Origin of the sequence: Geobacillus sp. BMUD (genome assembly GCF_013096845.1) — a bacterium.
In the GTDB taxonomy this organism is placed as follows: domain Bacteria; phylum Bacillota; class Bacilli; order Bacillales; family Anoxybacillaceae; genus Geobacillus; species Geobacillus vulcani.
The window spans coordinates 1-41,879 of record NZ_SDLA01000020.1 but is presented as its reverse complement, the minus strand read 5'-3'; the positions used below and the strand labels follow the sequence as shown (position 1 = coordinate 41,879).

Below are 41,879 nucleotides of genomic sequence, written 5' to 3'. Positions count from 1 at the left end.
GAAATTCCTTGTGTTCAAAATAGTATTGTCTGACATTGTACAATCCGACGTTGTACATGTTCTTGGCAATATGGCACAGTTCTCTAAGAGTCAAGTATTCTTCTTTGGTCAAACCATTTAGCTGTTGCTTGATACAAAAATACATTTTTTCACCTCCCATCTAACTATATGATACTATAATTTTACTGAATCTATACTATTTTCAGTAAAATATAGTTAAGGCGATTCATCTCCCACTTACTCCGCTTCGCTTCGTTGAAGTGGGAGTCTTCTCGCCTAATTAAGATAAAAATAGACTCTACAGATCAATTCATCAAACTTAGTGCCTGGCCGATCGGGAGTTTGATTGTCAGTTTAGGATCGCCGTCCCTGTTACTCCTTATCACCTTGTTGTTCTATGTCGCCTCGACCATTCTCATGTTTCTTTTGCACATACAAGAACGCACAACAGAGAAGGTGGCTCAGGGGAAAGGCGTAACGAAATTTCTCCTTTCGATTAGTCAAGGAGTCAGTCTGGCTTCATCATATGGCGGAGCGCAAACCGAGGGGGTGTTTGCGCTCCTGCCTTTTCCAGTCGGTTAAAAAACCAATCGAACGGTGCACGTCACCAAGCCAGCCTAGCAGCGAAGAGCCGGCTTACTCCTTCACCTTTTCGATTTTCTCAACCGGCAGCCCGGTCAGCTCGTGGATCGTGTTGACATCATATCCTTTAGCGAGCATGCGCTTCACCACCTCAAGCTTCCCTTCCTCGATCCCTTGTTGGCGCCCTTGTTTCATGCCTTGTTTGATCCCTTGTTTGATACCTTGTTCGATTCCCTTTTCCATTCCCCGCTGTTCATACGAAATGATGAGTTCCATGACTTGCTTCGCCTCCTTTGTCTCCATTTGCCTCACCTCGTTTCGCAGTTTCGCTTCCTCTTCTGCAGACAGCCGCAAATATGTTTCAAAAAAGCCGAACAACAACCTCTGTTTCGCCTCATCGAGCTCAAGGCGGACGAGCATGCGCAAAAACTCTTTTTTCACTTCGACTTTCTCTTCTTTATTATACCCCATTTTGCTTATCAAGGCGGCGGCGACGGGGTTGTCATGGCGGATGTACGCGCGCCACGGCAGTTTGCATAGCTCCACCGTCAAGTAACGAAAATCGAGAACGGTCAAGAACGGAAACTGGATGCGCCACGAAGAAGGTTCATCGCGGGATTCGTCATAGCTGAAGATGGCAATTGGAACAATGCGGCGGCGGTATTTTTGAAACAGGCGGCTAAAGTAGAGGAACATTCGCTCGGGGAACGTCTGTTGGGCATAGCTTTGGTGTTCGACATGGACGATGATGAGCCCTTCCTCCCCCTTCATCTTCGTTTCGACCAACAAGTCGACGCGATGCTTCTCCCCCGCCGTGACGTCGGTAAACAGTTCTTCTGAGAGGAAAGAGAGGTGGCGAACGTCAATGTGCTCGTACACATCGGGAAAAAAGAGAAGCAAAAATTCTTCGAAGAACGTCGACAGCAACTCCTTGAACAACCGGTCGTGATCGATTCGCGGTTTGGTCACGTTTTCCCTCCTTGCGACATTGAATTCGCTGTATTTTATTCGCTCTTTGTGGCCGAATTCCTTCTTTTCCTTATTAGGAGGCTGACGATTTACGGCTGTCCAACGTTGTTTCGCAAATGGCAAAGCCGTGTAACACCATCGTTTATTCCTTGTGATATCCGACAAGTCGAGCGAAGCGGCCGTTTTTCACCAGTCCTCTAAGAGGTTGGTGATTGAATCGTGGATACCGCTTTGCAATATCATTTCTCAACTAGAAAAACCTTGTTGCATCGGTCCTGCTTTTCACGCGTTCCCCCATTGATGAAGGGAATCAGCGGTTTTTCACCAGCCTTGTCAGTCGCCCTGACGACACAGGCTAAAGACGGCAAGAACCGAAACTAAGGGCGCAGACGGCTTTTCCGTTTGCGCCCCTGCCAAATGAATCCGCACTGATCAAGCCCGCTCCTTGCAGCCCATCATGTTTCAATTCGTCGAATATAAGCTGACGAGTTCGTACGTCACCGTCGTCCGATTGTCTTCCCATTCCAGCTTTTTCACGACGGCGATGCCGCTCGCTTCGCTTTGCAGCGTCCGGCGCACTTCAAGCGGCACGTCGAGCGGATATAAGCGGTAGCCTTCTTTTTTCAGCACGAACAAATTGCCTTGGACGCGCTGTTCGTTTCCTTTGGTCACAATGAGCGTCTGCAGCTCCATCGGCATGCCCATCATTTCCGACCTCCTTGCTTTTGATCGATTCAAGTCGCGGCCCGTTTGAACCCTTCGCGACATCAAGCCGGTTTCCGGCAACAGCTTGGTTCGGATTCTTGCTCATCGAACGATCGGCCGCTCCCTCTCCCATCGGCCATGACCGCAAGCTCCCGACGATCAAAGACCAGACCCCGCGAAGGCTGTTTCATTCGGCCGCTTCCCCTTCTATCGTATCACACGGTCGGCTGTTGTTTCATCCATGCTGTAAGCCTTTTCACCGTCTCGCGGTTGGCGCGCGGGGGAAAATAGTGAGTGAACTCGGGAAAATACCACGCGGTCACTCGCTTGCCGAGCGCCTTCAATCGCCGTTCCAACCGCCAGGCGTGTTCGATCGAGACGTTGTCATCGCGCTCGCCGTGGATGATGAGCACCGGCGCGCGAAGCCGCTCGAGATGGTAAAGCGGGGTTCGATGCCGATAGCGCTCCGGGCATTTGTTCGGCGTGCCGCCGATGACGCGCTTCATCATCCGCCGCAAATCCGGACGTTCCCAGTACGTCAGCGCCACATCCGTCACACCGCCCCAAACCGCGACGGAACAAACCCGTTCAGCGAGCATGGCGGTATGAAGCGCCATCGCCCCGCCGCGCGAGAAGCCAAACACGTGCACGCGCCCCGGATGGACGAGCGGATGGCGGCGAAGAAGCTCAAATCCAGCGATGGCGTCATAGCGGTCATCGCCGACAAAATCTTCGTTCCCTTCCCCGCCGCCGTTGCCGCGATAGAGCGGGGCGAAGACGACAAAGCCGTGCGACGCGAATTGGATGAGGCGCGGCACCCGCACTTGCCCGACGTTTTTGATCCCGCCGCGCAAATACAAAAACCCGTCATACACCTTGTTTTGGTTTGGCACAGCCAAAAATCCTTTCACCTTCAGCCCTTGGGACATATAGGTGACCAAGAACACCTCGATGCCCGGATGCGGCGACGGAAACCGATAGTAGTCGATGATGTCCCCGTCCATCGCGCTCGCTCCTTTCCATGCAACCTCCACCACACCGTCTTGTTCCCGATTCCCCTCATCCGAAAGCCGACGGGTGCGCGCAAAGCGTCCCGTCCGCCGCCCGTTCTCGGCTCACCGCCCATTTTTTCTAGGCATTCACACATTTTTCGCCCGTGCATACGATAAGGTGAAGCCACTGTTCACTACACGTGGACGAAAAGGGGGTTAGACCACATGAAAAAATGGGCGGTATGGTTGTGTTCGCTTCTTCTCCTTTTGCCGCTCGCTGCCTGCAACAACGGCAACGGCCAAGGAGAAAAGCCGCTGAAAAACGTCCGGCTCGCCGAAGTGACGCACTCGATTTTTTACGCGCCGCAGTACGTCGCCTTAGCAAAAGGCTTCTTTAAAGAAGAAGGGCTCGATGTCGAGCTGACGACGACATGGGGCGGCGACAAAACGATGACGACGCTGCTGTCCGGCGGCGCCGACATCGCCTTGGTCGGCTCGGAAACATCCATTTATGTCTATGCGCAAGGGACGGACGATCCGGTCATCAATTTTGCGCAGCTCACGCAAACCGATGGCACGTTTCTCGTTTCCCGTAAAAAAATTGACCACTTTACGTGGGAGAGGTTGAAAGGAAGCACGTTCCTCGGCCAGCGGAAAGGCGGCATGCCGCAGATGGTCGGCGAATTTGTGTTGAAAAAACACGGCATCGACCCGCACCAGGACTTGAAATTGATCCAGAACGTCGAGTTTGCCAACATCGCCAACGCGTTTGCGAGCGGGACCGGCGATTTCGTCCAGCTGTTTGAGCCGACCGCAAGCATTTTTGAGCAAGAAGGAAAAGGCTACATCGTCGCTTCCTTTGGCACCGAGTCCGGGCGCGTCCCGTACACATCGTACATGGCAAAACAAAGCTATATAAAAGCGAACAAAGACGTCATTGAAAAATTCACGCGCGCCATCTACAAAGCCCAGCAATGGGTCGCATCGCACAGCGCCTCGGACATCGCGAAAGCCATTCAGCCGTATTTCAAAGACACCGATTTGGCCCTCATCGAAAAAGTGGTTGATCGCTACAAAAGCCAAGGAACCTACGCGACCGATCCGATTTTGGATGAAGACGAATGGAACCACTTGCAAACGATCATGGACGAAGCCGGCGAACTGCCAAAGCGGATCGATCTTGAAATGCTGGTGGATTCATCGTTTGCCAAACAAGCGATGAATGAGTAACGAAAGCGGGTGAATCGGATGTTTCTTGCCATCGACCGCCTCTCGCACACGTATTTGACGAAAACGACCGCCGTCACCGCGCTCGATCAAGTGTCGCTGTCCGTCGAGAAAGGAGAATTCGTCTCCTTTCTCGGCCCAAGCGGCTGCGGCAAAACGACGTTGCTGTCGATCATCGCCGGGCTCATTGAACCGACGGAAGGATCGGTCCGCATCGACGGCGAACTGCTTTGGCCGCGGGAAACGAACGCCGCTATGGCGCGCCGGGCGGCCGGATCGAATTCATCCATCCGCCGCGCGGTCGGCTACGTGCTTCAGCAAGACTACTTGTTTCCGTGGAAAACGATCGAAGAAAACATCCTTCTCGGGTTGAAAATCACCAACACGCTGAACGCTGACACCAAAGAGCGAGCGCTCGCTCTTCTGTCGGAAATCGGTTTGGCCGGCGTGGAATCGTATTACCCGAGTCAGCTGTCGGGCGGCATGCGCCAGCGTGCGGCGCTTGTGCGCACCTTAGCGACCGATCCGAAACTCTTGTTGCTCGATGAACCGTTTTCCGCCCTCGACCAGCAGACGAAGCTGAGACTCGAAGAGCTCGTTTGGAACACATTGCGGCAATACGAAAAAACAGCGGTTCTTGTCACCCATGACATTGAAGAGGCCATCGCCATGAGCGACCGCATTTTCTTGCTTTCTCCGCGCCCAGGCCGCCTGGCGAAGACGTTCGTCGTCCCGGACGATCTGCGAGGGCGCCCGCCGCTTGCCGCCCGCCAGCATCCATCGTTTCCGGCGCTCTTTCAATCCATTTGGAAGGAGATGGAGGCCCTTGAATCCGCCCAATAAACGAATTGAAACGAAGCACGCCCAATACCTTGCCGCCTTGCGCAAAGAACAGCGGGCCATCCACCTCTTTCAGGCCGTCTTGCTTGTCGCCTTTTTCGCTGTCTGGGAAGCGGCGAGCCGCTTCCAATGGGTCGACCCGCTTTTGTTCAGCTCTCCGTCGTCCATCGTCAAGCTGTTTGCCGAAAAAATGAGTGATCATTCTCTGTTCGTCCATACATGGGCGACGCTGCTCGAAACATTGCTCGGCTTTTTCATCGGCACGGCCGGCGGGGCGCTGATCGGCGCGTTGCTTTGGTGGTTTCCGCGCCTGGCGAAGACGCTAGATCCGTATTTGGTCGTGTTCAACGCCATGCCGAAAGTGGCGCTCGGACCGATTTTCATCGTCGCGCTCGGGCCGGGCTTGACGTCGATTATCGCCATGGGCGTCGTCATTTCGATCATCATCACGACGATCGTCGTCTATTCGGCGTTCCAAGAGGTCGATCCCAACTATTTGAAAGTATTGCAGACGTTCGGCGCCACCCGCTACCAATGTTTCAAAGAAGCGGTGCTGCCGGCGTCGTTTCCGGCCATCATTTCCACGCTGAAAGTGAACGTCGGCCTCGCCTGGGTCGGCGTCATCACCGGCGAATTTCTCGTCTCGAAACAAGGGCTCGGGTATTTGATCATTTATGGCTTCCAAGTGTTCAACTTCACCCTTGTGTTGATGAGCCTGCTCATTGTCGCCTTGCTGTCGACCGTGATGTATCAGCTTGTCGCCTTGATCGAGAAAAAATGGGGAAGCCGCCGCTAGCGGGACGCCCGCCACATGTTGAGGGGCGTCTCGTTTCATTGGTGCCGCCCGGATGAGCCGGCATCCGCCGCTTTGGAGAAATCCATCTTTGGGAGCCGTCGATCGACGCCCCCTTTTCAATCGATCCACCCACGCTGCTTCAACTCGGCAAGCGAAAGCGAAAGGACATCGTCTTTCATGATGTAGCTGAACCGATCATCGCCGCGGATGTCATCCGGCAGCGCCTCAAGCAGCACCGGGCCGTTCGTCTCCGCATACGACTCCCGCTCGATGAGCGCCGCGATGTCGGCAAAATAAATGTCTTTCACAATATCCGGCTCCACTTCATATTGGCCGATGTATTCGAGCTGGCGGATGATGCCGCCTGTTTCTTCCATCACTTCGCGGACCGCGGCTTCCGCCGCCGTTTCCCCCTTTTCCACCTTGCCGCCGGGAAACTCGAGGCCGCGGCGCGGATGATTGGTCAGCAGCCATCGTCCGCCATAGCGGCAAATGACCCACACATGCCCCGGAGAAGAGGAAAACGGATGAACGCGAAAGGCCAGTCGAACGCGGTGTCCGTAGCAATCCCGGAATTCGTGCATCGGACTCTCCCCTTTCCTCTCCCCATTATACAGAAAAACGCCGCTCGACTCGCGGCGTTTACTCTTCTTTTTCATCAGGAAGGATGCCAATCGAGCGGATGTGCGCTTTCGCTTCCTCATTGCCAAGCTCATAAATCATTTTGTAAATGTCGACAAGCGTCCGGTCGTACGCATCGTTTTCCCGATCATAGTGGTATTGGACATACGGCACATGGGTGCGCCAAAACGCCTGCCAATCGGTCGAGTAATTTTGGTCAAAATATTCCCGCAGTTGGGCGATTTCACGATCGGTCGCTTGAATCTCAAAATCCCACGGCGACGCGGTCTTCAACTGCGAAATTTCCCCGGTCGCCATCGAGACGTAATACGTCTTTTTCCGTTCGTCTGCCACCTTCGTCCACTCCTTTTGCCTTTTTGCTTAGTATGGGGCAATCCGGAAACAATATGCTTATTTCATTTCATCTTTCAACAGCTCGATCGCCTTGCGGAGCACGGACGGGATCGGGACGCCCGCCCGGCCGGCGTTTTCGATGATGGAGATAAACTCATTGGCGATATAGAAAAACACGATCGCGTCGCGGATTACATGCATGTTCCATCCAATGGCCAAATCGACGAGATGCGACGCCGCCACCAGAACGAAAATGAGCAGTTTGCGAACGATGCCGCGAAATCCGACTTGGCTCGATAGCTTGCCTTCGACAGCGCTGGCGGCGATGCCGGTGAGGTAGTCGACAACGACCAACGCGAGCAAAATCACGACAAATGAGTCCACGCTGCCGACAAACAGTGACAGAAACGAACCGAACAGCGACACGGCAACCATCGGAATCGGCTTATTCATGCTCCCCCCTCCTTGAACATAGGATACGCGTAACTATCGTATGCCTGGAGGAGAGAACGCGACGCGGCGCATTCCCTAAAAAATCTCCCTTTTTCGACAAAGAAAAAGGCCGTCCCACCTGTGGAGGACAGCCTTTCTCGTTGCCGTCAATCACCGGGAAGCATTCGCTTCCAAGGAAGATGAATCCCGCCTGATCAACGTCCGAGGAACGATTTCAGCATCCAAACGTGTTTTTCCAAGTTTCGGTGAATGCCAAGCAACATGTCGCCCGTCGTTTCGTCGTTCACTTCCTCCGCGAGCTGCATGCCTTCTTTCAATTCACCAATCATCGTTTCAAAGTCGCCGACAATCGCAGCCACCATTTGCTCCGCCGTTTCGGCTCCCGTTGCTTCGTTGACGGACGCCTGCTCGAGGCAGTCTTTCATCGTCCCCACCGGCTTGCCGCCGAGCGCCAACAGCCGTTCAGCGAGGGCGTCAATGTGGGTGGCCGCCTCATTGTAAAGCTGCTCAAATTTCTCATGCAGCGTAAAAAACTGTGGACCGGTGACATACCAATGGTAGTTGTGCAGCTTCACATACAAAACGGTCCAGTTGGCGATTTGCTTGTTGACAAGATCGATCAGCTGGTTGGCCATCGTCTCACTCCTCCTCATGGTTCTTGTACCCAGCCCGCTTGTTGATGAAACATGGGAAACCTGCCGATGGATAGCTTCTCCCGATTCCGCCGGAAATATGAATCGTCCAAGACAAGCGGAAAAGGAAAAAGCAGCCGCCCGTTTGGCGGACGCAGACGCACCCGGTCCGTTTGCCGGCGGGGGCGGGAAGAAAAAGACGAAGCAGCGCGGCGGGGAAGACGCTTTTTGTATGTTATAATGGAAAGAAAAAAGGTGGGTCTCATCATGTACTGGACATTAGCCATTTGCCTCATCATCGCCGCTGTTGTCCTCGCTTTAGCGGTCATCACGACTTCCAAAGCGTACGCGTACAAGCATACGATCGATCCGCTTCCAAACGAGCGCGGCAGCGAACAACAAGCCGGCCCGAAGCAGCCGCAGTAGCGGCGCGGGCCGGCTTGTTCATCAGCCAAACACCTTTTTTAGCTCTTCTTTCTCCTGCGACAGCCAAACGCGCATCAACTGTTTGGCCGCCTCGAGGTCATGCAGCTTCGCCTGGCCGCATTGCCGCTCAGTTGCCGCCGGCACTTCCGCCGCGTCGAGCGCGTCCTTCATAGCTTCTTCCAGCAAATCGATGACTTCGTCCACGGTCGGCGATCCGCTTACGACAAGGTAAAATCCGGTCTGGCAGCCCATCGGCGAGATGTCGATGATATCGAAATGATCGTATTTCGCCGCATGTTTGCGCAGCGTATACGCCAATAAATGTTCGAGCGTATGAATCGCCGCCGGATCCATCGCCTCTTTGTTTGGCTGGCAAAAACGAATGTCAAACTTATTCACGACGCCGTCGCTGCCGACTTTGTGAACGCCGCAGTGCCGCACGTACGGCGCTTTGACCGCGCAATGATCCAGCTCAAAGCTTTCCACTGGTGAAGGCATGTTCCATCACTCCTGACCATTTGGTTTCGTTTTTATCATAACCAAAACGGCGCCCGTCCCGCACCTTTTTTGCCTGCTTCCGCTCCTCGCTTTCCCTCACGCGTCTTTTTCTTGAATCTCGAACCCATTTATCCTATGCTAAAGACAGTGAAACACGGAAAGGAATGGTTTCGGTTGGCCCAACTCATGATCGCGCTCATCCGCTTTTACCAGCGGTTTCTCTCACCGCTCAAACCGCCGACATGCCGCTTTTACCCGACCTGCTCGAACTACGGGATTGAAGCGATCCGCCGCTTCGGCGCGCTCAAAGGAGGATGGCTGACGACAAAGCGCATTTTGAAGTGCCATCCGTTCCATCCAGGCGGTTTTGACCCCGTTCCTGAACCATCTCAGCGTCTGAAAGAAACAAAATAGTCTCTTTGCCACAAATTGTCCTTGACCGATCATGCCAAAAATCAAAACAGCATGTTTTCTTTTCATGGCACCCGCCTCTTTGGTCAATACGACGATCATGTTTGTCTTTACAAGTCGAACACATCTTTTGATGAGGAGCCACAAAATCACTTCCCTCTTGCCATTTGGTTGATTTTTTTGTATGATCAATCTTGTTAAATCGTAATGATTACTATTTTCAAGAAGGAGGCGGGGCAGATGAACAAAATTCCTGTCACGGTAGTAAGCGGTTATTTAGGGGCTGGAAAAACAACCTTGCTTCATCATATCTTGCACAATCGCGAAGGGAAAAAAATCGCCGTCATTGTCAACGATATGAGCGAAATCAATGTGGATGCCGAGCTGATTCGGCAAAACGGCTTTTTCCGCACGGAGGAAAAGCTGGTGCAAATCCAAAACGGCTGCATTTGCTGCACCTTGAGGGAGGATTTAATCAAAGCGGTTGACCAGCTCGTTGAAAACGGGGAGATCGACTATATTGTCATTGAATCTTCCGGAATTAGCGAGCCGATTCCCGTCGCTCAAACCTTTACTTATTTAGACGAAGAACTGGGAATCGACTTGTCGAAAAAATGCCGTTTAGACACGATGGTGACGGTGGTCGACGCCAATCGTTTTTGGGCGGACTTTTCCTCGGGCGAAACCTTGCTTGACCGCCAACAGGCCGTCGATGAAACGGACAGCCGAGAAATCGCGGATTTGCTCATTGAACAAATCGAATTCGCCAATGTCATTATCGTCAATAAAATCGATCTTGTCTCGCCGGAGGAAGCGCAAAAATTGCAAACCGTGCTTCACAAGCTCAATCCGGAAGCTGTCATCCTCCCGGCAACCTTCGGCCAAGTGCCGCTTGATTCCATTTTAAACACTCACTTATTTGATTTTGAAAAAGCGAGCCAATCAGCGGGTTGGATCAAAGAGCTGAATGAAGAGCACACACCCGAGACCGAGCAATACGGCATCTCCTCCTTTGTGTATCGAAGAAGGCGGCCGTTTCATCCGGAACGGTTGATGAATTGGCTTGAAAACTGGCCAACAGAGGTGGTTCGCGCGAAAGGCTTTCTTTGGCTTGCGCCTTGGAATGACGTATGCGTTCTCCTATCCCAAGCGGGAACATCCGTCTCCATCCAAGCAGCAGGACGATGGATCGCTTCCTATCCAGAGGAAGATAGACAACTGTTCTTGCAAGAAGAGGAGACATGGCGGGAAAAATGGGATGAGACCTACGGCGATCGCATGACCGAACTCGTGTTAATCGGTATTCACATGAATGCGGATGACATCGCACGCTCGTTGGATCAATGTTTGCTGACCGACGAGGAGATGAAGGAAGATTGGGCTTTGTTTCCGAATCCGTTCCCTTCATTGATTCCTTCAGATGACTTCGCGCCGCCTGCTGCTGGAGATATTTCGTAATAACGCAAAGCTTGGCGGAAACAGTTTGCGTTTTTGCCGCAATCGATGAGACAGGACCCTATCGCCAAACTCCTGTAAAAATCACCTAGGGGCAAAGAGCATGTCTTTATGAATGTTTTTTGGCGAAATACCGTTGACGGGCGGGCAACGGCGGTGTTTGCCGTCCTTGTCAATGATGATTGATCATTTTCAAATCGTAATGATTACGATAAAATAAAAAAGCGGACATCTGTAAGTCAAGAAAGGAGTTCCCTATGAGAACAACGTCCATCCTTTTGTCTCTCCTTTTGACGCTGAGCGCTTTGCTGTATGGCTGTCAATCGAAGCCGGAGACAAACGAAGCCCAAACATCGAAAGACCGGTTAACGATTTACACGACAGTGTATCCGCTCGAAGACTTTGCGAAAAAGATCGGCGGCGACGCCGTAATCGTGAAAAGCGTGTATCCGCCGGGGGCGGAAGCTCATACGTTCGAACCGACGACCAAAACCGTGCAGCAGATTGCCCAAGCGGATGCCTTCATTTACATCGGCCACGGAATGGAACCGTTCGCCGAAAAGCTGAAAGAAACGTTGCAACATGAACATGTCCGATTTTTCGTGGCCACCAAAGGCATTGAATGGCTTGAAGCCAACGATGAAAACGAGCATGAGCATGACGAAGCGCACAAAGACGAACACAGCGAAAACGATCAGGCAGACCATGGCCACGAACACGGAGACCAAGACCCCCATGTATGGCTTGATCCGATCCGCTCGATCGTGATCGCCGAGAACATTCGCGATCTGCTGACGGAACTGAAGCCGGAAAAAAAAGAGCTGTTTAGGAAAAACTTTGAAACCGTAAAGACAAAGCTCGAGCGTCTTGACGCCCAGTTCCGATCGGTCATCGAAAAAGCGCCGAAAAAAGAAATTCTTGTCTCCCACCAGGCGTACGGATATTGGGAAGATCGCTACGGAATCAAGCAGCTGAGCGTTTCCGGGCTGTCGCCAAGCAATGAACCGTCGCAAAAAGCGCTGGCGCAGCTGATCGAAACGGCGAAACAGCATCATATCCGCTATATGATTTTTGAACAAAACATTCATCCGAAAACAGCGGAAGTGATTCAAAACGAACTCGGCGCCAAACCGCTCCGTCTGCATAACTTGGAATCGCTGACCGATGCCGATCGAAAAGCGGGGCGCGATTATTTCGCCATCATGGAGGAAAATGTTCGTACATTGCAAACAGCGCTTCAATAAGAACACCCCGAGGGCGTCTCAACCAGCGATGAGACGCCCTTTTTGCCGCTGCATGGCCGCCTTCATTGATCCCCGCTTGCCCCAAGCCAGCGCGGTTGGGGCCGAAACCTTTTTGCTGCTCCCGCGCCCTTGATCGACGAGAACGGTTCACGCCGCTGCGCCCTCCTCTTTGCCCCTTCCCCTCGCGGCAACAGGAAACATTCCGCTTGCCAGCAGCCGACATTCAGAATAACTTACGGAACATTGGCAGACCATAAAGAAAAAAGAAAGGAATGGCTGAACGTGGACGATTTGGGTATTGCCCGCAGCTTATTCGGGACGACGATGGCCTTTCATATCATTTTCGCCACACTGGGCGTCGGAATCCCGCTGCTGATTTTATTGGCGGAGCTTCTGTACCAGAAGACGAAAGACCGCGATTACGCGATCATGGCGAAACGGTGGACGAAAGGATTGGCGGTTTTGCTTGGGGTCGCCATTCCGTCCGGCACCATCGCCGGGGTGCAGCTATCGCTCTTATGGCCGGGGTTTATGGAAGTGATCGGAAAGGTGATGTCGCTTCCGTTTCAAATTGAGATTTACGCCTTTTTTATTGAAGCGCTGTTCATGTCGATTTATGTGTACGCCGCTGACCGCATCTCTCCATGGATGCGGATTGTCAGCGTGTGTTTTGTCGCCCTCGGCGCCAGCGCTTCCGCCATTTTGATTACGAATGTCCATGCGTTTGAAGGCACACCGGCGGGATTTCGGATCGAAAACGGTGAAATCGTCGATGTCGACCCGTGGGCGGCCTTTTTCAACCCAAGCTTTTTCGTCACGGCCGGACACGTCGTTTTGTCCGCTTATATGACCGGGGCGTTCGTGTTGGCTTCCATCGCCGCTTATCAGTTATTGCGCGCCCGGCAGGACGAACGAGTGCGCCGGTTTCACCAAAAGGCGCTCAAGCTCTCGTTGACGGTCGGCGGCGTCTTCTCGCTGCTGACCGCGATCAACGGCCATGAATCAGCCCAGCTTCTGCACGAGTACCAGCCGGAAAAACTGGCCGCCGCTGAAGGGCTGTTTGACACCCAATCCCATGCCCCGCTGGCCATCGGCGGATGGACCGATCCGGAAACGCAATCGGTCAAATGGGCGATCGAAATTCCATGGGCGCTCAGCTTTTTAGCTGGCAACCGTTTCGACACGGTCGTCAAAGGGCTGAACGACTTTCCAAAAGAATGGTGGCCGCCGCTGTTTGTCCACACGCTGTTCAACGCCATGGTAGGGATCGGCATGTTTCTTTTGGTTTTGTCCATCGCGGCTTGGATTTGGCAAAAGCGGCGAGCTTCTCTCGATTTTCCGCGCTGGTTTCTCTACAGCTTCGTCGCCGCCGGGCCGCTGGCAGTAATCGGCATTGAATGCGGCTGGATTTTCGCCTGCACTGGGAGACAGCCATGGGTCATTTACCGGATGATGAAAACAGAAGACGCCGTCACGCAAACGGAAAATTTAGCGGTCTTGTTTGTGTTGTTCGTGGCGATTTACCTTTTGTTGAGCATCGCTGTCGTGCTCGTGCTTCGCTACTATTTCCGCCGCCATCCGGTGGCGGATGACCTGCGACCATCGCCTGGCGAGGACACGTTGTCCGTCTAGAAGGCTGGTGAAAAACAGCCGCTTCGCTCCATTGGCGAGAATCCGAAAGGGATCAAGTCTGATGTCGCAGCATGTGTCCATTGAGCAACGCTGTCAGGAGCGCCATTCTTCCTTAAATCACCTATCTCCTAGAAAGGGGAACGTTGATGACAAACGAGTTGATCGCTGTTTCGGTGCTGTGGGGATTTATTTTCATCTATGCGGTCATGGCGACGATGGATTTTGGCGCCGGGTTTTGGTCGATGATCTACATTCATCGCGACAAAGCGAACGCCACGAAGATTGCCAACCGCTATTTATCGCCTACCTGGGAGGTGACCAATGTCTTTATCGTCGCCATTGTCGTCGCCTTGTTCAGCTTTTTTCCCGGCGCCGCCTTCCTGCTCGGGACGGTGCTGCTTGTCCCCGGCAGCATCATTTTGATCTTGCTCGCCATCCGCAGCGCTTTCTTGGTCTTTGCCCACGTGGCGAAAGAATATGAAAAAGCGCTCACCTATATTTCCGGCCTCACCGGCATCATCATCCCGGCTCTGCTCATCAGCGTGCTGCCGATCACGCATGGAACGTTCATCGAGGTCGATGCGGGCGTTCCGACGCTCAATTTGAAACGCTTTTTTACCAGCCCCCACGCCTATTCCTTTATGGGCTTTGCGATTTCGAGCACGCTGTTTCTCTCCTCTCTTTTATTGGCGGACTACTCGCTCGAAGCCGGAGATCGGGAAGCCTACCGCCTGTATCGGCGCGACGCTTGGATTACCGGGCCGATTTCGCTGCTGATGGCCGCAGGCATGATGTTGACGATGCACAACGAAGCGGCATGGCTGTATGACAACATGATGGAGTATTGGCCTTGGCTCGCCGGCTCGGTAGCGATGTTCGCCGCCGCGGGCATGGCGTTGCTGCTGCCGTCGGCGAAGCATCCGGGCGTGCGGGGGCGGCCGCGGTTGGCGGTCGTTGCGATTGTCATTCAGTATTTTCTCGCCAGTTACGCCTATGGAAAAGCCCATCTGCCCTATATGGTATATCCGGATGTGACGATCGAGTCGGCCTTTACCCATCCGGACACATTCCGGGCGCTGTTTGTCTCTTACATCATCGGCTTCCTGATTTTGTTTCCGGGCTTCGTCTATTTCTGGCGGCTGTTCATGCACGACAAACGCTATGTGCGGCCAAAATAAATGGAGAAAAGACAGAAAATGCGCGGCCAAAATAAATGGGAAAAGGCGCTCCACACAGCTAGGTGCGCCTTTTCCCGGACCGCCGCGCGGCGGGAACCCCGCAAGGCCTGTTTCACCGCCTGCCCCTGTTTTCCCCCTCGTTATTGCAACGAGCGGACGTAGGCGGCGATCGCCGCGATTTCCCCCGGGGTCAACGTCGACACTTCTTTCGTCCGATGGCGGCGGATCGCTTCCTCGATCGTTTTCGCGCTGCCGTCATGCAAATACGGAGCGGTCGCCCAGACGCCGCGCAGCGTTGGCGTATCCCACTGCTTCGGCGTCCGCGGGTTTGTGAACCGGGCGCGGGCGTCGCCTTGGGAGGCGCGGTCCTTCGGGTTGGCCGTGCCGATATCATGCAAATAAGCGGTATTGGCGGTCGTCAATTTGCCGTCCGGCCCGACCGCTTTGACGCTGTCGGTGAAATATTCGCCCCCATGGCAGCGTAAGCAATTCCCTTTCCCGTTAAAGAGCCGCTCCCCTTCCTGCGCTTCCTCCGTCAAACGGCCGTCCGCCTTTCGGTACGGGCTTTTCGGCACTGGGAAGGAGCGGGGGTCATTCAAGTAGGCGAGCATGGCGTCAAACATATGCTGGACTTTCGGCGGCAGCGGCTTGGACGGGTCGATCGCCGTCATGCCGCCCATCTCACCTTGCACCGTATGAATATAGTCGGTAAAATCGTCGCGCGAGCCGTCCCACATAAACAACCCTGTTTTCGTCGCCAAAATGTTGCTCGGCACGTTGCGCGGCCCTTTCGCCGTCATGAGCGTCAAGCCGTTGATGTCGCCGTCGCTATGGCACGACGCGCAGCTCATCCAGTTATTACCTGTTATATTGATGGCAAATTCGTCGCTGTTTGCGCTGTAAAAGATCGTTTTCCCTTCGCGCACGAGCGGGGAGAGCGAATCTTTGGCAATGAGGCGGATCGTGCCGTCTTCCTGCTTCGCTTTCGCATACGGGCTTTTCCCGCCGGTGTTGATCACCGCGACATCATGGCTCATGGCGTTGTGGACGTACAAGACGTTTCCCGCAGGCGAGATCGCCACCCCGCGCGGATTGTTGCCGTGGATGCGGCGCAAAATTTGCGTCGCCTTGCCGCCGCGGCGCAAGTCGAAGACGACGAGATCCTCGCTGCCGGACATGACCGCGTACGCTTTGCCGCCGTCCGGCGAAAACGCCACATCGTACGGATTGGAAACGATGATCGTCTCGTTATGGACATCGGTGACATTGATGGCAGCAAACAGCTCTTTCCGCTCGTCCCTCAACTCAACGTCGTTCGTCACATCAATGACCGAAATGGCCGGAAACACCGTTTCCTCAAATTGAATCGGCGTGTCGACATTCGTCAATAAATGCGGAACGTACGCCTTCTTCCCGTCCGGCGCGATGACGATTTGCTCGAGTGTGTTCGGGAGGCCTTGGCTTTTTTTCCGGTCGGCTTGATCCGGCGACGGGGCGAGGGCGATTTCCTTGATGACCTTCCGTTTTTTCGCGTCAATCACGGTGACTTTCGCGGCCAAATATTGCGTCACGTACAGCTTCCTTCCGTCCGCTGTCAGCGCCAGCGCCCGCGGGCGGTCCCCCGCTTGGATGTCTTTGATTCGCTTCCCGCTCTCGGCGTCAAACACCGAGACCGTGCCCGAGCGGTAGTTGGCTACGTAGACTTCCGTCCCGTCGGGGCTGGTGACGATGCCGAACGGCTCGATGCCCGTTTTCCAACGACCAATGACTTTCCGCTTGGCAAGCGACACCACGTCCACTTCATCATCATACATGCAGGAAACATACAGCGTCCGTCCATCCGGGCTGAGCGCGAGTTGGCGCGGTTCGCGGCCGACGGGAATCTCCGCCTCCTTCTTCTTTGTTTTCGTGTTGACGACCGTCACCGTATCGACGTCAATGTTGGCGGTGTAGACATAGCGTCCGTCGCTGCTGATGGCGATGTTGTCGCCGTGCGCCGGGGCGTGCCTTGTCGTTTTCGGCTTTTCTTGCCACGCTTTCTCGGCCTGGCAGCCGGCTAATAAAACGGCCGCCGCCAGGGCGAACCACCATGTGCGCATTTCCATTCCCCCGTTTTTTTACGAAAATGATAACCATCCTCAATTTTACAAAGAAAAGCGGCGAATCTCAATCGCATTCGCCGCTTTTCCTTCCTGTTAGTCGCTGCCGGAGCCGGCTTCGATTTTGACCGTCCGCAACACCGGCGCGACGCCGTATTTGCCGCCGGCTGACTGCACTTGCGGCACATGGTCGCGGTCGGTGTTGCCCAATGTTTTCCCTTTGATGTACACATCCCCCGTATCCCAAAACTCGCTCGCCTGCATCCCTTCGGAAAGCGTCGGCCCGTCGACGATCCGGTCGTAAAAGTCGACGTAGCGGGAGATGATCGTTTCGCGTTCCAACGATTTCGCCGTCTCACCGGCTTGGTCGTTGTTCAAGTTTTGCAGCGCGACGCGGAACACGCCCGACAACGCGCCGGCGAGCCATGGGGTGTACTTGTCCTCTTTTTCGCCGGTATGGTACACATGCCATGTTTCATCCCAAAAATGGCGGTCCATCGCCTCGTAAACACGGCGCGCCGCATCGCGGTACGCTTCGTTTTTCGTCGCCAAAAACGCCGCCGTCAGCCCGCGGATGGCGCCAAGCTGGGCAAGCAGCGTCGGCTCCTCTTGATCCGGCCCTTGGCCGATCGTGTAGCCGTTGGCGACCAGCCCGTCTTTTCGCATCAAGTGTTTCAAGATAAAGTCCGCTTGCCGGCGGATCATCTCAAGCGCCCGCTTTCCTTCCGGCGTGCCAAGCCCTTTGGCGCTCTCGCCGCTCGCATAGCCGACCGGCAACCCATCAATGGCGCGCTCAAAAATGCGGAGCGCTTCCATCGTATAACCGGCGTGGAACGTATCGACCCGCTTTCCTTGCGCATGGCCGTCATGTTCGGTCACAAACGCACCCGCCTGTTCATTGAAATGCATGGCATCGATGTTGCGGAACACTTGCAGCAGCACGTCGCGGTTGACGGAATACGGGTCGTCGGCCGTGCGGTCGTTGGCTGGATCGGCATCCACATTTTCCTTCGCCGCTTTCGGGAACGGGCTTCCGTCAAACACGGCCAAAAACGCCGGATTTTGGTTTTGGTTTTCCGGACGCTGGTCGGTCATGCCGAAAAACTCCGCCGCCGGCCAAAGCATCAGCCATTGATCCGCAAGCAAGCTGCGGGGATCTTTGACGACCAGCTTCGCCGCATCCGGCGCCAGCTCGCTTCCCCCTTCGGCCACTTCCACGGCATGCGGCAAATAGACAAATCCGCCGCTTGGGTTGTAGCGGCTGCCCGCTGCTTTCGTCAACGCCTGTCGCTTCGCATCATAAAACAAATGGTCGCGGATGAAAGCGAGCTTGTTCCATATTTGTTCCGTCAAAATCATCCCTTGCAGCCCGTCGGCGGAGCTGACACCAAGAGCGACGTTCCCTCTTTGGTCGTCGTTTGGCGTTTTCGCTTCCACTTCTTCGTCACTGTCTTTTTGATGGAAATTGCCCAAAAAGTCGCCGGCCCAAAGCGCCTGCTTCAAAAAGACGCCGCCGTAAGCTGCCGGCGTGAGCACTTTCTCCATTTTTCCGCGATCCCAACGGAGCGATTGAAAATCGACTTGATAGACAGGAACGTATGTGCCGTCGTCATTTTCCGCGTACACGTCCGTGTCGACCTTTTGCGCATAATGCGGGTCGCCGCCGGCATATTCAATGAACGTCGGAAACATGTTGCGGAAAATTTCCTCACGCGGATAGCCGACGCTGTCGGCAAGCTCATAAAAACGGTCGGCAAGCGCCTGATCGGCAGGCTTTTGCTGTTGTTCCGCGCGCTTTTTGGCGATCGGGCCGTGAATGAGATGAAGTCCGAGCCCGGACTTTTCCACGACTTCGTACATCGCCTCTTCCGAATACTCGTACGACTCGATGCCGGCCGTATAGTCAAATTTCGTCGGCTTGTCAAGTTTCCTTGCATCGAGCGTATCCAAGTCCAGTCCGAGCCCTTCCGCCAACGGTTCGCCGGAAAGCTCAAACTCCGAGTAGGCAAACATATTGCCGGCCGTATCAAACTGATCGTCCGCTACCGGCACGTGCAGACGCGGCGCTTCCGCTGAACGTTTGTTCTCTTTTTCCCCGACGGCGGAACAGCCGGACGCCAATAGCAGTGACACCGCCGCCGATGTGGCCATCACTTTCCAAGGCATGCGCTTCATGGCTTGCTCCCCCATTTTCTTTAAAAATAACGATTTTCATTTTCAACCTATTTCATTATACGCCGTCGATCCCCTTCATTCAAGCCGGAATCCATTCCATCACACGCCCGAGAAAGGCGCTTTTCATGCCTCTTCTCGTTCCCTTAAGCGGGAATCCACTCAATGCGGCGTCCGCCCGTCCATAAAAAGCAACATTCCAGTTCGTTCGGACAATGTCCGATCGCTTTGCGGCATAAGGACGACGCCGTTTCTTTGCAGCGCCAAATCGCTTCCTCTTCCTCACACCATAGCAGCACACGAACCCGATCGCGGTAAATGATGTACAACTCCCGGTCCGCTTCTTCGCCCCATCCGCCGTCCGCCAGCAACAGCGGCTTGCACGCCGCCTCTTCCCTTGAACCGAAAAACTGCAGCAAATGATCCGTCACCTTGGCCAACACAAGGCCGTAATGCAGCGGCGTCGGAAACATCGACAAAGGAAGGAGCGAACGATGCTGATCAATCAGCCGCAGCAAGAAAAGCGGCGACCGCAGCGAAGGAGCGGTTTCACAATACGCCTGCAGGACGGAGCGGAGAAATCGGCGCAGCGCATGCGGCCAGACGTCCAACGTCTCGTGCTGGATAGGCACCATGGCTCGCCTCCTTTTGTTCATGCATGTTTTTCAAGCTGCTCCAATACGGCGTGAATCGAGCTCCATGACCGTTTTGCAAAATAAATGGGCTTGTCTTTGCTTTTCGCCTTTTCTTTCACTTTCTTCGCCAAATTATGGTTCACGTAATCGATCATGACCAATATGGCGTCGACATGCTCCGGAATGTCGCGTTTCACCATATTCACTTTCCGTCCGTTAAGATGAATGATTTCCCGGAATCCGGAACGCTCCAATTTATCGGTAATATGGCCTAAATGATCGGCTCCGACAACAAGCAGTGATGCCATCACAAAAGCCTCCTTTGCTCGCTTCTTTCTTTTCTTATTTTAATTGAGAATGATTTTCTATGTCAATTAAAATGATACATATTCTCACTTCTACTTTTCCGTTCCTCCGCTCATAAATTCCTTTGCGTGTACCAAACTATAGGTGCGGGCGATTTCATCACAACAAGGGGGATGACCATGGCGAAAGATGTTCTTTGCGAAGTTCGCAACTGCCGTTATTGGGCGGAAGGGAACCGCTGCAGCGCTGAAGCCATTTACGTGGTCAGCCATGCAGGGAAAATGGCGGCCGATTCAACGGAAACAGATTGCAAAACGTTTGTTCCGGCCCACGAAGCATAATGCGAGACGAACGAGGCGCTGCCCGGCCGACCGGGCGGCGCTTGCCTCGTTCGAGGGAGATGACGATGGACAAACGAGCCAGCCTCATTCAGGCGTTGCAAAATGAAGTGAAGCGCGCCGCTTTTGGAGCCCACCCGGCTTGCATCGACTCCTTTGTCCGTTTGTGGGATTATGAGTTCGGCTCATTTGACCATCTCCCGCCTGACATTGAGCGGCTCATAGCCGGTCGAGCCGCTGAACTCGGGTGGATGGATGACGTTTGAGGGCCTCCATTTCGGAACCAACGCCATATTGAGCGAGAATCGAAGTTTGATGGCAGCCCGCCTATTAGAGGACAGGGGCCACGGTGGCTGAACCTAGATGGGTGAACGAGGTTTGGCCGCAGCGACAAAAAGGCAGGAACCCCGACTAGGCGAGGCCCCTGCCTTTTCCGCTTTCGGAACAAGCGTTTTCAGCGCTATCTGTTTGTTCCGTTTTTGGAATGAGCCTTTTCAGCTCTCGGCGCAGCAGTTTTTGCGCGGCGTTGCGCGGCAGTTCGTCGACAAAGTAAATGCGGGCCGGCACTTTATATTTCGCCAGCCGCTCGCGGCAAAACGCCCGCAACGCCGCCTCATCCGCCGCCGCTGTGTGTTTCAGGCGGACGAACGCATATGGCACTTGTCCCCACGTTTCATCCTCGACGCCGGTCACCCCGGCTTCCTCGACAGCGGGATGCGACAGCAGCACTGCTTCAACTTCCGCGGGATAGACGTTTTCACCGCCGGAAATGATCAAATCGGAACGGCGGTCCAGCACATACAAAAACCCATCCTCATCGAGATAACCCATATCGCCTGTGTACAGCCAGCCATCGCGGATCGCTTGTTTGGTCTCCTCGGGGCGGTGCAAATAGCCTTTCGTCACATTCGGCCCTTTGACCACAATTTCCCCTTCTTCATACGGCGCGGCTTGTCGCCCATTCTTAACAATGCGCAACTCGGCCGGAAACAGCGGCTTGCCGGCGGAACCGAGTTTGGTCAAGCTATATTCCGGCGCGAGCGTCGCGACTTGCGATGCCGTTTCCGTCATCCCGTACGTCTGGTACACCGGGATGCCTTTTTCTTTGCACGCCTCAAGCAGCGGGAGCGGCGCCGGCCCGCCGCCGAGCAGCATGCAGCGGAATGTATCGGGATAGCGGGCTTCCCTGAGCTCAGCCATCATCCGCTGAAGCATGGCAGCCACGACTGACATGATCGTCACGTCGCCGCGCATGATCCATTCGTTCGCTTCTTTCGGGTCGAATGATGTTTGCAGCCGCATCGGCATGCCGTAAATGACGCTGCGCATGGCGATCGACAGGCCGCTGATGTGAAACAGCGGTACAGCGGCCAGCCAACAGTCGCGCTCGTGCAAGCCTAAATTGAGCACCGAGCCGACCGCGCTCCACCAATGGTTGCCATACGTTTGCAAGACGCCTTTCGGAGTGCCGGTCGTCCCAGACGTATACATGATCGTGGCGGTTTCCTCCAAATCGCACGTTTCTTTGAAGGAAGCGACCGCTTCCGGCAACCCAGCCAACGCACCTATGGTAAGAACGCGCCCGTCGCCGCTGAGGCGGCCGGCCAGCTCCTCATCGGCGATGACAAGCCGCGCCCCGCTGTCGTCGAGCTGCCAGCCAAGCTCATAGGGCGTCAGGCGCACGTTTTGCAGTAAGACGCGGGCGCCGAGCAAAAACAGCGCATGAATGATCTCGACCATTTCGATGCGATTTTTCATGAGCAGCGCGACTACATCCCCTTCCTTGACGCCCGCCCGCGCAAGGCGCCGTGCCCAAGCTGCGGCCGCTTCATACAGCTCGGCAAACGTCTTTTCCTGCTTGCCGTCGCTTACAGCCATCCGCTCCGGGGTTAAACATGCCCGTTGCTTCAGCCAGTTTGGCATCGTCGTCATCTGTTTTCCCTCCGTTCGTTCCTTTTTCCGCCCGCGGTCAACGTGGGAATGTCCGTTCCATTGCTGAAGCGGGCCGAGTTGCCTCGTGGACAAGCCCAATCGTCAGCTCCTTTTCGATCCGCAACCCAGGAATAGAAACGGCTGCCCATGGAGCGCACACGTTTGTTGAGCCGCAGGTTCCTGTAAAATCATCAGCTCTCTAGAAGGTTGGTGAAAAACAGTGATCGCCCCTAGCTGACGTCGGATCACATGAAATGAGAAGCCGATGCCGCAAAGTTTCTCCATTTGGAGAAACAAGGCGGTGAAGCGACCTGCTCTTTTCATCACCGGTCTTTTAAACCAAAAAGAGAAAGCCCTTTCACAGAAAAGGTCCATGGGCAGCGCGATCTGCCCTCCACCCGGGGATGAAAATCTCGCGTCAGTTCGGCATTTTCACGGAAAAAGCAGCTTGACGCGCCATCAAGCTGCTTTTTCGTTCTCATCACGGAAAGCGCGGAAATTGGCTGAAGTCCGGCTTCCGTTTTTCTTTGAACGCCCGCATGCCTTCCTTCGCCTCTTCGGTCGTGTAGAAGAGAAGCGTCGCGTCTCCGGCGAGCTGCTGGATGCCGGCCAAACCGTCGGAGTCGGCGTTGAATGCCGCTTTTAAGAAGCGAATGGCCGTCGGGCTTTTTTCCAAAATTTCTTGCGCCCATTTCACTGTTTCTTCCTCAAGCTGCTCAAGCGGCACGACTTTGTTGACAAGCCCCATCTCGAGAGCTTCTTGCGCCGTATACTGGCGGCACAAATACCAAATTTCCCGCGCCTTTTTATGGCCGACGATGCGGGCCAAATAGCCGGCGCCATAGCCGCCGTCAAAGCTGCCGACTTTCGGTCCGGTTTGGCCGAAGATGGCGTTGTCCGCGGCGATCGTCAAATCGCAGACGACATGGAGCACATGCCCGCCGCCGATCGCATATCCGGCGACCATCGCGATGACCGGTTTCGGAATGACGCGGATGAGCCGCTGCAAATCAAGCACATTGAGGCGCGGAATTTCATCCTCGCCGACGTATCCGCCATGGCCGCGCACTTTTTGGTCCCCGCCCGAGCAAAACGCCTTGCCGCCGGCGCCGGTCAAAATGATGACGCCGATGTTCGCATCGTCGCGCGCTTTCGTAAACGCATCGATCATCTCATTCACCGTTTTCGGCCGAAATGCGTTATGTACCTCCGGACGGTTGATCGTAATTTTGGCGATGCCGTTGTACGTTTCGTAAATAATGTCCTCATAGTCGTACTGCTTTACCCATTCAAACGGCATTTACACTTCCCCCTTTGTCATGAATTCACTTACTATTTTAGCAAAAATGCCGGGCCGTTCCACGTGAATTGCATGCCCGGTTCCTTTGACGCACACAAGTTCGCTGTTGGGCAGCCGCTCATGCATGTGGGCCGCGATGCGGCAAAACTTCTCATCGCGCTCCCCGCAAACAAGGAACACAGGCATGGCCAGTTCACCAAGCCGCTCCCAAAACGACGGCTGCACGCCGGTCCCCATCCCGCGCAAACTGTTGGCCAGCCCCGTTGCCGTATGGCGGAGCCGCTCGCGGCGAATCGCCGCCCGCACCGGCTCCGGAAGCATCCGTTGCGTGGCGAAAAGCGGCAGCCGCTCCCAATAATCGACAAACGCACGGATGCCATCCTGTTCAATCCGGCGCGCCAACGCTTCATCCGCTTCCCGCCGTGCGCGCCGCTCCGCTTCCGTTTTCAAGCCGGGCGAACTGCTTTCCAGCACCAAACGGCGGACGCGGTGCGGATGCCAAACGGCGAACGCCAACGCAAGCCGGCCGCCCATCGAATAGCCGAGCACGTTCGCTTCCTCGATGCCAAGTTGGTCAAGCAATGTTGCCAAGTCGGAGGCTGCACGTTCGATCCGGTACCGCCGGATGTCCTTTGGCGCCTCAGTCCGTGCGTGGCCCAATAAATCGACGGCGATCAGGCGGAAGTTCGGCCAAAACGGCACGAACAGCCGCCACGTGTCCGCGCTGCCCGTAAACCCATGAAGCAATAGAAGCGGTTCTCCTTCACCGTATTGTTCCACATGGTAACGAACCCCATTCGCCATCATGGTCATGCCATTCCTCTTGATTCGAGATATTTTGCGATTTCCCGGGCAACCTCGCTCCACAACAATCGATGCATTCGGACATTTTCCGCGCGCGACGTGCGCACCTCAATCACATGAAGCCCGCCTGATGACAATGATTCCGATACATGGCGGCGGAACTCCGTCCAATGGTGCGGCACCGTATGGCGGCCGCCGTACATCTCGACAGCGTGGGCGAACGATAAATCGGTCGGCGTGCCAAACAGCGTTTCAAACGGCCCTTTATGGCGCGCCTGCGGCAAAAACGAGAAAATGCCGCCGCCATTGTTGTTCAACAACACAATGGTGGCCGACAACGAATGCATTTTCGCCGCCAACAAGCCATTCAAATCGTGGTAAAATGACAAATCACCGATCACCAATACAAGCGGAGGCGCGGCAACGCTGGCGCCCAAGGCGCTCGAGACGACTCCGTCAATGCCGTTGGCGCCGCGGTTGGCGAGAATGCGAAGCGGCTTGTCCGTTGCAAAGAGGAACGTATCCGCATCGCGAATCGGCATGCTGTTGCCGACAAACAGCGCCGCTCCGGCCGGAAGCAAATCGGCAAGCTCTGTGAACACTTTCCCTTCAAACCATTCCTCTTCCGGCAGATGGCGCTCAAGCGCCGCGCGGGTGGCCGCGTTCATCTCGCGCCATATCGCCGACCACGCGCTTTTGTTTTCCCTCGGCTTCACCCATTCGAGAAGCTGGAGGCAAAGCAGCCGTTCATCACTCTGGACAAAACTGTCTGCGGACAACGTCGGATCACGCCAGCCGCCATCGTCGACCACAATTTGGCGAATCGCGCGATGGCGCTTGAGCCATAAAAAGAGCGGTTTCGACACAGGCATCGCGCCAAAGCGAAGGACGACGTCCGGAACGAGCTTGGCAGCGGCCGTTTCCTCTCGCAATATGGCGTCATAGCTGTCAATGATGTACGTTTTGTCATGCCATCCAGCACGCAGCTGGGAAAGCGGATCGGCCAAAATCGGAAAATCAAGCGCTCGCGCCAGCTCGGTGACCGCCTCGGCAAATCCAGGGCGATCGAGTGGTCCGCAGACGATCAGCCCGCGTTCCGCCGCCGATAGCTGCCTAGCGAGCGCCGCCGCTTCTTCGGGCGGCAACGTCGGGAGGCCGCGCCATACTTGCGGCGTTCCTGACGCTGTCCGCACCCGCTCCCACACCGCCTCATCGATATGCGGGACAAGCGGCTCGCGAAACGGCGCGTTCACATGCACAGGCCCGCATGGCGAACCGGCGGCCGTTTGGACGGCTCTTGCCGCCATCGTCCGCACATAGCGCAGCATGTCATCCGTCTCTTCCGGCAGCGCCAAGTCCACAAACCACTTGGCGTAGCGTCCGTATAAGTGCAACTGATCAATCGCCTGCGGCGCTCCGACATCGCGCAGTTCATGCGGCCGGTCGGCCGTCAGCACCACGAGCGGCACGCGCGAATAGTATGCCTCGACAACCGCCGGCCCATAGTTGGCCGCCGCCGTTCCGGACGTGCATACGAGCGCAACCGGCCGCTGCTTCGCTTTCGCCAAGCCGAGAGCGAAAAACGCGGCGGAGCGCTCATCGATGTTCATATATAGGCGAAGGCCAGGGTGGGCCGCCATCGCCATCGCGAGCGGCGTCGAGCGCGAACCGGGGCTGATGACCGCCTCCGCCACCCCGGCCTGCGCCAACCCGTCCACCAATGCCGCTACATAAACAGACAAGGCATCAGCCATCGTTCATCACTCCCAACGCCGATAACATCGGGATCATTTTGACGTTCGTCTCTTCATATTCGCTGTCGGGGTGGGAATCGGCGACAATGCCGCAACCGGCAAACAGCACGGCTTCCTTCCCGACGAGCAAGGCCGATCGAATGGCAACCGCCCACTCCCCATTGCCTTCGCCATCCACCCAGCCGATCGGCGCCGCATACCATCCGCGGTCAAGCGGCTCAAGGGCGCGGATCGCCTCCAGCGCTCGATCGCGCGGCGTTCCGCCGAGCGCAGGGGTCGGATGCATCAGTTCCACTAAGCGGAGCACGGAGCGCTCCCGACAGCCATGGCCGATGACCGGGGTGCATAAATGCTGGATGTGCGGCAGCTTGAGCAGCTGCGGTGCAGGCGGCATCTCAACCGTATCACAAACGGAAGCAAACAAGCGGCCAATCATTTGCACGACAAATTGATGCTCCTCGCGGTTTTTCCGATCTTGCTGCAGCCAGGCGCCAAGACGCTCATCTTCCTCAAGGCCGCCCCCGCGCCGCACTGATCCGGCGAGGCAGACCGACCGGCACGTCTCCCCTTCCTTTTGCACAAGCTGCTCCGGCGAGGCGCCGAGAAAACAACGGCCGTCTTGCTCAAAGGCAAAAAGGTAAGAAAACGGCTGCTGTTCGCGAAGTCGCCCAAGCACAGCCGCTGCATCCACCGCCTCGGCAAACGTCAGACGCCGGGCGCGGGCGAGCACCACTTTATCCAATTCCCGCGCCCGAATCGCGGCGATCGCTTCTCGGACCGCTGCCAGCCATCGTTCTTTCTCTTCCTCCTCATTCGCCATGAGAGGCGGGAGGCGCTTCGAAACGGACATCGAGCCGTCAAGCCGATCCAGCAGCCGCCCGATCCGTTCCCAATCCCTTCCTTTTTGATCGGTCGGCACGGTGACGGTCAACGTCGTTCGCCCGTTTCTTACGGCCAAGAGCGCAGCCGGCGCCACAAGCTTTCCGGCCGGAAAACCGCGCCACCATTCAGCGCGCGGGCGGTGCGGATCAAATGAAAACCCGCCGAACAAGATGGGCGGCCCATCTGCGGCTCCGCATGGTTCCGTCATGCCCTCCCATCGGCGGCGTCCTGCCTCCATGTCGTCAAACCGGTCGTCCATCTTCTCCGTTTCGATCGCATACGCAACGCCGAGGCCGGCGAAGATCGTGCTCCCGCTTCGGTCCGACCAAAAAAACCGTTCGCGAAACCCGCATGACGGACCGAGCAGAAAAAAAGAAAGCGGGTCGAGGCCCTCCCACGGTTCCGTCCAGCTGACAAACGGCCGCGCCGCATCGGCCGCCGCTTTATGCAATTGTTGCCGCAAGTGTTGTCGAAATCCAATCGCCACATTCCTCACGCTTTCTTTTGCAAAATTCCCCCTCCATCTTCACTTCCCATTATAATATAATAGGAAATCATTTATCTATCGGGAAGGGTTGACATGCTTTCAACGTTTTCCTACACTTATTTTGAACGTAAACGGATGACATTTTCACGAAGTATAAGGGGAATGAATATGCAACCATTGACACATATGGACCATCGCCCGCCGGCACACCGCGACTGGCGCGTTTTCTGGCGGCTGACGCGGCCGCACACGTTGACGGCGGCGTTTGTGCCTGTATGCGTCGGCACGGTGCTGGCGCTTCGGGAAACATCGATCGATGGGCTATTGTTTGCCGCAATGATGATTGCCTCGTTATTGATTCAAGCCGCGACGAACATGTTCAACGAATACTATGACTACAAGCGCGGCCTCGATTCCGCGGAATCGGTCGGCATCGGCGGCGCCATCGTCCGCGACGGTCTCAAGCCGAAAACAGTGCTCGCTCTGGCGTTCGGCTGCCTTGGGGCGGCCGTGCTGATCGGCGTCTATATTTGCGCCGAAAGCAGCTGGTGGCTCGCCGCTGTCGGAACGATTTGCATGGCGGCCGGCTATTTTTACACCGGCGGTCCGATTCCGATCGCCTATACGCCGTTTGGCGAACTGGCAGCTGGGTTTTTTATGGGCTTTGTCATCATTTTGATTTCGTTTTTCATTCAAACAGGCTATATCAGCGACGGAGCGGTGCTCACCGCCATTCCGGTCGCGATTTTGGTCGGCGCGATTTTGCTGGCGAACAATATCCGCGACTTGGACGGCGACCGTGAAAAAGGGCGAAAGACGCTCGCCATTTTGATCGGCCGCGATTGGGCCATCCGCCTGCTTGCCATCATGTTCGCTCTTGCCTTCCTTTGGACGGCCGCACTCGTTGCGTTTCATATCGTTCCGCCCTGGGCGCTGCTTGCGCTGTTGAGCATCCCGAAAGCGGTTGCGGCGACGCGCGGATTTATCGGCAAAATCAAGCCGATCGAGATGATGCCGGCCATGAAAGCGACGGCGCAAACGAATACGCAGTTCGGCTTTTTGCTCGCCGCCGGCTTGCTTATCGCCTATTGGCTTTGACACGGTCAACACGACCGTGTTTTTTTTTGTTTTTCGCCCATACTACATCATATAGAAGGCTTTAGAAAAACGATGATTTTAGCCAAATTGACGGGGTTTGCCGGGAATGAAGAGCTGATCGTACAAAGCCCCCACACTCGTGAAGAGTTGGCTTTGGGCCATTTTTCATTCCATCACCAGCCTTATAGACGCGATGGAAAAGGGGGAAACGGCCCGAGGCGGCCGATACGACAAGACGCTATGGCGAAGGAAGGGATGGCAACCGATGCTGACGAACGAACAACTTGACGCCCTCCGCTCAAGGTTGCTCGACATGAAACAAGAGACGGAAGAGCGGCTGAAACAAAACGACCATTTCGGCATGATCCGCAGCCACGCCCACGATGCGGTCGGCGAGCTGGCGAGCTATGACAACCATCCGGCCGATGAGGCGACGGAGCTGTATGAGCGGGAAAAGGATCTCGCCTTGCAGGAACATGCCGAACGCGAAGTTCGCGAGATTGAACGGGCGCTTGGCGCCATCGCCGACGGCACGTACGGAACATGCCGCGTATGCGGCCGGCCGATTCCATACGAGCGTCTCGAGGCGCTGCCGACAACGCTCTACTGCCGAGACCACAGCCCGGATCAAACGGTGTCGCAAAAGCGGCCGCTTGAAGAGGGCGTGCTCATGCCGCCGTTTGCCAAATTCGATTTCGATGACCGCGAAGAATCGGTCGCTTATGACGCGGAAGATGCATGGCAGGAAGTCGCCCGCTACGGCACATCTGACACTCCTTCGGATCTTGGCAAAAACGTCGATTTCTACAGCGAAGTGTACGCCGAGTCGGAAGAGAACGTCGGCTATGTCGAAGACTTGGAAAATTTCGCGGCTGTCGATTTGCATGGCAAAAACGTCAAAGTGTACCCGACACGGGAGCATGAGCTGCTGGAAAACATATTGGATGACGAAGGCATCATGTCGAACATCGGCGATTTGCCGGCGTATGAAAAAGATCCGTATACGGTCAATGAGAGCTACCGCCGCTATGATGAACGGCCGACCCAACAAAGGTTCGGGGAACCCAACCCATGAAAAGGCCATCCGTGCGATGGCCTTTTTTGGAAACAGGGACGTGCTCTTCCGCCAAAACAGGAAACATGCGCTCTCCAAAAACGGGGCAAAGCAAGAAAAGCATATTTTTCAATGGCGGGGTTGCAACAAGGATGCCGCATGTTTCAATGGCTTGTCGGAAAACAGGCAAAGAGAGCGTGACGGTTTTTGAGCTAACGAAAGCGTGTTTAAAACAGCAAGGATGCGGATTCCCGTGCCGCTTGCAAAACCATGAACATATGTTTTCCCATGCTTTTTGAAACAGCAAAGGCGCGGATTCCGTAATACATAGCGGAATGTGACGAAAACGTTGATGGAGGCGAAACGATGAACGCACACGAAATTGATTACCAGCTGTACGGCGATGACATGCAGTTTGTCGAGATCGAGCTCGACCCGCGCGAAAGCGTCATTGCGGAAGCGGGCGGCATGATGATGATGGAAGACGGCATCGTAATGGAAACGGTCTTTGGCGACGGCTCCTCGGGCGGAAAAGGGCTGCTCGGCCGCCTCGTCGGCGCCGGCAAACGGCTGCTCACCGGGGAAAGTTTGTTCATGACCGTGTTTACGAACCAAGGCAGCAGCAAGCGCCGCGTCGCGTTTGCCGCTCCGTATCCGGGAAAAATCATTCCGGTTGATTTGAGCGAACTGGGCGGGAAGCTCATTTGCCAAAAAGATTCGTTTTTATGCGCGGCCAAAGGCGTGTCGGTCGGCATTGAGTTTCAACGCAAGCTCGGCGCCGGCTTTTTCGGCGGTGAGGGGTTTATTATGCAAAAGTTGGAAGGCGACGGACTCGCCTTTTTGCACGCCGGCGGGACGATCCACCGCCGCGAGCTGCAGCCGGGGGAAACGCTTCGCATTGACACCGGCTGCCTTGTGGCCATGACGAAAGACATTGACTACGATATTCAATACGTCGGCAACATCAAAACCGCCTTTTTCGGCGGCGAAGGGCTGTTTTTGGCCACCGTCACCGGCCCGGGGGCAGTGTGGGTGCAGTCGCTTCCGTTCAGCCGGCTCGCTGACCGCGTCCTCGCTGCCGCCCCAAGCGCTGGCGGACGAGCGGTTGGCGAAGGCAGCCTCCTCGGCGGCATCGGCGACTGGCTCGACGGCGACGACTAAAACGAAACGAAGCGTTCTGACGGGATGCCTGACGATTCATTCATAACCATTTCTAGTTGGCACCTAAAACGAAACGGGGTGTTCCGGTTAAGCCGGACACCCCGTTTCCTTTCATGCCCTCTCCACGAAGGGCTGGCAACAGCCATACATCAGCCCTCTAATCTGGTATGCCCACCGCTCCTGTGTTTCGCTTCTGCCTTACATCGATGGCGAAAGGCCCCAAATATCCACAGCGTACTCGGCAATCGTCCGATCGCTGGCAAAGTAGCCGGAGTGGGCGATGTTGATGGCGCTCATCCGCCACCAGCGCGCCGGATCGCGGTAAGCCTCTTCCACCCGCTCTTGCGCCTCGGCATAGGAGGCAAAATCGCGCAGCACAAAATATTCGTCATTTTGCGCCAACAGCGAGTCGTAAATCGGCTCAAAGTAGTCGCCGACGCCAGGGAAAAAGCCGTTGACAAGCTGGTCGACGACTTGCTTGATGCGTTTGTCGTGATGGTAATACTCATGCGCCCGGTAGCCGCCCTGCTCATAGTAGTGGAGCACTTCCTCGGCCGTCAGCCCGAACAAAAACATGTTTTCCTCTCCGACAGCTTCCGCGATCTCGATGTTCGCTCCATCGAGCGTGCCGAGCGTAATGGCACCGTTCATCATAAACTTCATATTGCCCGTCCCCGATGCTTCTTTGCTGGCGGTTGAGATTTGCTCGCTCACATCGGCGGCAGGGAAAATCTCTTCCGCGAGCGATACGCGGTAGTTTTCCAAGAAAATGACCTTCAGTTGCTCATTTGTCCGTTTATCGTTGTTCACCTGATCCGCCACTGAATGGATGAGCTTGATGATCCGCTTGGCGTAGTAATAGCCCGGCGACGCTTTCGCTCCGAAAATGAACGTGCGCGGGTGGATCGAAACATGCGGGTCCTCTTTCAGACGATTGTATAAATGCATAATGTGCAACACGTTTAACAACTGCCGTTTATAAGCGTGCATCCGTTTCACTTGGACATCAAATATCGACGATTCGTCGACAAGAACGCCCGTTTTTTCGGAAATGCGCTTGGCCAACTTCATCTTCCGCTGCCGCTTGACCGCAGCCAGCGCCTGCTGAAACGCCGGATCGGAAGCATAAGGTTTCAGCTCAATCAACGCTTCCGGTTCGCGGATCCAGCGGGGGCCGATCGTTTCCGTAATCAGCGCCGACAGCTCGGGATTGGCTTTCAACAGCCAGCGCCGGTGGGTCACGCCGTTCGTTTTGTTGTTGAACTTGTGCGGCGCCCACTCGTAAAACAAGCGCATTTCCCGTTGTTTTAAAATCTCCGTATGCAGTTTCGCCACCCCATTGACGCTATGGCTCGCCACGACGGCCAAGTGCGCCATTTTCACCATCCCGTGGGCAATGATGGCCATTTGCTCGATCCTTCCCCAATCACCGGGATAACGCTCCCACAGCTCGCGGCAAAACCGTTCGTTGATTTCCTCGACGATCATGTAAATGCGCGGCAACAGCGGCTGAAACAGACGAATCGGCCATTTCTCCAGCGCTTCCGCCAGCGTCGTATGATTCGTGTACGCGATCGTATGGGTCGTAATGTGCCAAGCCTCTTCCCAGCTCATCCCTTCCTCATCGAGCAAAATGCGCATCAATTCCGGAATCGCGAGCGCCGGGTGCGTGTCGTTGATATGAATGGCGACATATTCATGAAGGCGGTGCAGGCTCCCGTGCTGGCGGCGATGCGCGCGAGTGATGCTGCCGAGGCTGGCGGCGACGAGAAAATACTGTTGCTTTAACCGCAACAATTTCCCTTCATCGTGCGCATCATCAGGATACAAAAACTCCGAAATGGCTTCCGTCTCCCGTTTGTATTGCATCACATCTTTATGAAGCGGGAACGTTTTCGCCGGCTCGGCGCTCCAAAGCCGGAGCGTGTTGACCGTGTTCGTCTCGAAACCGATGACCGGCATATCGTACGGCACAGCCATCACGTTTTCACTGTCGACATGGCGGAAGGTGAGGCGGCCGTTTTGTTCCGACACCTCAACCCTTCCCCAGAAACGAACCTCGACCGCCAGCTCTTCTTTACGGATTTCCCAAACGTTCCCGTTTCGCAGCCATTGCTCCGGCAGCTCGACTTGATAGCCGTCGACGATTTTTTGGTCAAACAGTCCGTGTTTATAGCGGATGCCGTAGCCGTGGCCCGGCAAATTCAATGTCGCGAGCGAATCGAGAAAACAGGCGGCGAGCCGCCCCAGCCCGCCGTTGCCAAGACCGGCGTCCGCTTCACATTCCTCAATGTCCTCAAGGCGGATGCCGAGCTCGCGAAGCGCCTCTTCGACCATCGGGCGGACGCCGAGGTTTAACAAGTTGCTTCCGAGCAAACGGCCGAGCAAAAACTCGATCGACAAATAGTACACTTGCTTCCGCCGCTCTGCCCGGTAGCGCTCGTTCGTCGCGATCCAATGGCGGCTGATATGTTCGCGCACCATCTGGCCGAGAACGTGATAATGATCGCGCGCCGTCGACTCTGCAAATGGCTTGCCGCACAGCGCCTCCACCCGCGCTACAAACGTCCGTTGAAACGTTTCTTTATCCGCGAACAAGCGCGTCTCCCCCCTTTTCGACCAGCTGCTCGTACGCTTTTTGATACTCTCTCGCCGACCGGCGCCAGCTGTAATCGCCGCGCATCGCCCGCTCCATGAGGCGCTCCCAGACCGACGGCTGACGGTAGAACGACAGCGCCCGGCGGATCGTGTACAACATATCATGGGCGTTAAAGTTCGTAAAGCTGAATCCGTTCCCTTCTCCTGTGAATTCATTGTACGATTGCACCGTATCGTTTAACCCGCCCGTTTCCCGAACGATCGGAATCGTCCCGTACCGAAGCGCGATCATTTGGCTCAGCCCGCACGGTTCAAACAGCGAGGGCATTAAAAACAAGTCCGCGCCGGCGTAAATTTGATGGGCGAGCGGTTCGTGAAAGCCGATGTACACCCCGACCTTGTCGGGATAGGCCGCCGCCATCTGCGAGAAAAACTGTTCAAACCGCCAATCCCCCGTGCCGAGCACAATGAGCTGCATCTCTTCCTGCATGAGGTCGTGGAACACGCACGTGACTAAATCGAGTCCCTTTTGCGCCGTCATTCGCGTCACCATCGCGACAACGGGCACATCGTCCCGCTCTGGCAGACCGAACCGCCGCTGCAAAGCGCGCTTGTTCCATTTTTTTTTCTCCCGCGTATGTACACTATAAGTCGCCGCCAAAAACGGATCGGTTTCCGGGTTGTAAAACTCGTCGTCAATGCCGTTTACAATGCCAAGCAAATCATCCCGCCGCGCCCGCAACAGCCCGTCAAGCCGCTCGCCGTAATAGGCGGTTTGAATCTCCTCCTTGTACGTCGGGCTGACCGTTGTAATCAAATCAGAGGCGACAAGCGCCCCTTTCATAAAGCTGACGCTTCCGTAAAATTCCAGATGATCGACGGTGAAATACCGTCCATCCAAATTCAACAAATCTTCTAAAATCCCGCGCGGAAACAGCCCCTGAAACTGCAAGTTGTGAATCGTAAACACGGTGCGGATCTCCGCATAAAACGGATCATGCCGGTATTGCTCGCGCAAGAAAAACGGAATCATGCCCGTGTGCCAGTCATGGCAATGAATGATGTCGGGCTGAAACGAAATCGCCGGCAGCGCGTCCAGCACCGCCCGGCAAAAATAGGCGAACCGCTCGCCGTCGTCACCATGGCCGTACAGCTGCGGCCGTTTGAAATAGTATTCATTATCGATAAAATAATAGACAACCCCGTCGTGCTCCAGTCTGTCCACCCCGCAATACTGGCGGCGCCACCCGACCGGCACGATGAACTCCGCCACCTTGTTCATCTTCTGTTTCCATTCGGGGGCGATCGTTTCATATTTCGGCAACATCACGCGAACATCGACGCCAAGCCGGCGCAGCGCTTTTGGCAAGGCGCCGGCGACGTCGGCCAGCCCCCCCGACTTGGCAAACGGGGCGCATTCAGAAACGGCAAACAGCACGTTCATCGATTCAAGACCTCCCCTTGCACCGTTCCTTTCCGGACGACAAACGGCCGTTCCGCCGTCCCTTGTAAAACAACCCCCGGTTCGATTTTCGCATCTTTATCGACGATGACGCCATCCAGCACACAACCATCGCCGATTTGGCATTTTTGCATAATGATGCTGTTCTTCACAACAGCTCCTTTGCCGATTTTCACGGAACGAAACAGGATGCTGTTTTCCACCGTTCCTTCAATGACGCAGCCGTTGGCGATCATCGAGCGCTTCACATTCCCTTCCCGGCCGTATTTCGTCGGCGGCTCGTCTTTTACTTTCGTATAAACCGGCCGCGATGGAAGAAACAGCTGCTCCCAAACGCGGCGGTCAAGCAGCTCCATGCTCGCGCGGAAATAGCGGGCGAGCGAATCGATGGCGGCCGCATACCCGTTGTATTCATAGTCGCAAATGGACAGCGAATGACGATCGTCGTCGATGACATCGACGATGCTTCGATAACCGCGGTCTTTGTAGCCGGCGATCAAATCAAGCAGAAGAGACGTCTCAAGCACATACATCTCCAATGGCTCGCCGCGATGGCAAATTTGCGTCACATCGCAGCCGCGTTCGATATGGCGCTCGAGAACGGCGTCAAAGTCGATGTTGCACACCGTATAGCCGTTCGCAATAACCGCATACTTTTGCCGGCTTCGCAAAAAATAGTCGATATGCTGCTCAAAATGGGCAAACGCCCCGACCCGGCGCTCGCCGGAAAACAACAAATCCGGCGATGGGAAGAAAAACAGTCCGTCCCGTTTTCGGTTTAAATCCCAATTCTTCCCTGATCCTAAGTGGTCCATCAACGACCGATATTGGTATTTGGGAAAAATCGCCACACTTTCAATGCCGGAATTGACCATGCTCGAAAGCACGAAGTCAATGAGCCGATACCGCCCGGCGAACGGCACTGCTGCGATGGAACGTCTCTCGACAAGCGGCGCCATCGCCTCCATATACGTCGTCGCGTCAATGACGCCTAACATCATGTTGTTGTTCATTGTGCTCCATCCTTCCTTGCGGTGTCCTTATTCCGTTGCTTGAGCCACTCGGTCGTTACGAGCACGACGTCATCATCAGCATCGTCCAAGCTTACAGTCGAATGCGGCGGGATGAGGATCTCCGGAGTAACGATCGCTCGCTCGACATACGCTCCTTCACCAACCGTTGCCCCTGGCATAATCACGGACTCTTTCACAACCGCCCCCTTCTCAATGCGCACACCTTGAAACAGCACCGAGCGCTCCACTGTTCCCTCCACAACGCATCCTTCATTGATGAGGGAATCCCTCACTTCCGCCTCGGGAGCGATGTATTGCGGCGGCTGATTCGGATTGACCGAATAAATGCGCCACGAGCGGTCAAACAAGTCGAGCTCATTGTGTTCATCGAGCAAATCCATGTTGGCTTCCCACAAGCTTTTCACCGTTCCGACATCTTTCCAATAGCCTTTGAACGGATACGCCACGAGCCGCTTGTTCTCCCGGAGCAGCCGCGGAATGATGTCTTTGCCGAAATCATGCGACGAATGCGGATCGGCGTTGTCGATTTGCAAATATTCTTTCAACAGCGGCCAGTTGAACATGTAAATGCCCATCGACGCCAAATTGCTTTTCGGGTGGGCCGGTTTTTCGGCAAATTCGACAATTTCCATGTTTTCATTTGTGTTCATAATGCCGAATCGGCTCGCCTCTTCCCACGGCACCTCAATGACGGAAATCGTTGCATCGGCCTGTTTGGCAATATGGTAGTCGAGCATCTGCTGATAATCCATCTTGTAAATATGATCGCCAGACAGCACGAGAACGTAATCCGGGTCGTACTGTTCGATATAATTGATGTTTTGATAAATGGCGTTCGCCGTGCCTTCGTACCATTTGACACCGGAAGAGACGGAATAGGGCGGAAGGACAGTGACCCCGCCGTTTCGCCGATCCAAATCCCATGCACTTCCGATGCCGATGTACGAGTGCAAAAGAAGCGGCTGATATTGGGTCAACACCCCGACTGTGTCAATGCCTGAGTTCGTGCAATTGCTCAAGGTAAAATCAATGATCCGGTACTTCCCCCCAAACGGTACGGCTGGTTTCGCGATGTTTTTCGTCAGCGAGCGAAGCCGGCTTCCTTGCCCGCCGGCCAATAACATGGCGATGCACTTCTTCTTCATTCTGCTTTCTCTCCCCTCGTTGTTGCACTGGCCGCAAAATGGAAATGCCAAACGGTGGAATCGTCATGCGCACATGGTACGGTTTTCCATGAAACGGCTCACGGAAAGCGGGAAGCCGCTTCCCGTTGACATGCCCCGAACCGCCGAACTCTGGCGCGTCGCTGTTGAGCACTTCGCGGTACGGCGCCAAAAGCGGCACGCCGACTTTGTAATCGTCATACGCCTGGTTTGTGAAATTGCAAACAATAACGAGCACATCCCCTTCTTTTTTCCCCCGGCGGATGAATGAGAAAATGCTTTGTTCGGCATTATGAACGTCAATCCATTCAAACCCGTGCGGATCATGATCGAGCTCGTAAAACGGCTTATACCGTTTATAGCAGGCGATCAGCTGCTTCACATATTCGTCCATTTTCCGGTGCAAGTCGAAATCAAACAGCACCCAGTCAAGCTCTCCCTCAAACTTCCATTCATCAAACTGGGCGAACTCATTGCCCATAAACAACAGCTTTTTTCCAGGATGGGCCATCATGTAGCCGTACAATAGGCGCAGCTGGGCGAACTTCTCTTCGTATGACCCAGGCATTTTATTGAGCAGTGATTTTTTTCCATGCACGACCTCATCATGGGAAAATGGCAAAATGAAATTTTCTGAATACGCATAAAGGAGGGAAAAACTGACTTGATTGTGGACGTATTTCCGCTCATGCGGCGGCGTTTCCATATACTTGAGCATATCGTTCATCCAGCCCATGTTCCATTTGTAATTAAACCCAAGCCCGCCGTCGTACGTCGGCGCCGTCACCTTCGGCCAGTCGGTCGAATCTTCGGCGATCATCAAGACGTTCGGATCATAGGCGAACACCGCTTCATTCAACTTGCGCAAAAATTCGACCGCATACGGATTTTCATACAGCCGGTCATTGTTTGGCCAATAAAGCATATTGGCGACCGCATCGACGCGAAACCCGTCCACATGGTAATACTCCAGCCAAAACAATGCATTAGAGATCAGAAAACTGCGTACTTCCGGCTTGCCTAGGTCAAAATTCGCCGTCCCCCAGACGTCATTTTCTCGGTCTTTTTCATTCGCGTATTCATACGTCGGCGCGCCGTCAAACATGTACAGCCCGTGGGCATCCTTGCAAAAATGCCCTGGCACCCAATCGAGGATGACCCCAAGCCCCGCTTGATGGCAGCGATCGACGAAATACATGAAATCGTGCGGTGTGCCATAGCGGCTCGTCACCGCATAATAGCCGGTCCCTTGATATCCCCACGAACGATCGAGCGGATGCTCGACAAGCGGAAGCAGCTCAATGTGCGTAAACCCGCGCTCAAGCACGTACGGAATGAGTTCGTCGGCCATCTCGCGGTACGTATAAAAGCGGCCGTCCGGTTTCTTTTTCCACGAACCGAAATGAAGTTCATAAATGACCATCGGTTGGTCATAAATCCGCTTCCGCCGCTTCTTCCGCTGCCAAGATGAGTCATTCCACTCGTACCCTTTCAGATTATAGACAATCGAGGCAGTATGAGGGCGCACTTCGGAGTAAAAGGCGTACGGGTCTGCTTTCAACAGTACACGGCCATCCGGTGTGATGATCTCATATTTATAGAGATGGCCTTCCAAGTTTTCTGGAACAACGATCGTCCATACCCCTTCGTTGTTCACTTTTGTCAAGCGGAAATTGGCCCCATTCCAATCATTGAAACTGCCAACGAGACGCACATCAAGCGCATGCGGCGCCCACACGCAAAACCGGGTGCCGACTGTCTCCCCTTGATGGATGATATGGGCGCCAAACAGCTCATAGCATTTATACAAGCTGCCTTCATGAAACAAATACATTTCTAAATCTGTCGGATTCGCCGCAATCAAACCGATCGCATCCTTTCCGAAACAAGATGATGGCCATACACGACATTGATTCCTATTCGCCAACAGAACGCTTCATTCCTTGAATGATTCGTCTATATTTTTAGACAAATTCCAACAACCGCTGTTTTGGGTTGTCGAATTTTCCTTTGCACACAGCCGGGCATTTATATTATAATATATATAAATTAATAATTATTATAAAAAATGGAGGTGCATTATGGCTCCAACACTGTACGATTTTCACCATCTCCCGCACGTCAAAACGCAAAATGAATCGAAAAAAGCGCTCTGGGTGACGCTTTTATTGACCGTGTTTTTCACCGCCGTTGAGATCACCGGCGGCATCCTTTCGAACTCGCTCGCGCTGTTGTCCGATTCCGCCCATATGGCATCCGATGTGCTGGCGCTCGGCTTAAGCATGGTCGCTCTCTATATGGCGACGCGCCCGCCAAACCGCCGGTTTACGTTCGGCTTTTTGCGATTTGAAATTATCACGTCGTTTTTGAACGGGCTGACATTGGCCGTCATTGCGCTGTGGATCTTATGGGAAGGCATTCAGCGTTTTCTCCATCCGGAACCGATCCACTTTCGCCTCATGCTCGGGATCGCCGCGATTGGCCTCGTCGTCAACGCGACGCTGACGATCGTCTTAAGCCGAAGCACGAAAGCGGAAGACAACTTGAACGTTCAGAGCGCCCTTTGGCATTTCATCGGTGACTTGATCAGCTCGATCGGTGTCATCGTTTCCGCGCTTCTCATTTATTGGACCGGTTGGACAGTATTCGACCCGATCATCAGCTTGGTGATCGCCGCCATCATTTTCACAGGCGGGGCGAAAATTATGCGTGAATCGTATCTCATCTTAATGGAAGCCGTGCCCGATGGGTTTGACCTCGAACAAATCCGCGCTGACATTCGAACGATCGAAGGGGTGGAAGACGTGCATGATATGCATTTATGGGCCATCTCGACCGACCATTACTCGCTGTCAGCTCATGTGTTTGTCAACGAACACATCCAACCGCTTTGCGTCATCTTGGCGGTGAATGAAATGTTGAAGGAAAAATACGGAATCGAACATGCGACCATCCAAGTCGAACACGCCATGCTGCATGACCACGGCCACTATGGCCGGGCGTTTTTGGAGAAAAAAGCTTCCCATGAATAGAAAATGCCGCCTCTGCTTGGAATGGCATGGGCGGCTTTTTCGTTTGCTTGTCCATTTTCCCTTTCAAGCCAAAAGGAATCAAGACGATCCACGGCGAACATCAAGATACAGACATCAGCTGCCAAAGGAAGGGAAGGCTTATGGAAATCGGAACGATCTTCTCGTTTTTCGGCGTCGCTGTTTTGCTTACGTTAGCCCCAGGCCCGGACATTTTGTTCGTCATCGCCCAAAGCCTGTCCCAGGGCAAACAGGCGGGCATCGCCACCTCCCTCGGGCTGTGCACCGGCCTGCTTGTCCATATCAGTGCCGCCACGCTTGGCGTCTCAGCCATCATTTATCAGTCGGCCTTGGCCTTTGCCGTCGTCAAATACGCAGGCGCCGGGTATTTGCTGTACTTGGCATGGCAGGCGTTCCACGAAAAAGACGCTGGCCTGGCACTCGGGCGTCAAGAGCAGCTCGCCTTGAGATCGTTGTACAAAAAAGGCATTTTGATGAACGTGCTCAATCCGAAAGTGTCGCTCTTCTTTTTGGCGCTCCTGCCGCAGTTCGTTGATCCATCAGCGGGCCGCGTGCCGCAACAGATGTTGCTTCTTGGCGCCGTCTTCCTCATTCAGGCGCTCGCCGTGTTCACCTTGGTGAGCATCGGCGCGGAAAAACTCCGCCACTGGCTGCTGTCGAACGAACAAATCGCTCGGCGGATCCACTGGCTCAAAGGCGCCCTTTTCGCCGCCATCGGCATCCAAATCGCCTTCAGCGAGCGGCCGTAGCGGCCGAAAACGAAACGAGCGGGCTGTTTTTTCAGCCTGCTTAAGATTTTTTAGCAGCTGCACACCTAGTTGACAAAGCGGGCCATCAAAAGCAAATCCCAATACGTCTTGTCATCGATTTTCGCCGCGTTTTTCTTCACCCCTTCTTCAACAAATCCAAACATTTGGTACAATCGAATGGCATTCGTATTGTCGGCGGCGACTTCGAGACACACTTTTTCAATAAACGGATGTTCCGTTGCCCACTCAAGAAGCGTCGCAAGCAGCGCCTTGCCGACCCCTTGGCCCCGAAAGCTGTTTTTCACGCTCATACCAAAAGCCCCTTGGTGCTTCGTCCGTTGCTTATTACCGTTATGAAAATCCAAAAACCCGATGATATCCCCTTCCTGCTCGGCGACAATCGCCAGCTTTCCGGGATCATCCATCATTTGTTGCAACCATTGTTTTTGCTGCTCGCTCGTGATTGTTACTTCCGATGCCGTCGTCAGCAAATACGACGCTTCCGCCGCCACCGCCTTCACAAACGCAACGACCCGCTCGGCATCCTCAGGACGCGCCGTCCTTACAACCATCGGTCGGCCGCTCGCTATCACCACCCGTCTTGGTTGGATGGTTCCCATAACGATCCCTCCTTGCATTGTTCTGGTTGCTCACTTGTGAGTGAACTACCCCCACTTAATTTTCTAGCGAAAATTTGAAGTGGAGGCTTCCAAAGAAGTTTGACTGCTTCAAGCAATCCTTATTCTTTGAGGCGTGTCCACTTCGCCGCTAGAGCATAAGACACTC

40 protein-coding genes and 1 pseudogene are annotated in these 41,879 nt (G+C 54.8%); 17 read left to right on the top strand and 24 right to left on the bottom strand.

Annotated elements, in window-relative coordinates:
• From ETC05_RS17925 to ETC05_RS15785, 4 genes and pseudogenes are all read right to left on the bottom strand, one after another.
• A pseudogene (locus ETC05_RS17925) lies at nt 1-145 on the bottom strand (RNA-guided endonuclease TnpB family protein); the annotation flags it as partial.
• Between the two features lie 491 nt (nt 146-636).
• The gene (locus tag ETC05_RS15795) at nt 637-1,551 is read right to left on the bottom strand and encodes an Rpn family recombination-promoting nuclease/putative transposase (RefSeq protein WP_171661403.1); all 915 of its coding nucleotides are present in this window, start codon (nt 1,549-1,551) and stop codon (nt 637-639) included.
• Nucleotides 1,552-2,013: 462 nt separating this feature from the next.
• Nucleotides 2,014-2,256: a DUF2584 domain-containing protein gene (locus ETC05_RS15790; RefSeq protein WP_031407567.1), complete on the bottom strand. Its 243-nt coding sequence runs from the start codon at nt 2,254-2,256 to the stop codon at nt 2,014-2,016.
• 215 nt (nt 2,257-2,471) lie between these two features.
• Nucleotides 2,472-3,260 carry an alpha/beta hydrolase family protein gene (locus ETC05_RS15785; protein WP_171661402.1) on the bottom strand — a complete coding sequence of 263 codons (789 nt, stop codon included), beginning with the start codon at nt 3,258-3,260 and terminating at the stop codon, nt 2,472-2,474.
• Nucleotides 3,261-3,473: 213 nt separating this feature from the next.
• Here ETC05_RS15785 and ETC05_RS15780 point away from each other — a divergent pair, with 213 nt between their 5' ends.
• Genes ETC05_RS15780 through ETC05_RS15770 form a run of 3 tightly spaced genes read left to right on the top strand, consistent with a single transcriptional unit; the run spans nt 3,474 to nt 6,111 of the window.
• Entirely contained in the window at nt 3,474-4,478 is a 1,005-nt protein-coding gene (locus ETC05_RS15780; RefSeq protein ID WP_171661401.1) for an ABC transporter substrate-binding protein, read from the top strand.
• 18 nt (nt 4,479-4,496) lie between these two features.
• A complete protein-coding gene (locus ETC05_RS15775) occupies nt 4,497-5,318 on the top strand; it encodes an ABC transporter ATP-binding protein (protein WP_031407562.1) in 822 nt (273 codons plus the stop codon).
• Nucleotides 5,302-6,111 (top strand): ABC transporter permease, encoded by an 810-nt coding sequence (locus tag ETC05_RS15770; RefSeq protein WP_171661400.1) that lies wholly within the window; start codon nt 5,302-5,304, stop codon nt 6,109-6,111. The genes ETC05_RS15775 and ETC05_RS15770 overlap by 17 nt, the downstream gene beginning before the upstream one ends.
• A gap of 116 nt (nt 6,112-6,227) precedes the next feature.
• Here ETC05_RS15770 and ytkD read toward each other — a convergent pair whose 3' ends face one another.
• The 4 genes from ytkD to ETC05_RS15750 form a co-directional block, all read right to left on the bottom strand.
• Nucleotides 6,228-6,695 carry an RNA deprotection pyrophosphohydrolase gene (gene ytkD, locus ETC05_RS15765; protein ID WP_031407558.1) on the bottom strand — a complete coding sequence of 156 codons (468 nt, stop codon included), beginning with the start codon at nt 6,693-6,695 and terminating at the stop codon, nt 6,228-6,230.
• Nucleotides 6,696-6,753: 58 nt separating this feature from the next.
• Nucleotides 6,754-7,086, bottom strand: a complete 333-nt coding sequence (locus ETC05_RS15760) for a hypothetical protein (protein ID WP_031407556.1) — start codon at nt 7,084-7,086, stop codon at nt 6,754-6,756.
• A 57-nt stretch (nt 7,087-7,143) separates the two neighbouring features.
• A complete protein-coding gene (locus ETC05_RS15755) occupies nt 7,144-7,539 on the bottom strand; it encodes a phage holin family protein (RefSeq protein WP_031407554.1) in 396 nt (131 codons plus the stop codon).
• 194 nt (nt 7,540-7,733) lie between these two features.
• A complete protein-coding gene (locus ETC05_RS15750) occupies nt 7,734-8,174 on the bottom strand; it encodes a Dps family protein (protein ID WP_031407552.1) in 441 nt (146 codons plus the stop codon).
• A gap of 97 nt (nt 8,175-8,271) precedes the next feature.
• Between ETC05_RS15750 and ETC05_RS15745 the strand changes: the two genes are divergently transcribed.
• Together ETC05_RS15745 and ytzI are read left to right on the top strand one after the other, a co-directional pair.
• Nucleotides 8,272-8,412, top strand: coding sequence for a hypothetical protein (locus tag ETC05_RS15745; RefSeq protein WP_171661399.1), 141 nt, complete (start codon nt 8,272-8,274; stop codon nt 8,410-8,412).
• Nucleotides 8,413-8,438: 26 nt separating this feature from the next.
• The gene (gene ytzI / locus ETC05_RS15740; protein WP_171661398.1) at nt 8,439-8,597 is read left to right on the top strand and encodes a YtzI protein; all 159 of its coding nucleotides are present in this window, start codon (nt 8,439-8,441) and stop codon (nt 8,595-8,597) included.
• Between the two features lie 21 nt (nt 8,598-8,618).
• Here ytzI and ETC05_RS15735 read toward each other — a convergent pair whose 3' ends face one another.
• Complete coding sequence (locus ETC05_RS15735; protein WP_031407548.1) at nt 8,619-9,095, bottom strand: S-ribosylhomocysteine lyase; 477 nt, start codon at nt 9,093-9,095, stop codon at nt 8,619-8,621.
• 186 nt (nt 9,096-9,281) lie between these two features.
• Here ETC05_RS15735 and yidD point away from each other — a divergent pair, with 186 nt between their 5' ends.
• The 5 genes from yidD to ETC05_RS15710 all read left to right on the top strand — a co-directional run bounded on the left by yidD (nt 9,282) and on the right by ETC05_RS15710 (nt 15,015).
• A complete protein-coding gene (gene yidD, locus ETC05_RS15730) occupies nt 9,282-9,509 on the top strand; it encodes a membrane protein insertion efficiency factor YidD (protein WP_407059693.1) in 228 nt (75 codons plus the stop codon).
• Between the two features lie 237 nt (nt 9,510-9,746).
• Entirely contained in the window at nt 9,747-10,964 is a 1,218-nt protein-coding gene (locus ETC05_RS15725) for a GTP-binding protein (RefSeq protein WP_171661397.1), read from the top strand.
• 254 nt (nt 10,965-11,218) lie between these two features.
• A complete protein-coding gene (locus ETC05_RS15720; protein ID WP_171661396.1) occupies nt 11,219-12,205 on the top strand; it encodes a metal ABC transporter substrate-binding protein in 987 nt (328 codons plus the stop codon).
• A gap of 282 nt (nt 12,206-12,487) precedes the next feature.
• A complete protein-coding gene (locus ETC05_RS15715) occupies nt 12,488-13,837 on the top strand; it encodes a cytochrome ubiquinol oxidase subunit I (RefSeq protein ID WP_031407540.1) in 1,350 nt (449 codons plus the stop codon).
• Nucleotides 13,838-13,983: 146 nt separating this feature from the next.
• Entirely contained in the window at nt 13,984-15,015 is a 1,032-nt protein-coding gene (locus ETC05_RS15710; RefSeq protein ID WP_171661395.1) for a cytochrome d ubiquinol oxidase subunit II, read from the top strand.
• 140 nt (nt 15,016-15,155) lie between these two features.
• Here the strand turns inward: ETC05_RS15710 and ETC05_RS15705 are convergent, their stop codons facing one another.
• From ETC05_RS15705 to ETC05_RS15690, 4 genes are all read right to left on the bottom strand, one after another.
• Nucleotides 15,156-17,114 (bottom strand): beta-propeller fold lactonase family protein, encoded by a 1,959-nt coding sequence (locus ETC05_RS15705; protein WP_171661394.1) that lies wholly within the window; start codon nt 17,112-17,114, stop codon nt 15,156-15,158.
• A gap of 96 nt (nt 17,115-17,210) precedes the next feature.
• Nucleotides 17,211-19,289 (bottom strand): hypothetical protein, encoded by a 2,079-nt coding sequence (locus ETC05_RS15700; RefSeq protein ID WP_171661393.1) that lies wholly within the window; start codon nt 19,287-19,289, stop codon nt 17,211-17,213.
• A 143-nt stretch (nt 19,290-19,432) separates the two neighbouring features.
• Nucleotides 19,433-19,921: a hypothetical protein gene (locus ETC05_RS15695; RefSeq protein WP_171661392.1), complete on the bottom strand. Its 489-nt coding sequence runs from the start codon at nt 19,919-19,921 to the stop codon at nt 19,433-19,435.
• 17 nt (nt 19,922-19,938) lie between these two features.
• Nucleotides 19,939-20,229 carry a DUF2325 domain-containing protein gene (locus tag ETC05_RS15690; RefSeq protein ID WP_066229858.1) on the bottom strand — a complete coding sequence of 97 codons (291 nt, stop codon included), beginning with the start codon at nt 20,227-20,229 and terminating at the stop codon, nt 19,939-19,941.
• A 177-nt stretch (nt 20,230-20,406) separates the two neighbouring features.
• On the opposite strand from ETC05_RS15690, the gene ETC05_RS15685 reads away from it, so the two are divergent.
• Nucleotides 20,407-20,568, top strand: coding sequence for a DUF1540 domain-containing protein (locus ETC05_RS15685; protein WP_071880173.1), 162 nt, complete (start codon nt 20,407-20,409; stop codon nt 20,566-20,568).
• 65 nt (nt 20,569-20,633) lie between these two features.
• Nucleotides 20,634-20,831, top strand: coding sequence for a hypothetical protein (locus ETC05_RS15680; RefSeq protein WP_031407529.1), 198 nt, complete (start codon nt 20,634-20,636; stop codon nt 20,829-20,831).
• Between the two features lie 145 nt (nt 20,832-20,976).
• Here ETC05_RS15680 and ETC05_RS15675 read toward each other — a convergent pair whose 3' ends face one another.
• From ETC05_RS15675 to ETC05_RS15655, 5 genes are all read right to left on the bottom strand, one after another.
• Complete coding sequence (locus ETC05_RS15675) at nt 20,977-22,497, bottom strand: o-succinylbenzoate--CoA ligase (protein WP_051870843.1); 1,521 nt, start codon at nt 22,495-22,497, stop codon at nt 20,977-20,979.
• Between the two features lie 481 nt (nt 22,498-22,978).
• Nucleotides 22,979-23,797, bottom strand: a complete 819-nt coding sequence (menB, locus tag ETC05_RS15670; protein WP_031407524.1) for a 1,4-dihydroxy-2-naphthoyl-CoA synthase — start codon at nt 23,795-23,797, stop codon at nt 22,979-22,981.
• Complete coding sequence (gene menH, locus ETC05_RS15665) at nt 23,798-24,610, bottom strand: 2-succinyl-6-hydroxy-2,4-cyclohexadiene-1-carboxylate synthase (RefSeq protein ID WP_171661391.1); 813 nt, start codon at nt 24,608-24,610, stop codon at nt 23,798-23,800. It lies immediately after the preceding gene.
• Nucleotides 24,607-26,355, bottom strand: a complete 1,749-nt coding sequence (menD, locus tag ETC05_RS15660) for a 2-succinyl-5-enolpyruvyl-6-hydroxy-3-cyclohexene-1-carboxylic-acid synthase (protein ID WP_031407520.1) — start codon at nt 26,353-26,355, stop codon at nt 24,607-24,609. Before menD ends, menH begins: the two co-directional genes overlap by 4 nt.
• Entirely contained in the window at nt 26,348-27,724 is a 1,377-nt protein-coding gene (locus tag ETC05_RS15655; RefSeq protein WP_171661390.1) for an isochorismate synthase, read from the bottom strand. Before ETC05_RS15655 ends, menD begins: the two co-directional genes overlap by 8 nt.
• Before the next feature lie 168 nt (nt 27,725-27,892).
• On the opposite strand from ETC05_RS15655, the gene ETC05_RS15650 reads away from it, so the two are divergent.
• The 3 genes from ETC05_RS15650 to ETC05_RS15640 all read left to right on the top strand — a co-directional run bounded on the left by ETC05_RS15650 (nt 27,893) and on the right by ETC05_RS15640 (nt 31,037).
• The gene (locus ETC05_RS15650; protein ID WP_031407517.1) at nt 27,893-28,822 is read left to right on the top strand and encodes a 1,4-dihydroxy-2-naphthoate polyprenyltransferase; all 930 of its coding nucleotides are present in this window, start codon (nt 27,893-27,895) and stop codon (nt 28,820-28,822) included.
• A 265-nt stretch (nt 28,823-29,087) separates the two neighbouring features.
• The gene (locus ETC05_RS15645; RefSeq protein WP_171661389.1) at nt 29,088-29,897 is read left to right on the top strand and encodes a yteA family sporulation protein; all 810 of its coding nucleotides are present in this window, start codon (nt 29,088-29,090) and stop codon (nt 29,895-29,897) included.
• Nucleotides 29,898-30,242: 345 nt separating this feature from the next.
• On the top strand, nt 30,243-31,037 hold the full coding sequence (locus ETC05_RS15640) for a TIGR00266 family protein (protein ID WP_171661388.1): 795 nt from the start codon (nt 30,243-30,245) through the stop codon (nt 31,035-31,037).
• A gap of 198 nt (nt 31,038-31,235) precedes the next feature.
• Here the strand turns inward: ETC05_RS15640 and ETC05_RS15635 are convergent, their stop codons facing one another.
• Genes ETC05_RS15635 through glgB form a run of 5 tightly spaced genes read right to left on the bottom strand, consistent with a single transcriptional unit; the run spans nt 31,236 to nt 39,158 of the window.
• Complete coding sequence (locus ETC05_RS15635) at nt 31,236-33,635, bottom strand: glycogen/starch/alpha-glucan phosphorylase (RefSeq protein ID WP_171661387.1); 2,400 nt, start codon at nt 33,633-33,635, stop codon at nt 31,236-31,238.
• The gene (glgA, locus tag ETC05_RS15630; RefSeq protein ID WP_031407509.1) at nt 33,622-35,079 is read right to left on the bottom strand and encodes a glycogen synthase GlgA; all 1,458 of its coding nucleotides are present in this window, start codon (nt 35,077-35,079) and stop codon (nt 33,622-33,624) included. Before glgA ends, ETC05_RS15635 begins: the two co-directional genes overlap by 14 nt.
• Nucleotides 35,076-36,110, bottom strand: a complete 1,035-nt coding sequence (locus ETC05_RS15625) for a GlgC family sugar phosphate nucleotidyltransferase (RefSeq protein ID WP_031407507.1) — start codon at nt 36,108-36,110, stop codon at nt 35,076-35,078. Before ETC05_RS15625 ends, glgA begins: the two co-directional genes overlap by 4 nt.
• Nucleotides 36,107-37,276 (bottom strand): glucose-1-phosphate adenylyltransferase, encoded by a 1,170-nt coding sequence (locus ETC05_RS15620; protein WP_031407504.1) that lies wholly within the window; start codon nt 37,274-37,276, stop codon nt 36,107-36,109. Before ETC05_RS15620 ends, ETC05_RS15625 begins: the two co-directional genes overlap by 4 nt.
• The gene (glgB, locus tag ETC05_RS15615; RefSeq protein ID WP_033842325.1) at nt 37,158-39,158 is read right to left on the bottom strand and encodes a 1,4-alpha-glucan branching enzyme; all 2,001 of its coding nucleotides are present in this window, start codon (nt 39,156-39,158) and stop codon (nt 37,158-37,160) included. Before glgB ends, ETC05_RS15620 begins: the two co-directional genes overlap by 119 nt.
• A gap of 217 nt (nt 39,159-39,375) precedes the next feature.
• Here glgB and ETC05_RS15610 point away from each other — a divergent pair, with 217 nt between their 5' ends.
• Complete coding sequence (locus ETC05_RS15610) at nt 39,376-40,326, top strand: cation diffusion facilitator family transporter (protein ID WP_031407501.1); 951 nt, start codon at nt 39,376-39,378, stop codon at nt 40,324-40,326.
• 140 nt (nt 40,327-40,466) lie between these two features.
• Nucleotides 40,467-41,093, top strand: a complete 627-nt coding sequence (locus tag ETC05_RS15605) for a LysE family translocator (RefSeq protein WP_171661386.1) — start codon at nt 40,467-40,469, stop codon at nt 41,091-41,093.
• A 65-nt stretch (nt 41,094-41,158) separates the two neighbouring features.
• On the opposite strand, the gene ETC05_RS15600 is transcribed toward ETC05_RS15605, so the two are convergent.
• A complete protein-coding gene (locus ETC05_RS15600; RefSeq protein WP_171661385.1) occupies nt 41,159-41,713 on the bottom strand; it encodes a GNAT family N-acetyltransferase in 555 nt (184 codons plus the stop codon).
• Nucleotides 41,714-41,879: the final 166 nt, after the last annotated feature.

Bases quoted from the DNA above. Each gene is read 5' to 3' on its own strand.
- ETC05_RS15620 (WP_031407504.1), bottom strand. From the start codon at position 37,276: ATGAAGAAGAAGTGCATCGCCATGTTATTGGCCGGCGGGCAAGGAAGC.
- ETC05_RS15690 (WP_066229858.1), bottom strand. From the start codon at position 20,229: ATGGCATCACTGCTTGTTGTCGGAGCCGATCATTTAGGCCATATTACC.
- menH (WP_171661391.1), bottom strand. From the start codon at position 24,610: ATGACCATGATGGCGAATGGGGTTCGTTACCATGTGGAACAATACGGT.
- ETC05_RS15785 (WP_171661402.1), bottom strand. From the start codon at position 3,260: ATGGACGGGGACATCATCGACTACTATCGGTTTCCGTCGCCGCATCCG.
- ETC05_RS15705 (WP_171661394.1), bottom strand. From the start codon at position 17,114: ATGCGCACATGGTGGTTCGCCCTGGCGGCGGCCGTTTTATTAGCCGGC.
- ytkD (WP_031407558.1), bottom strand. From the start codon at position 6,695: ATGCACGAATTCCGGGATTGCTACGGACACCGCGTTCGACTGGCCTTT.
- ETC05_RS15790 (WP_031407567.1), bottom strand. From the start codon at position 2,256: ATGGGCATGCCGATGGAGCTGCAGACGCTCATTGTGACCAAAGGAAAC.
- ETC05_RS15750 (WP_031407552.1), bottom strand. From the start codon at position 8,174: ATGGCCAACCAGCTGATCGATCTTGTCAACAAGCAAATCGCCAACTGG.
- ETC05_RS15640 (WP_171661388.1), top strand. From the start codon at position 30,243: ATGAACGCACACGAAATTGATTACCAGCTGTACGGCGATGACATGCAG.
- ETC05_RS15775 (WP_031407562.1), top strand. From the start codon at position 4,497: ATGTTTCTTGCCATCGACCGCCTCTCGCACACGTATTTGACGAAAACG.
- ETC05_RS15720 (WP_171661396.1), top strand. From the start codon at position 11,219: ATGAGAACAACGTCCATCCTTTTGTCTCTCCTTTTGACGCTGAGCGCT.
- ETC05_RS15695 (WP_171661392.1), bottom strand. From the start codon at position 19,921: ATGGTGCCTATCCAGCACGAGACGTTGGACGTCTGGCCGCATGCGCTG.
- ETC05_RS15650 (WP_031407517.1), top strand. From the start codon at position 27,893: ATGCAACCATTGACACATATGGACCATCGCCCGCCGGCACACCGCGAC.
- menD (WP_031407520.1), bottom strand. From the start codon at position 26,355: ATGGCTGATGCCTTGTCTGTTTATGTAGCGGCATTGGTGGACGGGTTG.
- menB (WP_031407524.1), bottom strand. From the start codon at position 23,797: ATGCCGTTTGAATGGGTAAAGCAGTACGACTATGAGGACATTATTTAC.
- ETC05_RS15680 (WP_031407529.1), top strand. From the start codon at position 20,634: ATGGACAAACGAGCCAGCCTCATTCAGGCGTTGCAAAATGAAGTGAAG.
- yidD (WP_407059693.1), top strand. From the start codon at position 9,282: ATGATCGCGCTCATCCGCTTTTACCAGCGGTTTCTCTCACCGCTCAAA.
- ETC05_RS15780 (WP_171661401.1), top strand. From the start codon at position 3,474: ATGAAAAAATGGGCGGTATGGTTGTGTTCGCTTCTTCTCCTTTTGCCG.
- ETC05_RS15755 (WP_031407554.1), bottom strand. From the start codon at position 7,539: ATGAATAAGCCGATTCCGATGGTTGCCGTGTCGCTGTTCGGTTCGTTT.
- ETC05_RS15625 (WP_031407507.1), bottom strand. From the start codon at position 36,110: ATGAACAACAACATGATGTTAGGCGTCATTGACGCGACGACGTATATG.
- ETC05_RS15685 (WP_071880173.1), top strand. From the start codon at position 20,407: ATGGCGAAAGATGTTCTTTGCGAAGTTCGCAACTGCCGTTATTGGGCG.
- ETC05_RS15710 (WP_171661395.1), top strand. From the start codon at position 13,984: ATGACAAACGAGTTGATCGCTGTTTCGGTGCTGTGGGGATTTATTTTC.
- ETC05_RS15605 (WP_171661386.1), top strand. From the start codon at position 40,467: ATGGAAATCGGAACGATCTTCTCGTTTTTCGGCGTCGCTGTTTTGCTT.
- ETC05_RS15700 (WP_171661393.1), bottom strand. From the start codon at position 19,289: ATGAAGCGCATGCCTTGGAAAGTGATGGCCACATCGGCGGCGGTGTCA.
- ETC05_RS15600 (WP_171661385.1), bottom strand. From the start codon at position 41,713: ATGGGAACCATCCAACCAAGACGGGTGGTGATAGCGAGCGGCCGACCG.
- ETC05_RS15735 (WP_031407548.1), bottom strand. From the start codon at position 9,095: ATGCCTTCACCAGTGGAAAGCTTTGAGCTGGATCATTGCGCGGTCAAA.
- ETC05_RS15610 (WP_031407501.1), top strand. From the start codon at position 39,376: ATGGCTCCAACACTGTACGATTTTCACCATCTCCCGCACGTCAAAACG.
- glgA (WP_031407509.1), bottom strand. From the start codon at position 35,079: ATGAACGTGCTGTTTGCCGTTTCTGAATGCGCCCCGTTTGCCAAGTCG.
- ETC05_RS15675 (WP_051870843.1), bottom strand. From the start codon at position 22,497: ATGACGACGATGCCAAACTGGCTGAAGCAACGGGCATGTTTAACCCCG.
- ytzI (WP_171661398.1), top strand. From the start codon at position 8,439: ATGTACTGGACATTAGCCATTTGCCTCATCATCGCCGCTGTTGTCCTC.
- ETC05_RS15645 (WP_171661389.1), top strand. From the start codon at position 29,088: ATGCTGACGAACGAACAACTTGACGCCCTCCGCTCAAGGTTGCTCGAC.
- ETC05_RS15745 (WP_171661399.1), top strand. From the start codon at position 8,272: ATGAATCGTCCAAGACAAGCGGAAAAGGAAAAAGCAGCCGCCCGTTTG.
- ETC05_RS15725 (WP_171661397.1), top strand. From the start codon at position 9,747: ATGAACAAAATTCCTGTCACGGTAGTAAGCGGTTATTTAGGGGCTGGA.